The organism is Rhodovulum sp. 12E13 (assembly GCF_003340565.1).
Classification (GTDB): domain Bacteria; phylum Pseudomonadota; class Alphaproteobacteria; order Rhodobacterales; family Rhodobacteraceae; genus HLUCCA09.
The window spans coordinates 167,419-224,513 of record NZ_QPLK01000001.1 but is presented as its reverse complement, the minus strand read 5'-3'; the positions used below and the strand labels follow the sequence as shown (position 1 = coordinate 224,513).

Here is a 57,095-nt window from a genome sequence, read left to right as displayed (position 1 = left end):
CGAGCGTGTCGATATAGGGCTCGACCTCTCCTTTCGCGATGGCCTCTGCCATCCCGTCGCCGAAACGCTCGAGAAAGGGATCCCACGTCTGCGGCGGCGCGTTCTGCGTGGCCAGCCGGACGCACAGCCCCTCGAGGGCCTCGCGCACGTCGAAGATCTCGTAGATTTCCTCGATCTCCAGCCGAGCGACCACCGCGCCCCGGTTGGGCACGCGGTTGACGAGGCCGCGCTGTTCGAGCGCACCGAGGATCTCGCGGACCGCCGCCCGCGACACCTCGAATTCCTCGGCCAGCTCCACCTCCTGCAGGCGGGTGCCGGGCGGCAGCTCGTGATTGGCGATGCGCCCGCGCAGGATGTGCAGGATCTCTTCGGCACGTTCCTTCCTGTTGCGCTCGGGGCGCACGGAGACGTCCGGCGCACCGGCACTTCCGTCGCCCGCACTCTGCCCCCCACGGTCTGCCATCGCCGCCGCGCCCTGCACGTTCTTCTTCGCCATCGTCCGCCCGGTCCGTTCCCGCTCCGCATTCGCGATGTGCCGCGCCGGAGGGCGCCTGCCCGGTCGTTCCCGCCATCGGACGGGCGCCGTCATCGCACGGTCGGAAACATATACCAATCGCTTGCCGACATTGCTAGCGGTCAGAATGTCTTCAATATTGTTGACATTACTGTTGGGCAGCGCATAACATCGGGGAAACACGCCGGTGGCATGCCCAGCGCCGCCCAGGCCGGGAACAGGAGACACACATGCCGAAGATGAGCGGAGGCAGGGCCGCGGTGGAGGCGCTGCGGGCAAACGGGGTCGACACCGTTTTCGGGCTGATCGGCTCGGCCACAATGGAGCTGTTCGACGCTCTCTACGACGCGCCCGACATCCGCTTCGTCGGCGTCCGCGACGAGCGGACGGGCACCCACATGGCCGACGGCTACGCGCGCGCCAGCGGCAAGGCGGGCGTGATCATCGCCGGGCAGAACGGGCCGGGCGTGACCAACCTCGTCACCGGCATCGCGCAGGCGCGGGCGGCATACTCGCCGGTCGTGGCGCTGGCGGGCGCGCTCGCCTCGGGCCATGTCCACCGCGACGCCTTCCAGGAGGTGGACCAGATGGCCCTGTTCCACCCGATCACCAAGAAGACCTACCACGCCAACGCCGCCGCACGGGTGCCCGAGCTGGTCAACGAAGCGTTCCGCACGGCCCTGTCGCCACGCCGCGGGCCTGTTCTGGTCAACCTCCCGCGCGACGTGCTGGCGGGCGAGGCCGAGTTCGACGCGATCCGCCCCAGCGGGATAGAGCGGCTGGGCGCGGCGCTGCGCGGCGACGCCGGCCACATCGCCGAGGCCGCCCGGCTGCTGCAGGGCGCAGAGCGGCCGCTCATCGTGGGCGGCGGCGGCCTCAAGTCGGAGCGCGGGCAGAAGGCGGTGCTCGGGCTGGCCGAGGCGCTCGGCGTGCCGGTCGCCATGGCGCCCGGTCACGGCGACGCGCTGCCCTTCGACCACCGGCTGAACGCCGGGCAGGTCGGGCCGCGCGGCAACGACGTCGCCTCGCGGCTGGCGCGCGAGGCCGACGTGATCCTCGCGCTGGGCACGCGGCTGGGCTTCAACTCCACCTTCTACAGCTACGACAACGTCAACCCCGACGCGAAGATCGTGCAGGTCGAGATCGAACCGACGGCGCTCGGCCGCTTCTTCCCCGCCGAGGTGGCGATCTGGGGCGACGCGGCGGCGGTCGCCGACGAGTTGCGCGCCGCATGCGGCCCCTGCGATGGCGGCAGGGCGTGGCTCGAGCGGTTCCTGTCCGACCGCGCCGCCTATCTCGAGGCGCGCGAGCAGACGGCCGACCCCCACCGCACCCCGATCGGACCCGAGACGATGTTCAAGGCGCTGCGCGACGTCGCCCCGGCCGACGCGATCTACACGATGGACGCCGGCACGCTTTGCCTGCAGGCCACCGAAAAGCTGAACTACCGCACGGTGCCGGCCCTGTTCACGCCCCTTGATTTCGGGCTGGTGGGCTTCTCCTTCGGCTGCGGACTTGGCGTCAAGCTCGCCTGCCCCGACCGGCCCGTCATCAGCCTGCACGGCGACGGCGGCTTCGCCATGGGCGCGGCGGAACTCGCCACGGCGGTCGAACAGGGGATCAACACGGTGACCGTCGTGATGAACAACCAGTGCTGGGGCGCCGAGAAGGCCTATCAGCGCGACTTCTTCGGCCAGCGCTACATCGGGGCCGACCTGCGCAACCCGCCCTTCGACGAGCTCGCCCGCCTTTACGGTGCCCATGGCATCCGCGTCGAGGCGCCGGGCGACCTGCCCGACGCGCTGCGCGAGGCGCTGGGCTGCGGCAAGCCCGCGGTCGTCGACGTGATGATGGACCCCGACGCGCTCTACTCGTTCCGGCGCGACTCCTTCGCCCACCGCGCGAAAGCCTGAGCCATGGCAGACGTCTACGATTACGTCGTCGTGGGCGCGGGATCGGCGGGGGCGGCCGTCGCCGCGCGCCTGTCCGAGGATGGAACGCGGCGGATCGCGCTGGTCGAGGCGGGGGAGGAAGACGCCAACATCTGGCTGCACATCCCCCTCGGCGTGGGCCGGGTGCTGACGAACCCCGACTGGGTCTGGCCCTATCGCAGCGCCCCCCAGGAGCATCTGGCCGGGCAGGAGATCTATTCGCCCCGCGGCCGCGTGCTCGGCGGGTCGTCGGCGGTCAACGGCATGGCCTATATCTGGGGCGAGGCTGCCATCTTCGACCGCTGGGCCGACGAGGGACTGGCCGGCTGGGCGTGGGACGACGTGGCGCCCTGGTTCGGCCGGATGGAGAGCGCGGCCTTCGCCACCCGTCCCGAGCGCGGCAGGAACGGGCCGGTCCGCATCACCGATCTCGGCCGGCGCGACCCCGATCCGCTATCCGACGCCTTCATCGCAGCCTGCCGCAGCGTCGGCATCCCGCAGACCGACGATTACAACGCCGGCCCCTACGAGGGGGTCCGATACCTCGAACAGACGGCCTTTCGCGGGCGGCGCTGGTCGTCGGCCGTGGCCTACCTGCATCCGGCGCGCACCCGGTCCAACCTGCGGGTGCTGACGGGCGCGCGGGCGCGCCGCATCGTCTTCGACGGCAAGCGCGCCGTCGGGGTCGACTGCCTCACGCCAGGCGGTTTGCAGCGCCTGACGGCGCGGCGCGGGGTCGTCCTGTCGGCGGGCGCGATCATGTCACCGCACCTGCTGGAGCTGTCGGGCATCGGCGACGGCGCGCGGCTGCGCGCGCACGGGATCGAGACGGTGCACCACACCCCGGCCGTGGGCGAGCATCTGAGCGACCACCTGCAGGTGCGCCGCACCTACCGCGCCCGGCGGGGGCCCACGATCAACGACCTGATGCGCGACCCGCTGGTCAAGGCGGTGCAGGGGCTGCGCTACGCCCTGACGCGCAAGGGCCTGCTCGCGGGCACCTCGTCGACCGCCCACGCCATCGCACGCACCTCGGCCGGTCTCGCCCGGCCGGACGCCATGATCCGCCTTTACAAGATCAGCGGAAAGGACCGGTATGCCCGCGACGCCGAGGGCGGCATCGACCGCTTCGCGGGCTTCACCCTTGGCGGCTTCCAGCTTCACCCGCGCTCGCGCGGCTCGGTGCACCTGCAGAGCCCGGACCCGGAGGCGATGCCGCTCCTCCAGCCGAACTACTTCGCCGATCCCGAAGACGCCGCCTGCGCCCTGCGCGTGCTGCGCCTGCTCGACCGGGTGGCGCGCGATCCCGCCATGGCGGGCGTCATCGTGCGCGAGGAGCTGCCCGGCCCGGGGCATGACGACGACAACGCGCTGCTCGACTATGCCCGCCGCAGCGGCCAGACCGCATGGCACACCGTCGGCACCTGCCGGATGGGACCGCCCGAGACGGCGGTGGTCGATACCCGCTTGCGGGTGCACGGGGTCGAGGGGCTGCGCGTGATCGACGCCTCGGTCTTTCCCGACATCCCGTCGTCGAACACCAATGCCGCCGCGATCATGGCGGGCGAACGGGGCGCGGCCTTCATCGCCGAGGACGAACAGGAAAGGACCCACGCATGACCGAAGCCGCCGAGCCGTATCCTCAGACCCGCGCCCACCGCGAGGCCGGCGACTGGAACCCGCTGTGGGAGAAGTTCCGCGAGTTCGATCCCGATTTCCTCGAGGCCTACCTCGCCTTCCGGGCCGTGCCGCAGACGAAGGGCCCGCTCGAGCGCAAGCACAAGGAGCTGATCCTGATCGCCGTCAACGCGGCCACCACCCATCTCTACGGGCCGGGTGTCCGGCGGCATGTCCGCAACGCGCTCGAGGCCGGCGCCACGGCGGAAGAGATCCTGGAGACGATCCAGCTCACCTCGATCATCGGCATCCACGCCTGCAACCTCGCCCTGCCGATCCTCGAGGAGGAGATCCAGGCCCTGCGCGATGCGGATCGCGGCCCGTCCGACCCTGCCGCGAGCTGACCATTGGCGCCGGAGGCGGCGGGCTTCTTCGACGCGGCCTTCGTTCCGGCATGCGCGGCCCGCCTGTTGCCTGACATGACCCGCCCCGGTCCACCGGCCTTCGCGATGCCGATCAACCGGCCGGTCGTCGATCTTGCCCGAAGGGCGGCGCAAGCCGGCTGCCGCCCCGCCGCGACGTGCGATCGCTCACGGCCGCGCGGGGGCCGGGTTGCGAAGCATGACCGACAGGTTGAGCGCGAGGGCGAAGCTGCCCCACGCGAGGTAGGGCACCATCATGAGGGCCGCGAGCGCATCGTGCGCGGCAAAGGCCAGCGTGGTGGCCAGCACCGCCAGCCAGAGCAGGGCGATGACGACGGCACCGGCCCGGATCCGGTGCAGGCCGAAGAAGACAGGCGACCAGAGCGTGCTGATCGCGATCTGCAGCGCCCAGAGACCGAGGGCGACCTCGGTGCCCGGCTGCGACGCCACGCGCGCCGCGGCGAGCGACATCAGGACATAGAGCACCGCCCAGATCACCGGGAACAGCGCATCCGGCGGCGTCCAGGCGGGCTTGTCGAGCGCCCGGTACCAGGTGCCGGGCTTGAACAGGATGCCCGCGGCGGCCGGAACGGCGCAGATCGCGAGGTAGAGAGGGAACAGGGCCATCGGCGCCTCCGCGATCCGCATCGGTATGCCCTCAGGGGTATCGGCGTCGGCGGCGCGCGGCAATGCCTGCCGTGAGAGGTTCGGCCCGCGCCGCGGCGACCGACCCCGACTCGCCGCCTGCCCGGCGGCTGCCGGTCCGGGCGCCTCGAGGCCTCTCCCTCCCCGGCAGGCGCGCATCGCCTCCCGCAGGGCGCGCCGCACGGCGGGCCGAAAGCGCGACCGCCGGTCGGCGAGCCCCCTCGCCCGGAGCGGTGCCACGCGGCTGCAGGGCGGCGGACGGAACCGCCGGCGACGGCCCATCGAGAGCACCCGGCCGAAAAACGCGGCAGCGCCGCCCGTGAACGGGCCGGGGGCTCGTGCGTGGTCCGCTTGAAAAATCCGCGAAACGGGTTGGAGGACGTCGCTGTCCGGGCGAGGATCCAGCCGACCCCGCGGCGCGTTGGGCGGGCAGAAAGGGGCGGAACGATGTCAGACAAGGCCAACCTCGATCGGGAGGAAGAAGAAAAGGCGGAGGAATACGCCAAGGTCCCCTCGTCGGTCATCTTCGAGGCGATCCGGCGCGATGGCGAGCACGAACTGTCGCGGCCTGTCTCGGCGCTGTGGTGGTCGGGCGTGGCGGCGGGATTCGCGCTCAGCACCTCGGTGGTGAGCAAGGGAGTGCTGGCGTCGCTATTGCCCGAGGCCGAGTGGGCGCCGGCCATTTCCAACATCGGCTACACGATCGGCTTCCTGATCGTGATTCTCGGGCGGATGCAGCTGTTTACCGAGAACACGATCACGCCGATCCTGCCGCTGTTTCTTGCGCCGACGCGCACGAAATTCGCCCAGACCGCGCGGCTGTGGGGCACCGTGCTCGCGGCGAACCTCCTGGGGTGCGCGGCGGCGGCGCTCGTGCTCGCCTACGGCCACATCCTGCCCGAGGCGCGATTCGACGGAGTGCTCGCCGTGTCGCGCCACTATGCCGAGGCCACGCCGCTTCAGCACTTCGCCTGGGGCATTCCGGCGGGGTTCATCGTCGCCGCGCTCGTCTGGACGCTGCCGCGGATGGACGGTGCGGGCGAGGTGCTCATGATCCTCCTGCTGACCTATATGATCGGCGTGGGCGGGATGTCGCATGTCGTGGCCGGCGCGACCGAGCTGTTCCTGCTCGTGGCGCTCGGGGAACTCGGGCTGCGCGCGGCGCTCCTGGGCGGCGTGCTGCCAGCCTTCGCCGGCAACGTGCTGGGCGGAACCGGGATCTTCGCGGCCCTGACCTACGCGCAGGTTCGCAACGAGATCTGATCGGAGCGCCCGCAGCCCGGTCGGTCGGCCCCTTGCCGCCGTGGTCGTCGCTCGAGGCCCGGGAAAGCGTGTCTCTCGTGTCCAGGGCGCCGGCCCTCGGCTCGGCCCTTGCGGGCTGTCCGGCCGCACGCCCTGCCTCGGGGCCAGCTCCGCCCCGTCGATCTGCGGGCGGAGGGCGATCCCGGCGCCGGGCTGGACCTCGTCGTGCTTCGACTGCATCCTGACGGCGTCGGCCTCCCACTGGTCGAGCTTCTCCGCGGGGTTCTCGATGGACAGGTCCTTGTGCGACAATTCCGGCTTTCCGTCGTGCCCTGCACCCGCTGCACCGGGCTTTCCCGAACCCGCCGGCACGCATGGCACCCCGACCGCCGCGTTGCCCCGCCGCGGACATGCGTCGCCCGAGGCACGATCGGCGCGTCCCGCCGTTGACCGCGGTCGCGGCCCGTGCGCGGCGCCGCGTCCATAGGACGGGAATGGACGACACCGAGATCTTCCTCCGTCTCGGGCTGGCCCTGGCCATCGGCCTGCTGCTCGGGCTCGAACGCGGCTGGCACCGTCGGGACGAGGCCGAGGGACGGCGCATCTCCGGCATTCGGACATTTACCCTCGCGGGGCTGCTGGGCGGTCTCGCGGGCTGGCTCGCCGATCTCACCGCGCCGGTCGTGCTTGCCATCGCGCTCGCCGCCCTCGCCGCGCTGCTCGCCGTCAGCTATGCCGTGCGCCTGCGCATCGACGACGATCTGGGCCTGACGACCGAGGTCGCGCTGCTGCTGACCTTCGCCCTCGGGGCCGTATCGGTGCTGGGCGCGATGGCGCCGGCCGCCGCGGTCGCTGTCGTGGCGGCGCTGCTCCTGTCGATGAAGGCGCGGCTGCACCGATGGGTGGCGCACGTCCGCCAGCTCGAACTCGATGCGCTGCTCAAGCTCGCGCTGATCTCGGTGGTCGTCCTGCCGCTCCTGCCGAACGAGGGCTACGGCCCCGGCGAAGTGCTCAACCCGTACGAGCTGTGGTGGGCGGCCGTCGTGGTGGCCGGGCTGTCATTCTTCGGCTACGGCGCGATTAGACTGGGCGGCGCCAGCCTCGGCATACCGCTGACCGGCTTGTTCGGCGGCCTCGCCTCGTCGACCTCGACCACGCTGGCCCTCGCCCGCCTCGTCAAGGCCCGCCCCGCGATCGCGCCCCTCGCCGCGGCCGGCATCGTGGTCGCGGGGTCGGTAACGTTCCTGAGGATCCTCGTGCTCGTCGCGGTCTTCGAGCCCAGCCTCGTGCTGCCGCTCGCGTTGCCCATGGGCGTGATGGCCGCGACAGGGTGTGCCGGCGCCCTGCTCGTGTTCACCCGCTCGGACGGGGGGCCGGATGCGAGCGACGCGGTGGAGGGCATCGCCAACCCGCTGGAGCTGACCACCGCGCTTTCGTTCGGGGCCGTCCTCGCGGCCGTGCTTCTCGCCGTCCACTACCTCGACCTCTGGCTCGGCACGGGCGGCGTGTATGCGGGTGCGGCCCTGTCGGGCATCACGGATGTCGACGCCCTGACGATCTCGGTGTCGAAGCTGGTGGGCGAAGATCTGGCCGCGGCGAGCGGCGCCATCGCGATATTCATCGCCGTGTCCGTCAACACCGCGGTCAAGGGGGCCATCAGCGCCGTCGCGGGGTCGGCGCGGCTCGGCCTGACGGTGCTTCCGATCTACGCCGCGGTCATTGCCGTCGGCGCCGCCGCCGTGTGGCTTGGATGAGCGGGCTGCAGGCGCCGACGGAGACCGGGGGGCCGGCCCCCGCGAGCAGCGGCGAAGGGCGTGCAACCTCGCGGATGGCCAGGGCGGCCTCGCGCCACGCTGGCGGCCCGCTTGAGTGCCCGCGCGCCGATGCGTGGACAGACCCGCCGAAACACGCGGGCGAGGCTGGCCGCGGGAGGGCGCTCAGCCCTCCCCGCTCTCGCCGCTCATGTAAATCGACATGAAGGCCGGCTCGCCCATACGCTTGAGCGTGGCGAGTTGACGGTCGAGCCAGTCCCAGTGGCCTTCCTCGTCCATCACGATGGTCTCGAACAACGTGCGGGTGCCGATGTCGTTGGCCTCGGCCGCGTCGCGCGCCGCACGGCTGTAGAAGTCGATGGCGCCCTGCTCCTCGGATTTGTCGGCCTCGAACAGGCCCTCGAGCGTCTCGGCCATCTGCGGCGTCTTGGTCGCGCTCAGCTCGGGCGTGCCGCCGAGAAACATGATGCGGTCGATGAACTGGCCGGCATGGCCAAGCTCCTCCTGCATCTCGTCGCGCATGCGGCTGGCAAGCTTGTCGAGCCCCCAGTCCTCCAGCGTGTGCGCGTGCAGCAGGTACTGGTTGACGGCGGTCAGCTCCATTGCCAGCGCCGTCTGCAGGTTCTCGATGCTCTTGCTGCGGTCGGTCATGACATCCCTCTCGGTTGCGAAGTCGATCACATTCCAATGTCTGCATCGAATGTGAAGTTTGAAGCTCCGGCCCGCGCGGCAATCCGCCTCGCCCCGGTGCGGTTCATTCGGTTGCCGTTCACCCTCCGGCAGGCGCCCGCGGCCGGAGCGAGGACCTCTCGCGATCGGAGGTGACGAGACCGGAACCGCCCGCAGGCAGCACGGGTTCCGGCTCTGCAGACGCGTGCACTCCGTCGCACGGGCGCCATGTCAGGCGACACGTGAAGGAGCGGCGGTCGGCGCGACGGGTGGGGCCGGGGCGATCGTCCGTGAATTCAGGGGTCCGAGGCGATCCGCATGCGGGCAGATGTCCCTCTCGTGCCTGCCGCGCGTCGCGTGGTGACCGCGTCGGGCGTCGTCACAGTGTCGCGGCGGTGGGCGAGACCCGGCGCACGGATGCTTTCGGCCGGGCGTGGCCATCGCAAGGTCCGTCCAGCGGCGAGAACGCACGCGGTCGCTGTCATGATCGGCCAGCATGGCGGCGGTCGTTGCGGCAGGCTACCGGGTAGGCTCCTCGGTCCGGCGCGGCGCGTCGATCCGTGCCGCGGTGCGGCCCCGCCGTCGACCTGACAGGACAGGCGACCGCATGCGCCGCTCGCCCCAGGCCCGAGGGCGGCGATGCCGCCACGCCAGGCCCCTTGCCGCTCAGCTTTGACCGAACCGGATTGTGACGCTCCGCGCTCCGGGAAACAGGCGGGCACGCTGGCGGTCGGGAACGCGGACCTCGCCCGCCCCGGAGCGGGCGGCGCGCACCGTCACGATTCGCGGTTTGACCCTGCGGTTGTCCTCGAGCAGCGCGGTGGGCAGGGCGACCCGGTTGATGCCCTCCGAGAGCTCCGTTGCCACGATGTAGGTCAGGCTGCGCCCATGCCGCTCGACCGCATCGGGAACATGGCCCGCGGCAGACGCGGCGGCCTCGGACACGGGCTCGCCGGCCTCCCCCGTCTCGAGCAGCGCCCGGCAGGCCGCGACCGCCTCTGCGCCAAGCGGCACGCGGCGGGTCGCCACCCGTGGCCGGGCGCCCGTGGGCGACCGCCCGGTGCGGAAGCCGCGCGCCGCAGAAGCCGACGGCCGCGCGCCCGCCTCTCCATCGGGCCGCAACAGCTCGTAGGCGGCCTTGGCGCGCATGAAGTCGTCGTAATCGCCCCCGGTCCGGTCGGGATGCACCTCGAAGGCCACCCGCCGCCACGCCGCCCGGATCTCGCCCGGAGCGGCCGTCTCGCTCAGCCCGAGCACGTGGAAGGCTTCCGCTCGCTCGCGCATCCGCTCGATGGGACTCGTCATTCAGCAACCCGTTCACAATCTGCCCGCTCACCCTGCGCCGGCGGACACAACCGTGTCCAAATTTCTGCGAAATTGTCGCAAAATCGTCATTGGTTGCGCCGGATCGGCCGGATTGACGACGGAGCGCCGGCGGCAGGGCTGGTAGGCGGGTCGAGACCGGCCGCAATTCGGCGCCATTTCCGCCGCCGGACCGACTCGCGGCCGGATCAGTCGGCTGCGAGTTCCTCGGCCGCGATGCGGCGCAGGAGGGTGCCCTCGGCGTCGTAGAGCAGGATGTCGCCGGCCCGGGTCACCACAGCCCACCAGCCCGGCCCCGCCGTCACCGCCTGCGCCCGCGCCCCTTCCGGCAGGGTGATGGAGCCCGGCAGGGCCGGCAGCTGGGCCGGCAACGGGGCGGGCGCGGGCGGTGCAGATGCCGTGGCGCCCCCCGGCAGCCTGAGGTAGAGAAGCACCACGATCGCGGCGATGCCCGCGATCATCGTCGCCGTGAGCACGGTCACGAGGCCGCGCAGGAGGCGCAGGCCGCGCAGTTCCTCCGCCGTGGGCTCGCGCGGACCAGCACCCGCGGCAGGGTCGCGCGGCTCGGGCTCTTTGGGGAGATCCGGCATGGAACAGGGGCTCCGGCTCATCCGGGTCGTGATCGGGGACGACCCGCCGCCACGCCTCGATAGGGCATTGGCGCGAGACGTGCCAGAGGCGGCCGCCCTCTCGCGCTCGCGCCTCGCGCGGCTCATCGCCGGGGGCGCTGTCACGCGAGGCGGCGCTGCGCTGACCGAACCGAAGGCGAAGGTGGCGGCGGGCGACTTGATCGAGATCGCGCTGCCGGAGGCGGCCGAGGTGGCCACGGCGGCAGAAGCGATCCCGCTTTCGGTGGCCTACGAGGATACGCACCTTATCGTCGTCGACAAGCCCGCCGGAATGGTCGTGCATCCCGCCCCCGGCGCGCCGTCGGGCACGCTCGTCAATGCGCTGCTCGCCCATTGCGGCGCCACGCTGTCGGGAGTGGGCGGCGAGAAGCGGCCCGGCATCGTGCACCGGATCGACAAGGACACGAGCGGGTTGCTGGTGGCCGCAAAGACCGACGCCGCCCATCACGGCCTCGCCGCCCAGTTCGAGGCGCACGCGGTCGAGCGCGCGTATCTCGCGCTCTGCCACGGCGTCCCCGACCCGGCCGACCCGAGGCTGTCGGGGCTGCGCGGGGTGTCCTGGTCGGGCGGGCGCCTGACCCTGCGCACCCGGCTCGACCGCCACCGCACCGACCGGCAGCGCCAGGCGGTGACATGGGAACGGGGGCGCTCGGCCGTTACCCATGCGCAGGTGCTGGAGGCGTTCGGCACGCCGCCCGCCGCCGCGCTGCTGGAGTGCCGGCTCGAGACGGGGCGCACCCACCAGATCCGGGTGCACATGGCCTATGCCGGGCACGCGCTGATCGGCGACGCCACCTATGGCGGGCGACGCCGCGCCTCGGCGCGGGCCCTCGGGGGCGGCGTGGCCGGGGCCGTCGACGCGTTTCCCCGGCAGGCGCTGCACGCGGCCCGGCTCGGCTTTTTCCACCCGGTGACGGGGGAGCGGCTGGCGTTCGACAGCCCCCTGCCCGCGGATTTCGGCCGGCTGCTGGCCGCGCTGCGCGGCCCCTAGGAGGGAAGGGGAGACATCGACGCCCGGCCAACCGCGCCCCGCGCCTCCCGCGCTGGCCGCCCGAAGCGGGAACTTCGGCCCGCGCCATGCGCTCCGTGATCGGGCGCGCGGGGTGCCTGAAACAATCGGCAAAGGGACGTGATACGATGTTGCAGACCGTTCCATGCGCAGGCGCGCAGGTGTATCTCCTAACGTTGCGGAGGACTTCAACTTGAACCGATCGGTTCAGATGCCATATGTTAACGCAAACGACACCTTTCGCGCAGTATTCCCCTGCGTCAGGCCTGCTGGTAGGCCGGGACGCGCAGACCGGGCGACGCGGAACGAAAGGGGCAACAGGTTCGGAGGGCAAGCACAGATGAGTACCTACGCCAATCTTCCCGCCCCCTCTCCCGAGCAGGGGCTCAACCGGTATCTGCAGGAAATCCGCAAGTTTCCGATGCTGGAACCGGAAGAAGAGTTCATGCTCGCCAAGCGGTGGGCCGACCATCAGGATACCGAGGCCGCCCATACGCTGGTCACCAGCCACCTGCGCCTGGCGGCCAAGATCGCCATGGGGTATCGCGGCTACGGCCTGCCCCAGGCCGAGGTGATCTCCGAGGCGAATGTCGGGCTGATGCAGGCGGTCAAGCGCTTCGACCCGGACAAGGGGTTCCGGCTGGCGACCTACGCGATGTGGTGGATCCGCGCCTCGATCCAGGAATACATCCTGCGGTCGTGGAGCCTGGTGAAGCTCGGCACGACCTCGGCACAGAAGAAGCTGTTCTTCAACCTGCGCAAGGCCAAGAGCCGAATCGGCGCGCTGGAAGAGGGCGACCTGCGCCCCGAGAACGTGGCGCGCATCGCCCACGACCTCGGCGTGACCGAGGACGAGGTGATCTCGATGAACCGGCGCCTGTCGGGTGGCGACGCCTCGCTCAACGCCACGATCGGCACCGAGGAAGACAGCTCGACCCAGTGGCAGGACTGGCTCGAGGACGAGGGCGCCGACCAGGCGGGCCAGTATGCCGAGGCCGACGAGATGTCGGTGCGCCGCGAACTGCTCGCCGAGGCGATGGACGTGCTGAACGACCGCGAGAAGGACATCCTGACCCAGCGCCGCCTGACCGAGCCCTCGGTCACGCTGGAGGATCTGTCGGGCGTCTACAATGTCAGCCGCGAGCGTATCCGCCAGATCGAGGTGCGCGCCTTCGAGAAGCTGCAGAAGCGCATGCAGGACCTTGCCGAGGAGCGTGGCCTGGCCGAGACGGCCTGACCCGCATCCCATCCTCGCGGCGGCACCTGTTGCTCCGCGGGACGACACCCTGCCCCCAGACCACGGCCGGCCCGTCGCCGGCGGTGGTCCGGCGGCGTCGTCGCGGGCCGCCCGCAATGGCGGGCCCGTGGCAGGGGTCCATGCCGGGGCGCCCGTGACGGGGCGCCCGTGACGGGGCGCCCGTGACGGCGGGTCTGCGACGGCGGGCCTGCGACGCGTGCGCCGCCCGCCCCCGGCCGCAAGGCTGCAGATCGACGGCGCCGCCCCGTGCGGCCGCGCCCGGCAAGGATCGCCGCGCCTGTCCCCCGCAACCGGCCTCACCCCCGCCCCCCGCGCGCGGCGCTGCCGGGGTCCTATACGGAGGCCCCACATCCGGGGTGCGGCGGGCTCGTGGCCCCCAAGAGATGGGGAAGGTGCAACAATGTGTTGCCCGGCCACTACATAAATAGTGCCCCTTAAACCCCTGATTATTGCCCGAAAAGCGGATCGCGGGCAGTCTGCCGGCCAATGCGGGCACAAAGACCCGTTCCCCAATCGTGACAAGAGGCAGGTCACATGACAGTCAAGACGCTACTTCGGGCGGGTCTGATGGGCCTTGCCGTCACCCTCGCGGCCACGCCGCACATCGTCCAGGCCGAGACGCTCCGCCTGCAGGGCGGGACGATCCAGCGGGCGCTCAAGGTGCCGATCAACAAGGCCGTCGTCGTCGAGAGCGACACGCCCTTCGCCGAACTCTCGATCGCCAACCCCCAGATCGCCGACATCTCGACCCTCTCGGAATCGTCGATCTACGTGCTCGGCCGCGCGCCCGGGCGCACGACGCTGACGCTCCTCAACGAGGAGGGCCGCCTGATCACCAATGTCGAGGTGCAGGTCACCGCCGACGTGGGCGAACTGAAGGAGCGGCTGCGCGAGGTGCTCCCGGGCGAGCAGATCGAGGTGCGCCCGGCCAACGACGGGATCGTGCTGTCGGGCGTCGTCTCGTCGGCACAGGCGATCGACTCGGCGCTCGACCTCGCCAACCGCTACGCCCCCGAGCGGGTGTCGAACCTCATGGAGGTCGGCGGCACCCAGCAGGTCATGATGAAGGTGCGCTTCGCCGAGATGTCGCGCTCGGTGTCCAAGGCGCTCTCGGCCTCGGTGGCGGCGAACTTCCTCAACGACGACACCGACATCGGCACCGTGACGGGCACCGGCACCTACCTGCTGGGCGACAACCTCGCCAATCTCTTCGACGGCGACCCCGGGACCGGCGTAACGCTCGGCGGCGGCAACCAGGGCGCCTTCCAGATCGGCGTCGGCGCCGGCGACGTCGAGTTCGCCGTGCTGATCGAGGCGCTCGAGACGAACGGCTTCCTGCGCACCCTGGCCGAGCCGAACCTCACCGCCCTGTCTGGCCAGGCGGCCGAGTTCCTCGCCGGCGGCGAATACCCGGTTCCGGTGCAGACCGACGACGGCATCTCGGTCGAGTACAAGCCCTTCGGCATCCTGCTCAACATGACCCCCAGGGTCGTGGGTGAGAACATCAACCTGCGGCTGACCTCCGAGGTCTCGGGCCTCGATCCCTCGGTCTCGCTCGACACCGGAATCTTCCAGGTCAACGGCTTCCGCACCCGGCGGGCGACGACCACCGTCGAGATGCGCGACGGCGAGAGCTTCGCCATCGCGGGCCTGCTCGAGGACGACTTCGAGGATCTGGCCAGCCAGGTGCCCTGGCTCGGCGACATCCCGGTGCTCGGCGCGCTGTTCCGCTCGACGGATTATCGGCGCGAGCAGTCGGAGCTCGTCATCATCATCTCCGCCCACCTCGTGTCGCCCACCCGCGGCGAGACGCTGGCCCTGCCGACCGACCGCATCCGCCCGCCCTCGGAGGCCGACCTCTTCCTGCGCGGGGTGACCGCGCGCGAAACGCGCCCCGTCTCGGGGGGTGCCGGCGAGGTCGCCCGGCAGGACTTCTCGGGCTCCTATGGCTACGTGATGGAGTAAGGCACATGGACCGCTTCACCCTCCCCTCCCGCCCCGCGCGGCTCCGCCTCGCCACGGGCGCGGCCCTGGCCGTCACGCTCCTCGCCTCGGGATGCGCCTACGAGGCCGGCAGCCAGATCACGCCGTCGAACTTCGGCAACGCCACGATGAACAACCATCTCGTGCAGACCTGCCAGGTCGCCCCCGGATCGGCCGCTGGCAAGTATGTGAGCAAGGTCGGCGCCTGCCCGGGCCGTACCTGGGACGGCAAGTATGCCCGCGCGACCTATAACGGCTATGTCGAGAGCGCCGCGCCCGAGCCCGAGTTCATCACGTTCGGCGACGCCACCAACGAGTGACACCGGGGCGCCCCGGCGCCCTGACCCAGCGACACCCAGGAAACGGCGCGCCCCGGCGCGCCGTTTTCGTTTCCGGCCGCGCGCGGCGCCCGGGCGACTTTATCCTGCCCTGCGAAACAGAGCGCCCGGCCACGCCCGCGCCTGTGCCGAAACCGCACAAATGCGGCACTCTCGCCAAAATTCCGCCGCGTTCGGCGCCGACAACCTGCCAAGGAAGAGTGCGGCATACCCAGTCGTGCGAGGGGTGGCGACGCCGGACGTCGCGGCTGGACACGCCCGGCCGGACCGAGCCCGCCGCCGCCCCCTGGCGAGAAGGACGTGAGGCCATGGAAAGCAGTGCAGCCCTGCAGCCGGAGGCGGCTCCGATCACCGCCTGCACGATCTGCAGAGACGTGCAGAATTTCGACCTTCTGATCGAGGACATGGAAGCCGAGCTCGGAGAGAGCTGGGGCGACCTGTCGTTCGACGATGCGCTGCCCTTCTTCGCCCAGCCCGAGGCCGGATCGCTCGAATTCGTCGCCATCGCCATCGACAACGAGGACGAGGACCAGCTCCAGCTCATCGGCGAGATCATCTCGGCCGCCGACGAGCGCAGCATCCGCGTGGTTCTGGTGGCCGAGGACGTGAGCCCCGTCGCCCTGCACCAGCTGCTGCGGCTCGGCGCGACCGACTTCCTGCCCTATCCGCTGCCCGAGGGCGCGCTGTCGGAGGCGCTGGAGCGGATGCGCCGCCCGGCGCCGGAGCCGATGGCGCATGTCCATGTCGCGGGGTCGGGCCCCATCGCCGGCGGGGGCGGCGGGCGTAACGGCGTTGTCCTGCCCGTCCACGGCCTCGCGGGGGGCGTGGGCGCGACCACCCTCGCCGTCAACCTCGCGTGGGAGCTCGCCAACCCCGACAAGTCGCTGCGCAAGAGCAAGGACGCGCAGCCGCCCAAGGTGTGCCTGCTCGATCTCGACTTCCAGACCGGCTCTGTCGGCACCTATCTCGACCTGCCGCGCCGCGACGCGGTGTTCGAGTTCCTGTCCGACCTGCAGCAGGCCGACGCCGAGGCGATGCTGGGCGCGATGCAGCTCCACGAGGAGAAGCTGCACGTGCTGACCGCGCCGTCGGAGATGCTGCCGCTCGACATCGTGTCGGCCGACGACATGAAGGCGCTGATCGAGCTGGCGCGCGCGAGCTTCGACTTCGTGGTGATCGACATGCCCTCGACACTGGTCGTGTGGTCGGAGGCGGTGCTCTCGGCGGCGCATGTCTACCTGGCGCTGCTCGAGCTCGACATGCGCTCGGCGCAGAACACGCTGCGCTTCGTCCGGCTCCTGAAGGGCGAGGACCTGCCGATCGAGCGCATCCGCTACGGCCTCAATCGCGCGCCGCGCCTGACCGACCTGCAGGGCAAGGCGCGCGCCAAGCGGCTGGCCGAAAGCCTCGACATCGACATCGAGCTGATGCTGCCCGACGGCGGCCGACAGGTGGCCGAGGCCGACGATCACGGCCTGCCCCTGTCGGTCAACGCCGCCAAGAACCCGCTCCGCAAGGAGATCGCCAAGCTCGCCGCCTCGCTGCACGAACTCGCCGCCGCCGACGCGGCGGGCGGCTGAACCGAACCGCCGGAGATTGACGGATGTTCTCGCGCTACAAGAAGACCGGCCTGCCCGCCCGCACGGGCGCCCCGCCCGCCGCCGCGCCCTCGGGCGCCGAGCCCGCGACCGCCGCAGGCCCTGCCGAGGCAGAGGCGCGTCCGAGCGTTCAGCGCAAGCCGACCGGCGCCGCCCAGGGCCGCGGCACGCCGGCCCAGGCCGCGCCCGTCGACAAGGAAAAGCGCCGCAAGGAGCGACTGGCCGAGGTCAAGATGGAGCTGCACAAGGCGCTCCTCGACAACCTCAACCTCTCCGCGCTCGAGACGGCGACCGAGAAGGAACTGCGCGAGGAGATCGCGGCCATCGCCGCCGAGAGCCTCGAGGAAATGGGCGTCGTGCTCAACCGCGAGGAGCGCGGCACCCTGCACCAGGAACTCTACGACGAGGTGAAGGGTCTCGGCCCGCTCGAGCCGCTCCTGCAGGACGATGACGTCAACGACATCCTCGTGAACGGGCCGCAGCAGGTCTTCGTCGAACGCGCAGGCCGGCTCGAACTGTCTCACGTCACCTTCAAGGACGAGCGCCACCTGCTGCGGATCATCGACAAGATCGTGTCGGCCGTCGGCCGGCGCGTCGACGAGAGCAACCCCTATGTCGACGCGCGCCTGGCCGACGGCTCGCGCTTCAACGCGATGGTGCCGCCGATCGCGGTCGACGGCTCGCTGGTCTCGATCCGGAAGTTCAAGAAGGAGAAGCTGTCGGTCGACGACCTCGTCAAGTTCGGCGCCTTCACCGAGGAGATGGCGGCCTACCTCCAGGCCGCCGTGGCCACGCGGCTCAACGTGATCGTCTCGGGCGGCACGGGCTCGGGCAAGACGACCACGCTCAATGCCCTGTCCTCGTTCATCGACGATGCCGAGCGCATCCTGACGATCGAGGACACCGCCGAGCTCCAGCTCCAGCAGACCCATGTCGGCCGGATGGAGAGCCGCCCGCCCAACGTGGAGGGCAAGGGCGCCGTCACCCAGCGCGACTGTCTGCGCAACGCGCTGCGGATGCGCCCCGACCGCATCATCGTCGGCGAGACGCGTGGCGAGGAGGTGATCGACATGCTGCAGGCCATGAACACCGGCCACGACGGCTCGATGACCACGATCCACGCCAACAGCGCCCGCGACGCGGTGAGCCGCCTCGAGAACATGATCGCGATGGCCGGCATCGAGATGCCGCTCAAGGCCGTGCGCGCCCAGATCGCCAGCGCCGTCAACCTGATCGTGCAGGCCAGCCGCCTGCAGGACGGCTCGCGGCGCATGGTGTCGATCACCGAGATCACCGGCATGGAGGGCGAGGTCATCTCGATGCAGGAGATCTTCCGCTACGAACGCCTCGGGCTCGGCCCCGACGGCAAGATCATCGGCCGGTTCAACGCCACGGGCGTCCGCTCCTACTACGCCGACCGGTTCCGCCAGTGGGGCTACGACCTGCCCTCGACCATCTACGACCCCATCGCGGCGCAATGACCCGCGGCGCGACGACCCCCAGCCCCGAGAGCAGGTAGGCCCCCATGCAGATCTCCGCCGAACCCCTGATCTACGCCATCGTCTTCGTGGCGGTGCTGCTCGTGGTCGAGGGCCTGTATCTCACGGCCTTCGGCAAGTCGATCAGCCTCAACAACCGGCTCAACCGCCGCCTCGAACTGCTCGAGAAGGGCGCCGGGCGCGAAGAGGTGCTGGAGCAGCTCCGCAAGGAGGTCTCGCAGCACATGAACGCGAAGGGCATCCCGCTCTACGCGATCCTCGCCGAGAAGGCGCAGAAGGCCAATATCGCCTTCTCCCCACCGCAACTGATCCTGATCATGATGGTGCTGTCGGCCTTCGCCTTCGCCGGCCTGACGCTCGGCACCGAGGCCGGCCTCGGCGTGCGCGTCATGGTGGCGATCGGCATGGGCGTGGGCGGCGTCTATGTCTGGGTGAACAACAAGGCCAAGAAGCGCCTCGCGCTGATCGAGGAGCAGCTGCCCGACGCGGTGGAACTGATGGTGCGCTCGCTGCGCGTCGGCCACCCCTTCTCGTCGGCCATCAACATCGTCGCCAAGGAGGTGCCCGACCCGCTCGGCTCGGAATTCGGCATGATCGCCGACGAGGCGGCCTACGGGCGGGACGTGTCGGAAAGCCTCAAGGCGCTGGCCGAGCGCGTCGACATGCAGGACATGCGCTTTCTCGCCGTCGCCGTGACGATCCAGAGCCAGGCCGGCGGCAACCTCGCCGAGATCCTCGACGGCCTGGCCAAGGTGATCCGCGCCCGCTTCAAGCTCTTCCGTCGCGTCAAGGCGATCACCGCAGAGGCGAAGTGGTCGGGGATGTTCCTGTCGGTCTTCCCGCTCGTTGCCCTGCTCGGGATCGTGGTGATCCAGCCCGATTACTACGATGACGTGAAGAATACCGCTCTCTTCATCCCGGCATGTATCGCGGTCGGCGCCCTGCTCGTCGTCAACGTGATTTTCATGCGGATGATGGTGAACATCAAGGTCTGAGGGACGACACGGATGGACATGTTCGGACAGATCAACGACTTCCTTGTCGCCCGGTTCGGCGAGTTGGGCCCTCTCTACGCGGTCGGCGCGCTCGGCGTGCTGCTCGTCGCGCTCACGCTGCCGGTCTTCCTGCGGCAGCGGCGCGACCCGCTCGACAAGCTGCGCGACGATGTCCGCCGCGGTCGCGCTGCCGCCACGGCCGACCGCAAGGCCCTGCGCCACGACAGCGGCCGCGGCGACAAGCTCGACCGGTTCTCGAGCTTCCTCGAGCCCCAGACCGAGGAAGAGATGTCGTCGGCCCGGCTCAAGATGCTGCAGGCCGGCTATCGCTCCAAGTCGGCGGTGCGGAACTTCCACGCGCTGCAATTCGTGCTGGCCCTCGGCTTTCTCGCGATCGGGCTGCTCTATGGCCTGATCTCTTCGGCCAGCGGCGAGGTCACCACCCAGCAGCTGGTGCTGGCGGTGATCGGACCGGCGGCGATCGGCTACTTCCTGCCGAAATACTGGGTCGAGCGCCGGGTGCAGAGCCGCCAGGAGGAGATCGAGAACGGCTTTCCCGACTCGCTCGACATGATGCTCGTCTGCGTCGAGGCCGGCCAGTCGATGGAGCAGGCGATCCTGCGCGTCTCGAAGGAGGTGAAGGCCGGCTACCCCGCCCTCGGCGAGGAGTTCGAGCTGGTCTCCTCGGAGATGAAGGCGGGCAAGGACAAGTCGCAGGTGCTCAAGGACATGGCCACGCGCGCGGGCGTCACCGACATCGGCAGCTTCGTCACCGTGATGGTGCAATCGGCCCAGTTCGGCACCTCGCTGGCCGATGCGCTGCGGGTCTACGCCGCCGAGATGCGCGACAAGCGGGTGATGCGGGCCGAGGAAAAGGCCAACAAGCTGCCGACCAAGCTGACGCTCGGCACGATGATGTTCACCGTGCCGCCGCTGCTGATCATCCTGATCGGCCCCTCCATCTACGACATCTTCACCGTGCTCGGCAGCAACGGCATGCCCTGATCCGGCGGGCGGCGAGCCTGTCCCGCAGGCACGGCGCCCGTCGCCGCCGGCCGTCCGCTCTGGCAAATCAGCAACGCTGGCGCGGGCGGCGCCGAGGGGCGATGCGAGCAGCCTTGGCGCATCCCCTCCGCGCGGCGAACATGGGTTCGTCCCTGCCCAGCCGCGTTGCCCGCGATGCCGAGAAGACCCGTTTCAGCCCGCCCCGCAATCGCCCTCGCCCTCGTCGTGGGTCTCGCTGCCGGCTGCTCTGACGGCCGGCTCGCGCCGCTCGAGGGCGGCTCGGCGCCAGGCGTCGACCGACGCGCCGACGCGGTCGACGGGCTGACGGTCGGACACCGGCTGATGGAGGCGGGCGAATACGAACTCGCCCTGCAGGAATTCTACAGCGCCGGCGCCGAGAGCGGGCTGACCGCCGACGTGCTCTCGGCGCTCGGCTCGGCCAACCTTCGGCTCGGGCGCCTCGGCCAGGCGGAGCGGCTGCTGCGCCGGGCCATCGAACAGGACGAGACCGACGCCGCCGCCTGGAACAACCTGGGCGTCGTGCTGATGGAGACGGGCGAGACCGGAGAGGCCGCCCGCGTCTTCCGCACTGCCTTCGCGCTCGACAGTGGCGAAAGTGCCGAAATCCGTGAAAATCTCCGCACCGCCCTTGCCCGGCTCGAAAACCCCGCCGACACTGCCGAAAAACGAGAACGATACAAGCTGGTGCGCCGCGGCGAGGGAACCTACCGCATCCTGAGCGCACCCTGAGGCAGAACGAGCAGCAAAGGGACGCGACCCCATGCGCCATCCTTTCATCGTGGTGCTGTGCCTTTCGGGCGCGGCGCTCACCGCCGGCTGCGCCGGCCCCGACGACAACGTCGATCGCGCGATGCAGACGGTCAACGCCATCGACGAGAACAACCTCTCCGACCTGATGCTGACCGCGGCCGATCCGAGGGAGGCCGTGGCCTACTTCCAGCGCGCCGTGGGCGAGCAGCCCGACCGGATCGACCTGCAGCGCGGCCTCGCCCGGTCGCTGGTGCGCGCCCGCTCCAACGCGGCTGCCGTTCCGGCCTGGGAGCGCGTGCTGCAGATGGAGGGCGCAACCCACGACGACCGGGTGAACTATGCAGACGCCCTGATCCGCAACGGCAAGTGGACGGAGGCGGAGGCCGCGCTCGACGACATTCCGCCGACGCACGAGACCTTCAGGCGCTACCGTCTCGAGGCGATGGTCGCCGACAGCAACAAGGAGTGGAGCAAGGCCGACCACTTCTACGAGACGGCAATCGGGCTGACCACGACGCCTTCGGGCACGCTCAACAACTGGGGCTATTCCAAGCTGTCGCGCGGGGCCTTCGCCGATGCCGAGCGGCTCTTCGGCGAAGCGCTGCAATACGACCCCGACCTGTTCACCGCCAAGAACAACCTTGTGCTCGCTCGCGGCGCACAGCGCAACTACCAGTTGCCGATCCTCGACCTGACGCAGACCGAGCGCGCGAGGCTCCTGCACACGATGGCGCTGGCGGCGGTGCGGCAGGGCGACGTGGTGATCGGCAAGGAGCTGCTGCAGGACGCGATCGACACCCATCCGCAGCATTTCGAAGAGGCCGTGCGCTCGCTGCGCGCCCTGGAACGCGCCTGACCGGCGAGGGCGGCGCCCGCCTGGGCGCGCTGCCCCCGGAACTCCCGCGGCCTGCCACGCTCCTGCTGCATTCCGGCGGCACGTCGTGCGGCGAGCCGATGGAGGACGCCATGACCTCGACCGATGCCGGAATGCGCGGCACGAGCCCGGCCGCGCGCCTCGCGGGCCGCGCGCCATGGGTGGCGGCCGCCCTGCTCTATCTTGCCGCGCTCGGCTGGGTCGTGGCCACGGGCACGCGGCTGGGCCCGTGGGCCTTTCTGCCCGTCGCGGTGCCGCTGGCGGTCTATGTCGCCTGGTCCGACATGGCGCGCATGAAGATCCCCAACGGCGCCGTGCTGCTCTGCGCGGGGGCGTTCCTTCTGCTCGGTCCGCTCGTGCTGCCATGGGCAGACTATGGCTGGCGCATCGGCATCGGGCTGGCCGTGCTGGTCGCGGGCTTCCTGCTCAACATGGTCGGGGTCCTCGGAGCGGGCGACGCGAAATTCGCCGCCGCCATGGCACCCTATATCGCGCCGTCCGACGGGGCGCTCATGGCCTACCTTTTTGCCGCGGTGATGCTCGGCGCCTTCGCTGCGCACCGGGCCATGCGCGCGGTTCCCGCGGTGCGCCGCCTCGCCCCCGACTGGGAAAGCTGGGCCGACCGGCGCTTCCCGATGGGCCTCGCCCTCGGCCCCGCCCTCGCCCTCTACCTCGCCCTCGCGCCTTTCCTCGGCGTCTGACCGCGCGTCCGTCGCGCTCGCCGCCTTGGTCGCCCGGGTCGAGCCCCGGGTGCACGGCACGGGCCGAGAGGGTGCGGCCGGCGTCGCCGCGGGGACGCCGCAGGGAGCCGCCGCGCATGTCCGACCGCGCCCCCACCACGGCGGGCGAGCGCAGGCCCGCCCGCGCTCAGGCCAGGGCGGGCGCGACCGTGACGGCCGACAGCGCGCGCAGGTAGTCCGACCGCCACGCGGCGACATCACGCTCGAAGACCTCGGCCCGCAGCGCCGCGTGCCTAGCCGTCCGCTCCTCGAGCGGCATGGCGAGGCCCGCCTCGATGGCGCGCGCGATGTCGTCGATGTCGAAGGGGTTGACCAGCAGCGCCTCGCTCAGCCTCTCGGCCGCGCCGGCGGTGCGCGACAGAACCAGCACGCCGGGGTCGGCCGGGTCCTGCGCGGCGACGAATTCCTTGGCGACGAGGTTCATCCCGTCGGCAAGCGGCGTGACCAGCCCGATGCGCGCGGCGCGGAACAGCCGCGCCAGGGTCTCGCGCGGGTAGCTTCGGTTGATGTACTGGATCGGTGTCCAGCCCAGATCGGCGTGGCATCCGTTGACCTCGCTGGCGATGGCGTCGAGCTCGGCGCGGATGCGCTGGTAGGCGGGCACGTCGCCGCGCGAGGGCGGCGCGATCTGGATCAGGTGCGGGCGCCGCGCGCCCAGTTCCGTGTGCTCAAGCACCTGCCCGAAGGCCCGCAGCCGGTTCGGCAGGCCCTTGGAATAGTCGAGCCGGTCGACCCCGATCACGAGATCCTCGTCGGGGGCGAGCTTGACCATCTCGCGCCCGCCGCCGACCGCGGCGGCGGCGGCCATGCCCTCGGCGTCGATCCCGATGGGAAAGGCGGCGACGGCGAAGAGACGGGCGCCGTGTTTCACCTTGCCGTCGAGGAACATCTCGGCATCCGGCAAGCTGCGGAACAGTTCCAGGCAGCGCGCCACGTCCGCCTGCGTCTGGAGGCCCAGCAGGTCGTAGGCCGACAGCCAGCGCGGAAAGGCGTCGCGCTCGGGCAGCGCCGCGAGATCGGAAGCGACCGGAAACGGTATGTGCAGGAAGAGACCGATCCGCGCCCGGCAGCCGAGCCGCCGCAACTCGGCCGCGAGCGGAAAGAAGTGATAGTCCTGCACCCAGATCAGGTCGTCGGGGCCGGCGAGGCTGGCCACCTGCCGCGCCACGCGGGCGTTCACGGCGAGGTAACCCTCGGCATATTCGGTCTCGAGCGCGATCAGATCGACCCTGCGGTGGCAGAGCGGCCATAGCACCGAATTGGCGTAGCCCAGGTAGAAGGTCTGCCGCTCTTCCTCGGTGAGGCGGAACGCGCGCTTGTCGTAGCCTTGCGCGGGCAGACGCTCGAGCGCGTCGGTCGGCTCGGACGCGGGGTCGGGATGGGCGCCGATCCATGTGCCGCCCTGATCCGAAAGCGCCTCGTGCATGGCCACGACGAGACCGCCCGAGGGCACCTCGTCGGTCGGGATGCGATTGGAGACGACGATGAGGCGACCGGTCACGGGAGGACTCCTCCGGGCAGGGTGGCGCGTGGGGCCGGGGGAGAGCGACGTGTGGAAGCCCGCCCGGGCTGGCACCGCCGCGCCGGGCGCGGTGCGTCGCCGCGTCGGTCGAGCCCGCCCCGCCAGATCCAGCGTTTTCAGAAAAGGAACCTCGCATCTGAGCCCTTGTTCCGCGGCAAGGCGGTTGCCTCCGCGTCGCCAGCCCGGCGCAGGTGCCCTGCCGCGCGCGATCGGGCGCGAGCGGGTGGAATTACGGCCAAGCCGTCGACGGCTGGCGCAGGGTCGATGGCTGGCGACCCGCCGAGGGACCGCGGCCAAGCGTTCGGGCGGCCCCGCCCGGACGCGCTTGCCGCCGGTGGGCATCGCGCGGGCGAGGGTCTCGCGGCTGGCAAGGCTCGCCCGGGCACCGCGCCTGCACCTGTGGGGCCGACGCGATCGGAGGCGGCATCCGGTCGCTCCATCCCGGCGCGGGAAAGCTATGGCCGGTTGACGAGTGTCAATTCGCCTCCCGCCGGAGCGACGCAGGATCGACCCCGGGGAGGAGCCAATGCCGATCAACGCCACCGAAGCGGCCGCATCGCCGAACCAGCCGAAGCCGTGGGCCGAAGGGCCGACCGTCGTCACGGGCTACGACGACGGCACGATCAACATCGCGCACGAGGCGCTCGACCGGCACCTCGCCGACGGCCATGGCGGGCAGGTCGCGCTGCGCTGGCTCGGCCGGGAGGGCGACGTGTCGGACCTCACCTATGCCGAGCTGAGCGCGCAGGCGGGGCGCTTTGCCAACGTGCTTGCCGCGCACGGCCTCGGCCGGGGCGACAGCCTGTTCGCGCTGCTGGGCCGGCAGCCCGAGCTTTATGCGGGGGCCCTCGGCGCGCTGAAGGCGGGCCTCGTCTTTACCCCGCTCTTCTCGGCCTTCGGCCCCGAGCCGGTGCGCACCCGCATGGAAATCGGCGAGGCCACCGCGCTCATGACCACGGCCTCGCTCTATCGGCGCAAGATCGCCGCGTGGCGCGACGCGATTCCCAGCCTCAGGCTGGTGCTGATCGTGGGCGACGAGGCGCCCGAGGGCTGCACGGCCCTCGGCCCGGCGATGGCCGCCGCCCCGGCCACCTTCGAGACAGTCCGCATGGACCCCGAAGAGCCGGCGCTGATCCACTTCACCTCGGGCACGACGGGGCGCCCCAAGGGCGCGGTGCATGTGCATGGCGCGGTCGCCTACCACGCCTATTCGGGGCGAGCGGCGCTGGGGCTCGCGCCGGGCAGGATCTACTGGTGCACCGCCGATCCCGGCTGGGTGACGGGCACGACCTACGGCATCGTCTCGCCTCTGGTGAACCGGGTGACGATGATCGTCGACGAGGCGGAGTTCGAGCTCGATCGCTGGTACGGGATCGTCGAGCGCGAGAAGGTGCAGATCTGGTATTCGGCGCCCACCGCGATCCGCATGATGATGCGCGCGGGCGCGGAGGCGGCGGCGCCCTACGACTTCTCGTCGCTGGAGTTCCTGGCCAGCGTGGGCGAGCCGCTCAACCCCGAGGCCGTGACGTGGTCGGCGGGGGTCTTCGGCCAGCCCTTCCACGACAACTGGTGGCAGACCGAGACCGGCGGCATCATGATCGCCAACCGCCCCGGCATGGAGGTGCGCCCCGGCTCGATGGGCAAGCCACTGCCGGGCATCGAGGCGGCGATCGTCGAGCGAGACGGCGACGACGTGCGCGAGCTCGGGCCGAAGCAGGTGGGCGAGCTCGCGCTGCGGCCCGGCTGGCCGTCGATGATGCGCGGCTACCTTCACGAGGAGGCGCGCTATGCCAGGGCCTTCGCCGGGGGGTGGTACCTCTCGGGCGACCTCGCGATGCGCGACGACGACGGGTATTTCTGGTTCGTCGGCCGGGCCGATGACCTCATCAAGTCGTCGGGCCACCTGATCGGCCCGTTCGAGGTGGAAAGCGCGCTGATCGAGCACGCGGCCGTGGCCGAGGCCGGCGTGATCGGCGTGCCCGACGAGACCGCGGGCGAGGTCGTGAAGGCCTATGTCACGCTCAACCCTGGCTTCGAGCCCTCCGAGGCGCTCGAGCGCGAGGTGCGGGGCCATGCCCGCAAGACGCTCGGCCCCGCCGTCGCCCCGCGCGAGATCGTCTTTCGCAAGACGCTGCCCAAGACCCGGTCGGGCAAGATCATGCGCCGGCTGCTCAAGGCGCGCGAACTGGGCCTGCCCGAGGGCGACATCTCGACCCTGGAGACCGACGAGACATGAGCGTAGCCGACAAGCCCCGCCTCGACCGCGCGCATTGCCGGCGCCTTCTCGGCGAGATGATCCGCATCCGCCGCTTCGAGGACAGGTGCGCCGAGCTCTACACGCAGCAGAAGATCCGCGGCTTTCTGCATCTCTACGACGGGGAGGAGGCGATCGCCGCGGGCATCATCCCGCTGCTGGAAGACCGCGACCGCATCGTGGCCACCTACCGCGAGCACGGCCACGCGCTGGCCCGCGGCGTGCCCATGGATCGGGTGATGGCCGAGATGTTCGGCAAGGCCGAAGGGTGCTCGGGCGGGCGCGGCGGCTCGATGCACCTGTTCGATGCCGGCACCAACTTCTACGGCGGGAACGCCATCGTCGGCGGCGGCCTGCCCCTGGCGGGCGGGCTGGCCCTGGCAGACAGGATGCGGGGCGAAGACCGGGTGACCGCCTGCTTCTTCGGCGAGGGCGCGGTGGCCGAGGGCGAGTTCCACGAGACGATGAACCTCGCCGAGCTGTGGGACCTGCCGGTGCTCTTCGTCTGCGAGAACAACGGCTACGCGATGGGCACCGCCCTCGCCCGGTCCGAAGCGGAGACCGACATCCACGCCAAGGCCGCCGCCTACGGCATCGCCTCGGAGGTTGTCGACGGGATGGACGTGGTCGCCGTCGAGGCGGCGGCCGGCCGGGCGATCGCGCGGATCCGCGAGACGAACCGCCCGGTCTTTCTCGAATGCCGCACCTACAGGTTCCGCGCCCATTCGATGTTCGACGCCCAGCTCTACCGCGACAAGGCGGAGGTGGAGGAATGGCGCGGCAAGGGCCCCATCCTGCGCTTCCGCGACTGGGCGCTGTCGGCGCACCTCATCCACGACAGCGACGTGGCCGAGCTGGAGGCCGAGGCCGACGCCGAGATCGACGCGGCCGTGGCCTTTGCCGAGGCCGCCCCGTGGGAGCCGCTCGAGGATCTTGCACGCCACGTGCTGGGCGAGGCGCCGCCCCCTCCGCAGCCCGCCGCTCCCTCTGGCGAGACGGTCGAGACGACCTACCGCGAGGCCGTCCGCGCGGCCCTGCGCGATGCGCTGGCGCGCGACGAGCGGGTGTTCCTGATGGGCGAGGACGTGGGCGCCTACGGCGGCTGCTATGCCGTGTCGATGGGCCTGCTCGACGAGTTCGGTCCCGAGCGCATCCGCGACACGCCGCTCTCGGAATCGGGCTTCACCGGCGCCGGAATCGGCGCGGCCGCGGCCGGGATGCGCCCGATCGTCGAGCTGATGACGGTCAACTTCTCGCTGCTCGCGCTCGACCAGATCCTCAACACGGCCGCCACGATGCGCCACATGTCGGGCGGCCAGTTCGGCGTGCCGCTGGTGATCCGAATGGCCACGGGCGCGGGCAAGCAGCTCGCCGCGCAGCACTCGCATTCGCTTGAGGGGTGGTATGCGCACATCCCGGGGCTCAAGGTGCTTGCGCCCGCGACGCTGGAGGATGCGCGCGGCATGCTGTGGACCGCGCTCGCCGATCCCGACCCGGTGCTCATCTTCGAGAACGTGATGCTCTACAACCGCGCGGGCGAGATCGACGCCGCCGCCGGGCCGGTCGACATCTCGACGGCCGCCATCCGCCGAGAGGGCACGGACCTCAGCCTGATCACCTACGGCGGCTCGCTGTTCAAGACGCTGGAGGCGGCCGAGGCGCTGGCGGGCGAGGGCATCTCGGCCGAGGTGATCGACCTGCGGTCGCTCCGCCCGCTCGACGACGCCACGATCATGGCCTCGGTCGGCAAGACGCGGCGGGCGGTGATCGTCGACGAGGGCTGGCGCTCGGGCGCGCTCGCCGCCGAGGTGTCAGCGCGGATCATGGAGCAGGCGTTCTGGTCGCTCGACGCGCCGGTGGGCCGCGTCTGCTCGGAAGAGGTGCCGATCCCCTACCCCAAGCACCTCGAGGACGCAGCGATCCCGCAGCCGGCGGCCATCGTCTCGGCCGCGAAAGCCCTGCTGGGTCGCTGAGATGGGTATCTTCGTCATGCCCTCGCTCGGCTCGGACATGGAGTCGGGCAAGCTTGTCGAGTGGCTGGTGACGCCTGGCGAGGCTGTCCAGCGTGGCGACGTCGTGGCCGTGGTCGAGACGCAGAAGGGCGCCATAGAGATCGAGACGTTCGAGGCGGGCCGCGTCGAGTCTCTCACGGCCGAGCCGGGACAGACCCTCGCCGTGGGCGCGCCGATGGCGGTGATCCTGGCCGAGGGCGAGAGCGCGCCGGCCCCAGCACCTGCCTCGACCCCAGCACCTGCGCCGGCCCCCGCCTCTACGCCGGCCCAGACGGGCGCGGCAGAGGCCGAGACGACGGCGCCAGCGCAGCCCCCCCCGGCCGAGCCTCGACGACCCGAGCGCCCGCCGGCACCCGCCGCCCGCGACGAGGCCCCGGCAGAGACCGGCACCACGGCCGGCCGAGCCTCGCCGGCGGCGCGGAGCCTGGCGCGCGAGCGCGGCATCGACCTCGCCGGCCTGCGGGGCTCGGGGCCCGGCGGCGCGATCCTGCTCTCGGACGTCGAGGCGGCCGGAGCGCCTCGCGGCGAACGCGCGGCGGCCCAGCCGGCGCCCGGGCGGATCGACATGGCCGAGATGCGCAAGGCCATCGCCGCGGCGATGAGCCGGTCCAAGCGAACGATCCCGCATTTCTACCTGTCGCAGACGATCGACATCGAGGCGCTGTCCTCGTCGCTCGAGACGGACAACGCCCTGCGGGCTCCCGCCGACAGGATCCTGCTCGGCGCCGCCTTCGTGCGGGCCGCGGTGGTCGCCGCCCAGGCCGTGCCCGGGCTCAACGGCCACTACGACGACGCGGAAGGCTTCGAGCAGGCGGAGAGCGTCAACGCGGGCGTGGCGATCGCCCTGCGCGGCGGCGGCCTCGTTGCCCCGGCCCTGATCGACGCCGGCACGCTCGACCTCGCCGCCACGATGCAGGGGATGCGCGATCTCGTGGGGCGCGCACGGGCCGGGCGCCTTCGCAATTCCGAGATGACGCAGGGCACCATCACCGTCTCGTCGCTCGGAGAAAGCGGGGCAGAGGCGATGGCAGGCGTCATCTTTCCGCCGCAGGTCGCGCTTGTCGGCTTCGGCGCGCCGCAGCGGCGGCCCTGGGTGGTCGGCAACGCCGTCGTGCCCCGCCGCACCGTGACCGTGACCCTGTCGGTGGATCACCGCGTCAGCGACGGGCGCGGCGCCAACCGCTTCCTCGCCGCACTCGCCGATGCATTGCAAAGCCCGGAGACCCCATGACCCCGCCAGAGCTGAGAGCCGCCTTCGTGGCCGAGATCGCCCAGGTCGCCCCCGACATCGACCCCGCCACGGTGGCGGACACCGACCACATCCAGGATGACCTCGGGCTCGACTCGATGGACGTGCTCAACCTCGTCGCCCGGCTGCACGAGCGGCTCGGCGTCGCCATCCCCGAGGCCGAGTATCGCGAGATCGCCACGCCGGCCCGGGCCGTCGCCTACCTGTCGCGCTGCCTCGACACCACATGAAGACACGGCGGGGAATACTGGCCCCCCCGGCCGACACGCAGACCGGGCGATCATCCGAGGCGGACAGGGCAAGCCCGCGGGCCGGCTGAGAGGCCCTGGTCAGGCCACGCGGGATGTGCGATCGGCCGCACAACCAAACGATGAGCCGGGATCCCCCGAAGAAGTCCACGGCGGTGCCGGGCGGCACGGTGCGCGGAACGGCGCGCTGAGGCGCGACCGTCGCGCCACTTGCGCGGCGCACGCAAGCCGAAGGCGCCTGGCACGCGCGCCGGCCCGCTGCGGCCGCGAACGCCAGCGCGCGGACCGGGGCGCTGCGCGCCTCGCAAAACCCCGGTCGCACGGTCCGTCGGAAAGGGAACGGTTACCATCGCCGAAGCCGCGCGCTCCGGATGACGACCCCACGGCGCCGATCCGCGAAAGACACCCATGGGCCGGGGCCGAGCGACGCCAAGCTGCGCCAAGGTGACGCAGAGGGATCACAGTGTTTCACAGATCTTGGGCTGCAGTCACCACGGGCCACGAAATCGTCCGCATTCCGCCGTAATCCATCGTTAAGCCCGCTCCGCGATGGTCCGCAGAAGACCGACGGCGGGCCCCGCGCTGGGCGCCGAGGCAAGTCGAGGAGAGAAGATGGCGGAGCATATGCTGCTCGCACACCCCGCGAAGGTGGGGCTCGGCGCGTGGTCCAGTTTCGGGACAGACAGGCTCTACCACGATCTCGGCGCCCTCGGAGCCAACTGGTATTACGTCTGGGGGCCGAATGCGCCCTCCGATGTCACTGCTTCCGCTCCCGCGCTCGACGGATGGACGTTGGGCACCGACATCGAGCTGCTCGAAACCGCGGGCGCGCATGGCGTGCTCCTCGGCGACAGCGCGGATGCATGGCTGTTCCAGGATGCTGCGGTGCAGGCGGGCGCGGCCTATACCCTGTCGGTCGAGATCGATGCCGGGGCGGAGGCCCGCGCCGGGGCGATGATGCACTTTCTCGACGGTTCCGGACAGACGATTGACACACACTGGCTGCCGCTTGTGGGCGAGGCGGGCACCGCCTCGCTGCGCGGCGCCGTCGCGCCGGACGGCGCCGTGACGGCACGCGTCCTGCTGTGGGGGGAAAGCGGGGCGGTCGAGATCGGCGATGTCAGCCTGTCGGACGGATCGACGGAGGTTCTGACCAATGGCGGCCTCGATCCGGCGGTCACGTGGGGGGCCGAGGCGGACTTCGTGCACATGGTCTGGAGCGGGGCCGACGTTACCCCCGAGACGATCGAGCGCCTGACGGGCGTCGATACCATTCTCGGATTCAACGAGCCCGACCACGTCGATCAGTCCGACATGACCGTCGATGAGGCTCTGGCGCTCTGGCCCGAGCTGATGACGACGGGCGCGCGACTCGGCTCGCCGTCTCCGACGCAATACGAGGTTCTCGGCGAAGACTCTTGGCTCGGCCGTTTCATGGAGGGCGCGGATGCCGCGGGATACCGCGTCGATTTCATCGCGGTGCATTACTATTCCGACAACGGAGACGTCGCTGCCTTCGAGACCTTCCTCGAGGAGGTCCACGCCCAGTATGGGTTGCCCATATGGGTGACCGAGTGGGCATTGGCCGACTGGTTCGATCTCGACAAGTTCACCCATGCCGACAATGCGCGCTTCTTCCGCGAGGGCGCGGAAATGATGGACGGGCTGGATTTCGTCGAGCGCCATGCCTGGTTCGGCCTGTACGACAATCTCGATCAATGGAGCATTGGCGCCAACCTCGTGCACGACGACGGGGCCCTCAGCGAAGTGGGCCTGGCCTTCGCCGACGTCGCTGCGCCCGCAGTTCTCGTCGGCTCCGACGAGGCCGACAGCCTTGCGGAGCCGGAGGAGGAGGACGAGCCGAGCGGCGGCGGCAGCACCGACGGCAGCCCCGGCGACGAGCCGGACGACACGGGTGATGACGGCGGACCTGCCGGTGCCCACGGCAGTGGAACCGACGGCAGCCCGACGGCGGCCGACAGTGGCGCGCCGTCATTCCAGCAGGCGGCGACCGTCGCCCAGTACGGCACCGTCGAGCTCGACCACAAGCCTCTGACCGTGCAGCTCGACCATGCCTTCGAGGCGCCCGTGGTCATCGCCACCGTCAACAGCGTCAACGGCGGTCAACCGGTCTCCGTCCGGGTCGAGGATGTCGGATCAGACCGTTTCTCGATCTACCTCGACGAGCCGAACCATCTCGACGGATACCATGTCCCCGAGACGGTGAGCTGGATCGTCGTCGAGAGCGGGAGCTGGATCGCCGAGGGCGGCCTCGCGCTGCAGGCCGGCATCACGACGACAAACATCCTGTCCTCGGAGGGGACGACGCCCATCGAATTCGACCATGCGTTCCGCGAGCGTCCGGCGATCTTCACGACGGATCAGACGTCGAACGGCGGCGACATGATCTGGACCCGCGCGGAAGGCCCTGGCACGCAGGGCTTTTCGCTGGTGATGGAAGAGGAAGAAAGGCTCAACCCCGGCAAGCATGTCGCCGAGGAGATCGGCTGGCTCGCGGTCGAGCGTGCCGACGGCTCGGTTGAAACAATGTCGGGCGCCCTGGTTTTCGAGACGTCCGACATCGGGTTCGCGCTCGATTCGTCGGGCGACACGATCTGGTTCGAGAAGGATTTCATCGCCTCGCCGGTCCTGCTCGCCGGCATCTCGGGGCGGCAGGACCACGATCCGACCGGGCTGCGCATCGACGGTCTCTCGGCCGACGGCGGCTGGGGGTTCCTGCAGGAGGATACCTCGCAGGACAGCGAGACCGCGCATGCCCCGGAGCCGGTCGACTGGCTGGCGCTGGAAGGAAGCGGCCTCCTGCACGGCGTTGCCGCCGACAGCCTGATGTGGGGCGCGTGAGCGACGACGCGTTGCCCGACGGGGGGCGCCGGCATTGCGACGTTATGCCGTTTCTCCTATCGTGGCGTGCAGCCTCTCGGACGATCGGGGGCCAGCAAGGGGTAAGCCATATGAAGCGTCTTCTTTCCGTCGGCGCGGTCGCCGTTCTCGCGCCCACCCTCGCCTCCGGCCAGGAGAGCCAGTTGACCGATCTCGATGCCGGCGCGCTTTACGCGATGTCGTCGGTGGCAGGCGCGCGGCCCAATTGCTCCACCCTGATGGCCACCGAGGCGGAGGCGCAGGGCCAGAATCCCGACGATCGGTGGCTGGCCCGAGACGACAGCACGGGGCAGTGGTGGCTCACGCGGTCGGATGTCGAGCCCGGCGCATCGGAGGCGGTCGCCGTCAACAGCGTCGAGAACGCCATGTCGCTGTTCATCGTCTGCGGCATCCCCGCCCGCTCAGACCGCGATCTCAGCCTCCTCACCGATGCGATCCGCGATGCGTCGAGCCGCTGGACGCAGGGTGGCCCGACATCGCCCAACGATTGAGAGCGAACCACGGCCGCCCGGCATCGGTGACGTCCGGCGCCGGGGGGCGGGATGCCTCACGCTGCACCTGCGGGTGCTGCACACCTGCCCCGGCCTCAGAGGGCCGCGGCCTGGGGGCCCCGCCCCTAGCGCTTACTCCTCCTGGCAGGTGTAGGCGCGGTTGATCAGCCTTTCCTGCCGATTCAGCCAGAACTGCTGTTCCTTGGTCCGACCCGTCCGCCCCATGGCGCGAAGCCGCGCGTCAACCTCGGCGAGTTCCTGAGGAACCTCGCCACACGGCACGTATTCGGGGGGCATCATCAGCGGGACTCGCTGGCCGTTTTCGCCGGCCTGCGCCGCTGCCGTTCCAACTTGGGCGAAAGATGCAGCTGCAATCGCGGTGCTGCAGAGAATGACTCGCACGATCCCGGACATGTCGTCCCTCTCCTTCCAACTCAGGCTTCGCCGATCTGGCCCGGCTCGCTCCCGGACGGTCAGATGCCGGCACACTCCACACCAATCATGATATACAATCTCACGCTCGAAGCGAACTGTGGAGGGTTGCGGCCGCTGCGGCAAATTATGCCCACCGTCAAGCGCCCCGGCCGGCCAGCCTTGACAAGATGCTATTGTATAGCAACGTTCTGCGCGGGGGGACCGGCGCAAGCGGGGGCCGCGCGCACGATGCGGCACATCTTGGCTGGAGTGATGAGCCGTCGGTTAGCCGGCGCGAGCCGTCATACCGGCGAAGGACGCTCACGGCGGTCGCACAGCGTGGGATGCAACATGCAAGATAGAGATTTGGCGAACGAAAGTTCGCAGGTGTCCTCTTCGACGGAGGGGCGCAAGATTGCGGTGGTTACCGGAGGTGCCGGTTTTCTCGGCTCGCATCTCTGCGACAGGCTTTCGGAGGGCGGGGCGGTCGTCATCTGTATCGACAACCTCGACACCGGGCGAATGGCGAATATTCTCCATCTGCTTGATCGGCCGGGTTTCACCTTCATCGAGCATGACGTGTGCGATCCGCTGCCGATCACGGGCCGGATCGACGAGATCTACAATTTCGCCTGCCCGGCCTCACCGCCGAAATACCGGGCCGATCCCATCCACACGTTACGGACATCCGTGCTGGGCGCGATGAACGCCCTCGATCTGGCTGAGCGAACCGGCGCCGTCGTTCTGCAGGCCTCGACATCCGAGGTGTACGGCGACCCGGATATCTCGCCGCAGCCCGAGACCTATCGCGGCGCGGTCAACACGGTCGGTCCGCGCTCCTGCTACGACGAAGGCAAGCGCGCCGCCGAAACGCTGGTCCACGATTACGCCGACCGACGTGGCGTGAGCACGCGCACCGTGCGCATCTTCAATACCTACGGCCCGCGCATGGCCTGGGACGACGGGCGCGTCGTCACCAATTTCATCTGCCAGGCCCTGCGCGGCGAGGATCTGACCGTCTATGGCAGCGGTCGCCAGACCCGGTCGTTCTGCTATGTCGACGATCTGCTCGACGGCATCCAGGCGGTGATGGCGCTGCCCGATCACGTCGTGCCGCCGGTGAACGTGGGAAACCCCGGCGAGTTCACCATTCTGGAACTCGCCGACAAGGTGCTCGAGCGGATCGACAGCCCGAGCCGCTTGCGGTTCTGCGATCTGCCGGTCGACGACCCGCGTCAGCGCCGGCCAGATATCGGCCTTGTCGGTCGTCTGACCGGATGGCAGCCGAAAGTGCCGCTCGACGAAGGGCTGGACCGCACCATAGCCTACTTCGCCGATGCGCTTGACCGCGTGGAGCTGGCGAGATGAGCGATCGTCGCGGCGCGGTGATCGTCACCGGCGGGGCGGGATTCATCGGCAGCCATGCCTGCAAGGCCCTCGACGCGGCGGGCTGGACGCCGGTGACCCTCGACAACCTGTCGACCGGCCACCGCGATGCGGTCAGGTGGGGGCCGTTCGAGAAGGTCGACATGCGCGACACCGAGCACGTCGCCGACGCGATCTCCCGGTTCGAGGCCAGCGCCGTGCTGCACTTTGCGGCATCGGCCTATGTGGGCGAATCCGTCGAGCGCCCGGATGCCTATTACGACAACAACGTGGGCGGAATGCTGAGCCTGCTCAAGGCCTGCGTCGCGGCCGGCGTGACGCGCTTCGTGTTCTCGAGCAGCTGCGCGACCTACGGCGTGCCCGCGACCGTTCCGATCGACGAGGCCACGCCGCAGAGCCCGATCAACCCCTACGGCCGCACCAAGGTGATGGGCGAGCAGATGCTTGCGGATGTCGCCCGCCAGCATGGCATTTCCTACGCGCTGCTGCGCTACTTCAACGCGGCCGGCGCAGACCCCGACGGAGAGCTGGCCGAGCGGCACGACCCCGAGACGCATCTGCTTCCCCTCGCCGTGCGGGCCGCCCTTGGCGGGCCGGCGTTGCGCGTGTTCGGCAGCGACTACGAGACGCCGGACGGCACCTGCATCCGCGACTACATCCACGTGACCGACCTCGCGCACGGCCATGTCGCCGCGCTCGACGCGCTGGCTGACCGGCCGACGCTGGCGCTCAACCTCGGATCGGGCACGGGATACTCGGTGCTGCAGATCATCGAGGCGGTCGAGCGGCATACCGGGCGGGCTGTCCGGCGCGAGCTCGCCCCCCGCCGACCGGGCGACCCCGCCATGCTCGTGGCCGATCCCGCGCGGGCGCGCGCGGTTCTCGGCTTCGAGTGCCGGCACTCCGACATCACCACGATCGTTCGCACGGCCGCACGCGCCTTGGAGAGCCAGGAGGCGAATGCCTCCATCGCCTGATACGGTGCCCGGCCGGACCGCCTATCTCGACCACGCGATGACCCGGCGACAGCGCCGGAAATACGCGGTCGCGGTGGGCCTCGCCCTGTGCGCCGGGGCCTACTTCTGGGTCTGGTGGCTGCAACCCGAGCACGTGCTCGGCATCGGGCGCTATGCGGTCGTCACGCTCGTGCTTGTGTGGCTGCACTTTCTGGTCTGGTACTTCTTCTATTTCTTCATGCGCGCGCAGCGGGCCGCGACCCGGCCAGAGGACATGCCGCAGGGGCGGGTGGCGATGGTCGTCACCAAGGCGCCGTCGGAGCCTTTCAGCGTTGTGAAGCGCACGCTCGAGGGCATGCTCGCCCAGGACGTGCCCCATGACACCTGGCTTGCCGACGAAGACCCGTCGCCCGAGGTGCTGGACTGGTGCGCCGCGCACGGCGTTCGCGTCTCCACCCGCAGGGGCCGCCCGGACTATCACCGCAAGACATGGCCCCGGCGGACCCGCTGCAAGGAGGGCAACCTCGCCTATTTCTACGACCATTACGGCTACGACACCTACGACTTCGTCTCGCAGCTCGATGCCGACCACGTGCCCCGGCCGGGCTACCTGCGCGAGATGCTCCGGCCGTTCGCCGACCCTGCCGTGGGATATGTGAGCGCCCCCAGCATCTGCGCGGCGAACGCGGACCGGAGCTGGGCCGCACGCACCCGGATGCACACCGAGGCGTTGTTCCACGGGATCTTCCAGAGCGGATATACCAGCGGCGGCGCATCGATCTGCATCGGCTCGCATTATGCGGTCCGCACCAAGGCTCTCAGGGAGGCGGGCGGCCTCGGCCCGGAACTTGCCGAGGATCATTCCACCACGATGATGATGGCGGCCGCCGGATGGCGCGGGGTGCATGCCATGGATGCGATCGCCGTGGGCGACGGGCCCGCGACGATTGCCGACATGGCGACGCAGGAGTTCCAGTGGTCGCGCAGTCTGGTGACCCTGCTGTTGAAATACACGCGCGCATACATCTGGAAGCTGCCGCCCCGCCTGCGCTTCCAGTTCCTGTTCTGTCAGCTCTTCTATCCCATCCTCGCTTCTGCCCATGTGGCGATGTTCCTGATGCCCATCATTGCGCTCGCCACCGACACGCCCTTCGCCAACGTGACATGGCCCGACTTCGTGCTCCACGCGGCGCCGCAGACCCTGATCCTGACCTGGGTGGCGCTCGTCGCCGGGCGCGACGGCTTTTTCCGTCCCCACGATGCGCGCATCCTGTCGTGGGAAAAGGCGCTGTTTCTGTTCATCCAGTGGCCGTGGGTTCTGGCCGGAGTGCTCACGGCGGTGCGCGACGCTCTCACCGGCACGTTCGTCGATTTCCGGATCACGCCGAAGGCCACGACCGAGCGCGCGCCGCTGCCGTGGCGCGTGATCCTGCCCTACGCGCTTCTCGCCACCGCTTCCCTCGTGGCGGTCGTCTACTTCGATGGCGTGCGGAATGCCGCAGGCTTCTACCTGCTCGCGCTGATGAACGCGCTGGTATATACTATCATATTGGGATTGATCGTGATCATGCATGCCCGCGAAAACCGCTATCACTGGCCCGAATTCGTCACCCATATGTCGGGCAAGGCGATGGTCGCCGTTGCGGTCGCCGCCTTCCTCGTCTTCGGCGGCAAGGAAGCGGCGCTCCACGGGCTGCATGGCATCACGTCCGGCGCCAATGTGCTGCGCGTGACCGATGTCAGGTATCGCGTGGCGGGCGCCGGCAATGCCGAGGGTCAGTTCGACGTGTACCTGAGACCCGTGTCGGAATGGGGCAGGGTTCGCCCCCAGAATGGAGAGTTACCATGACAAGTCTACTGCGCGTCTCCAGTCTCGCTGCAGCGTCGGTTGCACTCGTGCTGGCAAATGGCGTCGCGGCCGCGCCGCCGGGCGACGTTCCGTTCGGTGTCTACGACCCCTACGGCGATTTCAGCGACGACCCCGAGGTGGAGATCGAACACCTCTTCCTTCCGTGGGAAGACCTTCTGCTGTCGAGCCTCGTCGATGCCGACCAGTACGCTCTGGACCGTGACCGCGCGCTCCTGGTCACGATCGAGCCGTGGACGTGGTCGCGGGACGAACGCAACACGGCGGAGTATCTGAAACAGGGGATCGCCGAGGGGCTCTACGATCAGAACATGCGGGTGATCTGCGCAGTGCTCGGAAGCATGCGCAGCCCGATCACGGTGCGCTGGGGCCACGAGATGGACGACTACAGCGGCCAGTTCATCTGGGCCGGATGGAGCGCCGACGAATACGTCGCGGCCTACCGCCGGATGATCGACATCTGCCGCGCCGAGGCGCCCGACGTTCAGTACATGTGGTCTCCACTCGGCTACGACGAGATGAACGACTACTACCCCGGCAGCGACTATGTCGACGTGATCGGCCTGTCCGTGTTCGGTTTGCAGCCATGGGAAAAGGAGATTCTCGGAAGTGAGCAGACCTTCGTCGACATCCTGACACCCCGCTACGAGCGGGCCGTGCAGTTCGACAAGCCCGTCGTCGTCGCCGAGCTCGGCTATGTCGGCGACGAAGACTACGTCGAGATGTGGGAAAACGACGTGCGGGTCGAGTATCCGCAGTTTCCGCGACTCTCGGGCGTGGTCTACTTCAACCAGCGCGAAGTCTATCCGTGGCCCGACGGCTTCGGCCTTCCCAACTGGCGGATCGGCTCCAACGTGATCGATTCGACCGAGTAGGCCACGCCTCGGCACAAATCCGCCACCTTCCGGGCCTCTCCTCTCCACATCCTCGCCCCGACCGTGCGATACAACATCACAGTCGGGCCGGCGCCCCGCATGCCGTATCGCGTCTCGAGCGACGTCGAAGCGACAGCCGGCCACGCCCGCAATAAGCGCACGAGAGGAGAGAGCAGTGGACTTCAACCCGGCACGGATGAGCGGGCGTGGCCCGTCGATCGCGACCTTCGCCGCGGGCCTTGCGGCAGCGATGGCCTTTTCGGTGTCTGCGGCCCTCGCGGATGGGACACATGCCAAGTCGCCGAAACTCTACGACTGGCACGCCGCCGCCAAGCAGAAGGAGGCGACCCGGCCGAGTCGCGCCGCCGTCGCCGCTCTGCGGGTGGGCGGTGGCGCCTCTTACGCCTGCTCGCCCAGCGGCTTCGGCAAGCGGGCGGTCTGTCACCGCAAATAACCCGACGACCGCCGCCGCAGGACAAGGCGCGCGGTGCCATGGGGACGCCCCCGCTGCTCGGGGGCGTCGGCTCGACCGGCCTGCGACCAGGGTGTGGAAAGCCGCCGGGCGCCGGGATCGCGTAATTGCCGGTCGGCATCGCCCCGACGACCGGATCGCGCCTCGGCGCCAACCGATGGCCGTTGCCGTGTCGAGTCCGCCTGCCATGGCAAGCGGTGCGCGCGCCTGCTTCGCTCAGTCGTCGAGACGCCAGAACACGCCCTTTGGCTGGCTGTAGGCACGCAGGCCCAGCCTGCCCTTTTCGCGGCCGATCCCGCTCTGCTTCATCCCGCCGAAGGGCGTCGAGATCGAGCCGTCCTTGTAGCCGTTGATCCAGACCGTCCCGGCCCGTAGCGCGCGCGCGATACGCCAGCACTTGCGTGCATCCGACGACCAGATGCCGGCCGCCAGCCCGAACTCGGTGTCGTTGGCCTGCGCGACGAGGTCGGCCTCGTCGGCAAATGGCAGGACGACACAGACCGGCCCGAAGATCTCGTGCTGCGCGGTCTGCGAGCGGTTGCCCAGCCCGGTCAGCACGGTGGGCAGGTAGAAGGCGCCCCTGGCAAGGCGCGGGTCGTCGGGCACGCCCCCGCCGCAGCGCACCTCGGCGCCCTCGGCGCGGGCGCGGTCGACGGCCGCCGCCACCGCGTCGCGGTGGCCGAAGCTCGCCATCGGGCCGATACGCACATCGTCTTCGGGCATGCCGGGGCGCCACTCGGCCGCCGCCGCAACCAGCGCCTCGACGAAGCGATCGTGGATCGACGCCTCGACGAAGATCCGCGAGCCCGCGATGCAACTCTGCCCGCCCGAGGTAAAGATGCCCGCGGCCGCGCCCCGCACCGCCGCGTCGAAATCGGCGTCGGCGCAGATCATGTTGGGCGACTTGCCGCCGAGTTCCAGCAGAACCGGGCAGAGCCGGCGCGCGGCGGCCTCGGCGATGTGCCGCCCCGCCACCGTGCCGCCGGTGAACGAGACCAGGTCGATGCCCGGATGCGCGACCAGCGCTCGGCCCGTTTCGCCCGCACCGGTCACGACGTTGAAGATGCCGGGGGGCACGCCCGCCTCGAGCGCGAGGCGGCCGAAGATGCGGCCGACCTGCGGCGTCACTTCCGAGGGCTTGAGCACCACGGCGTTGCCGGCGGCGAGCGCCGGGGCGAGCTTCTGTGCCTCCAGCGTCAGCGGCGAGTTCCAGGGGGTGATGGCGGCGACGACGCCCATCGGTTCGTGGAGCGTCATCGTCACCGCGTCGCCGCGCTGCGGGGTGAGTTCGCTCTCCGCGCTCTCGATCAGCGCGGCATAGTAGCGAAACACCGAGGCAGCGGCGGCAGCCTGTGACCGGCATTCGCGGATCGTCTTGCCGTTGTCGGCCATCTGGGCACGGGCGAGCTCTTCGCGTGCCGCGTCGATCCGCTCGGCCACGGTGTGCAGCAGCCGGGCCCGCTCGTGCGGGCGCATCCGCGCCCATGCCGGATCCCCCTGTGCCGCCCTTGCGGCGGCGACCGCGGTATCGACGTCGGCGGCATCCGCCGTCGCAAGGCGCGCGGCGCAAGAGCCATCGGCGGGGTTCACGCTGTCGAAGGGCGTGCCGCCCCCCGGCCGCCATTCGCCCCCGATCAGGAGCGGCAGCGGCGCGGTCATGCCGGCACCGCCCGGCCCCATGCCGGGCGGATCGTTCGCGGGATAACGCGGGGGATCGCCCGCAAGCGGCGGACGGGCGCGTGCTCGGTGTTCATCGCGCGACGCTACGGTGTGGCGCTGTCGGGCTCAAGGGCGTCATCCCGCGGCGCCAGGGGGCGCCCAGCCGGTGATCCAGGTCAGGACGAAGGCCGCCAGAAGCACCGTCTGCACGAAGATCAGCACCAGCGCCGTGGGCGGCATCGACAGGAGCCCGCCCAGATCCGTGCGCAGGCCCACGCCCACGATCGCGGTCAGCAGAAGCCAGCGCGAGCCCTGCCACAGCATCGCCTGCACGGGCTCCGGGATCACCCCGAACGAGGCCGCCGCGGCCGTGGCCGCAAAGAGCACGACGAACCACGGAAGGATGGGCGGGCGCCTCCCGCCCTCGCGCGGCGCGGCACCGAAGAGCGGCAGCGCCAGCGACAGCAGCATGACGAACGGCGCCAGCATGGCCACGCGGATCAGTTTGACGGTCGTGGCCGTCTCGCCCACCGGGTCGGACACGCTGAAACCCGCCCCCACCACCTGCGCCACGTCATGGATCGTGGCCCCCAGGAACAGCGCCATCGCGCTGTCCGGCAGGCCGAGCGCCGCGCCGAGGACGGGGTAGACGACCATGGCCACCGTGCTGAGCAGGGTGACGGAGAAGACCGTGAACGACAGATCGCGGTCGGAGTGCTCGCGGCGGGGCAGTACCGCGGCGATGGCCACGGCCGCAGACGCCCCGCAGATCGACACGGCGCCCCCCGTGAGCACGGCCAGGCGCCACCCCCGCCCCAGAAGGCGCGAGAACACCAGCGAAAAGGCGAGCAGGCCGAGGATGGAGGCGACGACGAGCCAGATCGCCTCGGCTCCGAGCGACAGGAACACCTCGAGGCTGATCCGGGCGCCCAGCAGGCCGACGCCCAGCCGCAGCAGATCGCGTGCGGCGAAGCCGAGGCCCGCCGTGACCCGATCGGCCCCGCGCACCGCCGATTGCAGCGCCAGGCCGAGAAGGAGCGCGATCAGCATAGCCGGCGCGCCGTAATGGCTCGACAGGAACTGCGCGGCCAGCGCGGCGAGCAGGCAGATGAGCACGCCGGGCCAGAGCTCTGCCGCCCCGCGCGCCGCCCGCTGCACGGCCTGCGCGGTCTGGCTCATGCCCCGGGGACCAGCAGGATCTTGCCGCGGTGCTGCGCCGCCTCCATCGTCGCGTGGGCCTCGGCGGCCTTCTCCAGCGGGAAGGTGGCGAAGGTGACGGGCCGCAGCGTGCCGGCGGCGAAATGCGGCCACACCCGCGCCTCGAGATCGCGCGCCACGGCGGCCTTGAAGGCGTCGGGGCGCGAGCGCAGGGTGGATCCGGTCAACGTCAGCCGCTTGAGCATCATCGGCATCAGATCGACGCTCACCTTGCTCCCCGCGTTGAAGGCGATCGACACGATGCGGCCATCCGCCCGGCTCGCCTTGATATGGCGGGCGACGTAATCGCCGCCGAGGATGTCGAGCGTCACGTCGGCGCCGCCGGCGGCGCGGACGATCTCGACGAAATCCTCGGTGCGGAAGTCGATCGCCCGGTGCGCGCCCAGCTCGGCGCACCACGCGCAGGCCTCGGGCCCGTCGGCGGTGGCGAACACCTGCAGGCCCGTCGCGGCGCCGAGCTGCACCGCCGTCGAGCCGATGCCGCCGGCGCCGCCCTGCACGAGAAAATTGCCGCCCTCCGGCACGTCGTGGCCGAAGAAGACGTTGCTCCAGACGGTGAAGTAGGTCTCGGGCAGGCCCGCCGCGTCGATCGTGCTCACCCCCTCGGGCACGGGCAGGCAATGGTCGGCCAGAACGGCGACATGCTCGGCGTATCCGCCGCCGCTGGTCAGCGCGCAGACGCGGTCGCCGACCTGCCACCGCTCCACGCCCGCGCCCAGGGCGACGACCTCGCCCGAGACCTCGAGACCGAGCAGGTCCGAGGCGCCCTTCGGCGGCGGATAATGGCCGCGCCGCTGCACCAGATCGGGGCCGTTGACGCCGGCGGCCGCCACGCGGATCACCACCTCGCCGTCTCCCGGCTGCGGAACCGGCCGCTGGCCCGGCACGAGCACCTCCGGCCCTCCGGCTTCCGACATCTCGATCACGGTCATCGTTTGGGGCGCCATGGCTGCCTTCCCTCCTCGGCTATTAGTTGCTATTGCAACTACGCAAGAGCCCGCCTAGTGTAAACCATCTCAGCGAAAGGGAGTGCCATGGCCGTAATTGACATCGCCACCGAAATCACGGGCAACGTCTGGAAGATCGTCGCATCGGTCGGCGATCGGGTGGAAGAGGACGAGCCGATCATGATCCTCGAGTCGATGAAGATGGAGATCCCGGTCTCCGCGCCGGAAGCCGGCATCGTCAAGGAAATCCTCACCGAGCCCGAGGCGGTCGTGACCGAGGGCACGGTGGTCGCGCGGCTCGAAACGGACTGAGGCCGCAAGGTGTCCAAGATTCTGATCGCCAATCGCGGCGAGATCGCCCGCCGGATCATCGCGGCCTGCCGCAGCCTCGATCTGCGCTCGGTCGCCGTCTTTTCCGAGGCCGATGCCGATCTGCCCTTCGTGGCCGAGGCCGACGAGGCGGTGGCCATCGGCCCGGCCGCAGCCCGCGAAAGCTATCTCAAGCCCGAGCGCATCGTTGCAGCGATCGCCGAGACCGGCGCGACCGCCGTGCACCCGGGCTACGGCTTCCTCGCCGAGAACGCCGATTTCGCCGACATGGTCGCGGGCAGCGGGGCCACCTGGATCGGCCCGCGCCCCGAGACGATCCGGGCCATGGGCGACAAGGGCCGCGCGCGCGCCATCGCCGAGGCGGCCGGCGTGCCGGTGGTTCCGGGCAGCGACCGCTTCGCCGAGGGAGAGACCGAGGGGCTCGAGACGGCCGGCGACGCCGTCGGCTACCCCCTGCTCGTCAAGGCCTCGGCCGGCGGCGGCGGGATCGGGATGCAGCGCGTGGATCGCCCGGAGGATCTGGCCAAGACGGCGAGCGCCACCCAATCCATGGCCGCCAAGGCGTTCGGCGACGGCACCGTGTTCCTCGAGCGGCTCATCCCCACCGCGCGCCATGTCGAGATGCAGGTGTTCGGCTATGGCGACGGCTCGGGCGTGCACCTGTTCGAGCGCGACTGCTCGCTGCAGCGACGCTACCAGAAGGTCATCGAAGAGGCGCCCGGGCCGGGCCTCGCCGCCGATACCCGGACACGGATGGCCGAGGCGGCACTCGCTCTGGTGCGCGAGACACGGTATGCGGGGGCGGGAACGGTCGAGTTCATCGTCGATGCGGCGACCGAGGAGTTCTTCTTTCTCGAGATGAACACGCGCATCCAGGTCGAGCACCCGGTGACCGAAATGATCACCGGCCACGATCTGGTGGCGATGCAGATCGCCCATGCCCTGGACGGCCATGGCGGCGCGCGGCTGGCCCAGGACACCATCGCCCAATGCGGCGTCTCCATCGAGTGCCGGCTCTATGCCGAGAGCCCGGCCAAGAAGTTTTTCCCCTCCCCCGGCCCCCTCGAAAGGCTGCGCCTGCCCGCGTCGGACGACACGCTGCGCATCGACGCGGCCTATGCAGAGGGCAACACCATCACCCCTTATTACGATCCGCTGATCGCCAAGATCGTCGCTGCCGGCCCGGACCGGGCCGCGGCGATCGCCCGGGCCGTCGAGGCGCTGGAGGCGACGGAGGTCGCGGGGCCCAACACCAACCGCGACTTCCTGATCGCCTGCCTGAGACACCCGGAATTCGCTGCCGGCCGGGTCCATACCGGCTTCATCGACACGCATCTCGCAGACCTCGCGCCCAAGACGTAAGGAGAGACCCATGAGCCTGATCCCCGCCCCCCTCGCCGCCCTCGACCCGCGCGGCCGATCCTTCGGCACAGCCATGGCCCTGGCACTGCTGGGCACGCTGGCCATCGCCATCGCGGCGCGCGTGCAGGTCCCGATGTGGCCGGTTCCGATGACCATGCAATCCTTCGCGGTGATGGGCATCGGCCTGCTCTACGGCGCGCGGCTCGGCGCGGCGACCGTGGGCCTCTATCTGGCGCAGGGTGCGCTCGGCCTGCCGGTCTTCGCCGGCGGCGCCGGTCTGGCCTATCTCGCCGGCCCCACGGCGGGCTACCTCGTGGGCTTCGTGCTGGCCGCCGGCGCGCTCGGGGCGCTGGCCGAGCGCGGGGCGCTGCGCAGCCGCGTCGGTCTGGGGCTCGGCCTCGCCGGCGCGACGGCGCTCATCTTCGTGCCCGGCGCGCTGTGGCTCGCCGCTCTCGTCGGGCCCGAGGCGAGCGTCGCCTCCGGTATCCTGCCCTTCCTTCCCGGCGCGCTCGTCAAGGCGGCGCTGCTCGCCCTGCTCTACCGCGCGGCGACGGCGCGCGCCGCGCGCGATTGACACGGGCCGGGCGCCGCGAGGCGGCGCCCGCCTTTACCGGCGGCCATCGCCCGCCTAGCGTACGCCGAAAGCCTAAACCGGTGTCGCCCGTGGCCAGCCCGACCGACCTTGCCCCTCCCGATCTCGTCGCCCAGATGAAGCGCCTGGGCCTGACGGAATACGAGTCGCGCATCCTGCTCGCGCTCATCCAGTCGCCGCCCGCCACCGCCTACGAAATGGCCAAGAGATCCGGCGTGCCGCGTCCCAACGCCTATTCGGCGCTGGAGGGGCTGGAGGCGCGCGGTGCGGTCATGCCGGTCTCGGAAAAGCCCGTGCGCTATGCTGCGCGCCCCCCGCGCGAGTTCTTCGGGCAGATCCTCGCGCAGACGCAGACCGTCTGCGACAGCCTTGCCGGCCGGCTCGAGACGCTCGCCGCGCCGCAGGGCGATCACTACGTCTGGACGCTCGAAGGCGCGGCCGAGGTGCAGGCCAAGGTGGCCGACATGATCGCCGCGGCCGAGAGCGAGATCTGGCTGAAGGGCGACACCCCCCTGCTCGACCGGCACGCCGACGCCCTGCGAGAGGCCGCCACGAGGCGCGGCGTGGCGCTGATGATCATCCTGTTCGGGACGAACCCCGACGACTACCGCTTCACCGAGCACTGCGCCGTGTTCGTGCACGAGGCCAGCGGCGTGCGGATGGGCTCGGCCGACAACCTCTTCACCATCGCCATCGACCAGACGCAGATGCTGACGGCCAACGACGACGGTGGCATCCGCGCCGCCCACACGCAGAACCGTGCGGTGGTGAAGATGGCGCTGTCGCTGATCCGCCACGATTACTACATGGCCGAGATCTTCGACCGCTTCAAAGGCGAGCTCGACGCCACCTTCGGGCCGCACCTGTCGCGCCTGCGCACGCGCAGCTTCACCGAAGAGCAGATCGGCTCCTTCCGCGAGAAGACGGGGCTGTCGGACTAGCCCCGCGCGTCGAGGCGCCGCTCGAGGTGGGCGACCGCCGCCAGGGCATCGGCCATCGGCGCGATCTCGGAGAAGACCGGCACGCCGGCCGCGATGGCCCGCTCGGCATAGTCGCGCCGCTTGGCCTCCAGTTCGGCGGATTCGTCGCTGCGCAGCGCGAGCGTCACATGCGCCTGGCCCGGATATTTCTCCTGGATGCTCTCCACGACCGTCATCAGGTTGCCGATCGGGTCGACATCGCCGCGCCCGACGAATGCCGCGAGGTTGAGGTGCAGGGCGACGGCATCGGGCCTGGCATGGGCATAGATCAGATCGAGGATTTCCCCCGCGACCCAGCCCTCCTTTTCCTGCAGCGTGCGCACCGGGGTATCCACGGGATTGGCGACGCTGGTGCCCGGCGGCAGGCCGAGCGCCTCGAGCGGCTCGCGCGCGGCCGGGCCGAAGGGGCTGACGCGCAGCCCCGCATCGGCAAAGGCATCGGTGCCGAGCACGCTCGAGCCGCCGCCATTGCCGAACAGCACGACCTCTTCGGTCGGCCGGCCGGCGCGCGGGGTCAGACATTGCAGGGCCAGAAGCGTGTCGAGGAAGGCGTTGACATGCGGCACGCTCACCACGGGCGTCTGCGCCTCCAGCGCCGCCCAGGCACGGTCGTCGCCCGCCAGCGCCCCGGTGTGGGAGGCCGCGGCGAGCCGCCCGAGCGACGAGCGCCCGCCCTTGAGGATGACGACCGGCTTGGTGGCCCGCGCCGAGCGGAGCAGGTCGAAGAAGGCGCGGCCGTCCTTGATGTCCTCGATGTAGAGGCCGATCGCCTTGGTCACGGGATCGGCGAGGTAGAACTCCAGCAGGTCCACCGGGCCGAGATCGCAGCTGTTGCCGACGGTCACGAGGCCCGAGAAGCGCAGGCCCCGGCTCTGGCCGCGCTTGATGATGTCGGTCGAGAGGCCGCCCGATTGTGCCACGACGCCGATATTGCCGACCTCCTTCGGCGCCCCGACCGGGAAGGTGAGCCCCCCGCGCGGGCTGTAGCTGCCCAGGCAATTCGGGCCGAGCACGCGGATGCCGGCGCCGCGCGCCTTCTCGACGAGCTCTTCCTGCAGCGCCTTGCCCTCCTCGACCTCGCCGAAGCCCGACGAGATGACCTGCGCGATCCGGCAATTCCCCTTCGCTGCGGCCAGCGCATCGGGGATGCGCCCCGCCCCGATGGCGACATAGGCGTAATCCACCGGCTTCGGGGTGCTGGCGAGGTCGGTATAGGCGGTCAGCCCCTCGATCTCGTCCGCCTTGGGGTGGATCGGGTAGATCTCGCCGGCATAGCCGAAATCCTTCATCCGGCGGATGAAGGTGTTGGCGATGGCCGTCTCCTTCGTGGAGGCGCCCAGCACCGCGACCGTTTTCGGCTCGAAGAGCGGCGCGAGATCGGCCGGCTCGTGGGGCGGCCTCTCGGCGGCCGCGTCGGCCTGCAGGATCACCCGCGCATCGACCGCCATCGCGCCCCGCTCGCCCACGATCAGGGGGTTGATGTCGAGCTCGGCGATGGCGGCACCCTCGCGCATCATCAGCCCGTCCTCGCCGCCGATGCGGAGCATCGCGTCGACCAGCGCGTCCTGGTCGACCGCCGCCTCGCCGCGCACGCCTTCAAGGAGCGCGTGGCCCTTCAGCTCGGCCAGCATCGCGCGGGCGTCGGCCTCGGTGATCGGGCACAGGCGAAAGCTCACGTCCTGCAGCACTTCGACGAAGATCCCGCCGATGCCGACCATCAGGATCGGCCCGAACTGCGGGTCGGTCAGCGCGCCGATCACCATCTCACGGCCCTTCGGCGCCATCTCTTCCACGAGCCAGCCGTCGACCCGAGCCGAGCGGATCGCGGGCCTGGCCGCCATCTCGGCGATGGCGGCCGCCACCGCGTCGGCGTCCTGCAGGCCGAGCGCGACGCCGCCGGCGTCGGACTTGTGCAGGAGGTCGGGCGACACGACCTTGACCGCGAACGGCCCGGAGGCGCCCGCCAGTTCGTCGGCGACGCGCGCGGGGTCGGTGACGACCTTCGTGCTCGGCACCGGCAGGCCGTAGGCGGCGAGCAGCGCCTTGCCCTCGGCCTCGGGCAGCGCCTTGGCGCCGCGGGCGAAGGCCTCGGCCAGGATCGGGCTGGTCATCGGCGTATCCTCCTTGGGCATCAGTAGCTGGTGGGCCAGGTGCTCATCAGGTGCTCGCCCAGCCCGCCCGAGCGGCGGCGGCGATGGATGTCGAGCATGCGGATGACGTGCTCGCGCGTTTCCTGCGGCTTGATCACGTCGTGCGCCGAGTAGATCTCGGCCATGCCCCAGACCTCCAGATCCTTCTGGATGTCGGCCAGCGCGTCCTCGAAGCCCTCGTCGCCCTGAGCCTTGTTGTGGACGATCGAGGTGGCAAAGACCGGATCCATGAAGCTGATCTCGGCCGTCGGCCAGGCCACCATGCTGTCGTTGTGCGCCCCGCCGCCCATCGCCACGTAGGCCCGCCCGTAGGCCTTGCGGCACAGAACGGTGACGGAGGGCACCGTCGTGAGGCAGGCGGTGTTCATGAAGTTCATGATCCAGCCCGGCGCACCGCGCCGCTCGGCCTCGGTGCCCACCACGAAGCCCGGCGTGTCCATCAGCCGGACGATGGGAATGTTGAAGCTGTCGCACAGCACGGTGAAATCGACCGCCTTGCGGCAGGCGTCGGCCGACAGCGCACCGCCCCCCACCATGGGGTTGTTGGCGAGGATGCCCACCACCTTGCCGCCCATGCGGGCGAGCCCCGTGATCAGCGGCTTGCCGAAGCGGGCCTTGAGCTCGAAGAAGCTGCCGGGGTCGACCATGACCTCGACGATCTTCTTCATGTTGTAGACCTGGTTGCGCCGCTCCGGCAGGATGTCGAGGATCTTCTCCTGCCCCTCGCCCGCGCCCTCGGGCACCGGGGCCTCGGGCGGCAACTCCCTGTTGTGGCTGGGCATGTAGGACAGGAAGCGCCGCATCGCCGCCAGCGCCTCCTCGTCGGTATCGACGAAATGGTCGATCAGCCCGGTCTTTTCGGCGTGCAGCCGCCAGCCGCCGAGCTCTTCGAGGTCGACCTTCTCGCCGATCGCCATGGAGACGAGCCGCGGGCTCGACACCGACATGATCGAGCCCTTCTTCATCACTGCGAAATCGGCCATGCAGCACATCCAGGCCGACGAGCCGAACGACGTGTTGAGCGCTGCCGAGAGGTAGGGCACCTCGCGCTTGCGGCGAAACTGCGAGGTGTCGTTGCCGAGCATCTGGCCCATGCCGCGCGAGCCCATCGCGTCGGGCAGCCGCGCCCCCGTCGACTCGCCCACGTGGAGGAAGGGGATGCCACGCTCGACGCAGGTCTTGCGGACATAGCCCATCTTCTTGGAGTTGGTCGCGCCGGTCGAGGCGCCCTTGGTGGTGAAGTCGTTCACCACCACTCCCACGTCGCGGCCGTCGATCCGGCCGAACCCCGCGATCTTGCCGTCGCGCGGCGTCTTGGCGGCCTCGGCGGGCGAATACGACGACACCCCCAGCAGCCCCGTCTCGTAGAAGCTGCCCTCGTCCACCAAGGCGGCCACGCGCTCCTCGGCGTTGAGGTCGCCCTTCTCGGCACGCCTCGCCAGCTTCTCCGGGCCGCCCATCCGGCGCGCCGCCGCGCGGCGGGCGTCCAGCTCGTTCATCAGCTCGTCATGCGCCATGCTGGCTCCTTTCCGATCAGCGGAACTCGACATGTTGGGTGGTCGCGGCCTCGATCCGACCCGGATCGAGCGCGGGGCACGGCCCGGACTCCAGGTGCAGGACCGCCCGCTCCGTCCTGAGCGGCTCGGCGAAGAGGCGCCGGGTCATCTTGAGATAGCCGTTGAACTCGCCGGCATTGTCGATGCTGCGGGCGGCGATGGCGGCCTCGCACCATGCGTGCAGATCCGAGCCGAGCCCGTCGCCCAGCACCGCCTGCATCCCGGCGTCCTGGATCGCGCGGATGCCGTCGGCGAGCGGCTGCAGCCCGCCGAAGCGCTTCAGCTTCACCTTGCAGAAGCCGACGCCGGGTATGGATGCCGCGCGCTCGATGTCCTGCATCGTGCAGATCGGCTCGTCGAGCATCACGGGTATGTCGGAGGCCCCCGCGACGGCCGCGTTGTCGTCCCACAGATCGGCCTCGCAGGGCTGCTCGAACAGCACGATGCCGTCCGGGTCTGCGCGGCGGGCGAACGCGATGGCGTCATCACGATCGTAGGCGCGGTTGGCATCGACGCGCAGCGCCGCCCGCCCCGCGACAGCGCGCTGGATATGGCCGAGACGCACCAGATCGCCCTCCAGATCCTTGCCGACCTTGATCTTGAGCGTGGCGAAGCCCGCCGCAATCGCCTGCTCCACCTCGCGCTCGATGTCGGCGGGCTCCAGCGCGCCGATCGGGGTGAGCAAGGGTAACTCCGCCGGCGCCGCGACCGTCGCGAGCGGGTCGTCGGCGAGGATCTCGAGGGCGACGACCGCGGCGGTCGTGGCGACCTTGCTCGCGGTGAAGTCCGCCAGAAGCGTGGCCTTGGCGGCCTCGGGCTCCATCCCCACGAGGCGCGGCAGGCGCTCGGTCAGGTGTGCCCAGCCGCCCTCGCGCGTCTCTGCGCTCGACCCCGGCGAGATGTGCGCGTCGGCCCGCGCGATGCGCCCGTCGGCATCCTCGACCTCGACGAGGAACGGCTCGAATTCGGTGAACGTCCGGTAGGACAGGCGGTAGGGCGTGTGGAGTGGCAACCGCAGCCGCCGCAGGGCAATTCTTGCAACCTGCGTCATCGCACCCGCCCGTGCCGGCCGTCACCTGCTGTGGCGCATCCGCTCTTTCGCAACATGCCGATCGGCCTCCCTCTTCCGTCACCCGACATTAGTAGTAGCAGGCACAACTACTGTCAATTCGAGGTGCGGGAAAGCGGGCAGGGCAGGCTGCCTGCCGCAGCCGGAACCGGCTCGGATCAGCGTGCTGCGGGATCGCCGGCGCGGTGGCGCGCGCCCGAGGCCGTGGTAGAGTTCTCGACAGCGACGATCATGCGGTGCTTGGCACGGTCGACGTGCCGCCAGTGGCTCAGATAGGCCCGGTCGGCATCGCCGGCCGCGAGCGCGGCGAGCATTTCGCGGTGCTCGGAATTGGACACCGCCAGGCCGCCGCCCTGCACCAGGCTCTTTTGCCGGAACAGGTGCATCTTGTTGACGAACCTGGAATACTCGGACGCCAACAGGCGATTGCCGCTCGCGTCGATGATGGTGGCGTGAAACTGCAGGTTGAGCGGATAGTAGGCGTCGAGATCGTTCTGGTCCGCAGCCGTCTCCATCTCCTCCACGAGATCGCGCAGGCGCCGGAGCAGATCGTCGGTCATGCGATGCGACGTCAGCCGCCCCGCGAGGCCGAACAGCGTGCCGCGCAATTCGTAGATCTCGCAAGCCTCGGCGAGGCTGATCTGGCGCACGAACACGCCGCGATTACGGATCACCTCGACGAAGCCCTTCGCCTCAAGACTTCGCATCGCTTCGCGCACCGGCCCGCGAGACGTGCCGAAACGCTGCGCCAGCTGGATCTCGTTCAGCCGCCCGCCCGGCACCAGCTCGCCCGACATGATCAGGTGTTCGAGCTTGCGCTCGAGCGCGCTCGTCAAAGAGACCGATCGGAGGACCGACAGGTCGTCGCTCTGGTCAGGTCGGTCGAATGACACCTTTTGCGCTCACATTGCCGCCGTCCGTTGGCTCTTGCACCCGGGCCTTCGGGGCCCGGGCCGCCCGCCGCGCGCCACGATAGCCGCAAAACCGCCCGGTGCCGAGTTATTCCGCGGCCGCACTCGATACGGGCACCGTTGCCCGGGCAACTGATGCCGGATCGGCACGTTCGATGCCCCACGCCGCCGAGAGCGCGGCCTTGGCGACGTCCTCGCCGACGACGAGACCGGCCTGGGTGAGGAATTTCTCCTCCAGCTGGTCGTTCGACAGGGGCCGGTCACGGCTGCCGATGGCACGCTCGACATACTTCTCCAGCGTCGTTCCGTCGTTGAAGGTGAGCGTGATCCTGACCGAGGCCTCGTGCATGTCCGGGTCGGTGATGGCTTCGACGCGGCCGCGCAGGTCGAGGATCTCGGGCAGGTTGACCACCTCGTCGGTGAAGGCCGTGGGTGCGCCATCGCCGCGCAGCAGGGCACAGGCGGCGGAGTGGAACACCGAAAACTTGCCTTCCAGCCCGGTGCGCGGTGTGCGCTTGCCGGTCAGTTCCAGCACCAGCGGATGGGTCCGCAGCTCGACGCTGGCGATGTCGCGCACCTTGTCGCCGATCTCCGCGCGGATCTGCTGGCAACCGTCGATCGTGGGGTGGATGACGATACCGCAGGCGAAGGGCTTGTAGCTGTTGAGCGCCGCTTCCCACCGCTCGCCGAGGCCGCCGAGGATCTCGGTCTCGTCGAAGGCGTCCGAGAGGATGGCGGCCCAGCCGCGGCGCCCCTCAATGCCCTGCTCGGCGCTGTCGAAGCCCGCCTCGGCCAGAATCGCCGACCGCAGACCGTTCATCGCCGCGACGCCGGGATGGTAGGACTTGGTCATCGTGCCGAACGCCTCGCGCAGGCCCGAGGATTGCGTGCCGGCGAGGCTGAGCGCCCAGGTCTGCTTCTGCGCATCGAGGCCCATGGCGTGCCCGCAGGCGGCCGCCGCGCCGAAGACGCCGGCCGTGCCCGTGATGTGCCATCCCCGGTCGTAGTGGGCCGGGTAGACCGAATTGCCGATCCGGCACTCGACCTCGACGCCGGCGATCAGCGCGGTCAGAAAATCCTGGCCCGACATCGGCCGCAGCTCGGCCAGCGCCAGCAGCGCCGACGCCACCGGACCGGCCGGGTGGATGATCGTCTTGAGGTGAGTGTCGTCGTAATCGAGCACGTGGCTCGAGATGCCGTTGAGCAGCGCCGCGTTCATCGGATCCAGCGTGTCGGTGCGACCGAGCACCGTCGACGAGCGCGGGCCCGAGAACGGCGACAGCGCCCGCAGCGCGGCATCCATCGACGGATGGTCGGCACCGCCCAGCGCGCATCCCAGCCAGTTGACGAAGGTGCGCACGCCCTCGCTGCGCACCTCGTCGGGAATGTCCGATCCCGAGAGGCCCGAAATCCACTGCGCCAACTCGCGTGTCACCATGCGATCGGTCATGCCTTTTCCCCCATCATGAGGCCCCGCACGGGCAGGCGCCTATTTCCGCAATTCCGCCATCAGCTGCTCGAGCGAGCCCAGATTTTCGAACTCGGCCACCATCGACACCACGCGCTCGGCGCGGGCGCGATCCCAGCCGGCGAACTCGGCACATTCGTGGAACTTGCCGGCGACCTCGTCGTAGCTCATCGGGTTGGCAGGGCTGCCCTTGCCGAAATCGGCCACGCCCGACACCGTGCGGCCATCCGCCAGCTCGATGTCGATATACGTGGTCATCTTGTGGTAACCGGCCGCTTCGGCACGCTCGTCGACCACGAAATCGACCTTTTCGATGATCGCCTGCACGTCGGGGCGGTTGACCACCTCGTCGGTGAATTCGGGCAGGCCGCCCCGCCCCTCGATCAGCAGGATCGCCATGCAGAACTCGAACGAGAACTTGGCCTGCAACTCGTTGGTCGGGCGATGGTGAATCAGCGCGTTCGGCATGTTCGAGTTGGTGCCGACGCGCACGCGCACGACCTGATCGGCCGTGATCCCGTTCTCGCGGATGAGCCGCAGCATCTCGGTCATGCCCGGATGGGTCAGCGAGCCGGAGGGGTGCGGCTTGATCGACACGCCCGGGTCCTCGAACGTCCAGGGCTTGCCCAGCTTGCCCCTGATGGCCCCGGCATCGTAGCCGCCGCCGGCCGCGCGGAAGAAACCGCGCATCGCCTCGAGGATGTTGGAGCTGGCCGACCATCCGCGCGACGCGAAATCGGCCGCGACGACCCCGCTCTCCGACGAGCGGCCGGCGTGGAAGGGCTTGGTCATCGTGCCGAAGTTCTCACGCAGGCCGGCCGACTGGCTGCCGGCGATCGACAGCGCGCGCAGCATCGCGTCCCTGTCGAGGCCCATCAGGCGACCGGCGGCCGCGGCGGCGGCGAAGGTGCCGCAGGTGGCGGTCGCGTGGAAGCCGGTCTGGTAGTGGCGCGGGTTGATCGCCTCGGCGATCTTGCACTCGACCTCGACGCCCAGGTGGTAGGCCAGCATGACGTCGACGGCGCTGGCGCCCTTCGCCTCGCCGAGTGCGAGGGCGGCGGGCAGCGCGGGGGCGGTCGGGTGGGTCAGCAGGCCGTAGACCCGGTCGGGGGCCACGGCCAGCTGCGTGTCGTCGTAATCGTCGGCGTGGATCCCGACCCCGTTGGCGAAGGCGGCGAACCGGGGCGCCACGCGCATCGCCGACCCGATCACGGTCGCCGGCCCGGCGCCGAGGCCGAGCGAATCGAGGTGCGCGCGCACGATGCCGCCAGAGGCCGCGACAGAGCCCGAAAGCGCTAGCCCCAGACCGTCGAGGATCGACTTGCGGCCCGTCTCGACGACGACCTCGGGAAGGTCAGCCACGGACGTGCCGAGCACGAAGTCGGCCACCTCGGCGGTCAGACCGTCCCCGACCTCCTGCCAGGCTTTCGCATCGCTCGCGTTATCGACGATCATGTTCACGGTCTCGGGCCCTCCATTTCGCACCTCGGGGCAGCCCACCCGAAGAATTGTAGATTGTCAACAGTCGGCGCCATGCCAGTTGCGCCGCTCCCGGTGGTCACAGCGCGTATTCCGCTCGCTCCTGTGCGTCGAGTTGGTGCTCCAACCCGACTTCCCAATCGAGGTAGGTCCGCGAGGCGTCGAGATCGCCGTCGTGCCGGCCGTGCGCGAACCACGTCACATCGGGCGAGGCCAGCTCCGGCGGTTGGTCGGGGGTCGCCTGGACCGCGGCGCCGGCCGCCACGAGCGCAGCATGGCCGCCCTGCACGCAGGCCACGTCGCCCCCGGCGCCGCTGCGCTTCAGATCGCCCGCGATCAACTCGGCCCGGCCAGAGCCGTCGCCGATCAGGATGACCGCCTCCGCCCCCTCTCGAAGCACCTCCGTATCGGTGCGCAGGGCCCATGCGGCGCCGGCGACATGCCCGGCGCGATAGGCGTCCGACGATCGCACGTCGATCCACCGCACACCGCCCCGCGCGGACCGCTCAAGCGCAGCCCTCGCGTCGATTTGCTCGCACAAGACAGGGCGCGGTGCAGGGATCGCACGCGGCGGGATCGCCCGCGCCGCCTCGTCGATGCGCAACACGCGGGCATCACACCCAAGGGCGCGGAGCCAGCGCGCGGCGATGGCGGCGCGCAGGCCGAGGTCGTCGGCCAGGACGACACGCGCCCGGCGCACCCCGATCCACTGGTCGCTCGCCTGCACGAGCTGAACGGAAAGCGCCGGCGTGAAGGCCGGAAGCGGGTCGTCGCGCGCCTCCTCGCTCGATCGCACATCGAGCAGAAAGGTCGTCCTGGCCGGATCCGCGAGCAAGTCGCGCACGCCGGACGCATCTATCTCGGGGATACCCTTGTCGGCCATGAACCGCCGCGCACGCTGCGCGGTCTCCTCGCGCTGACCCTCGTCGAGCTCGGGATAGGCGCCCGGCGTGTTGCCCCGCAACAGCTCGCGCCCCGAGAGCGCCCAGCCCTGCGTCCCGTTCTCGAGCGCGTAGACATCGACCTCCGGCGCGACTTCCGCGAGCGACACCGCGCCGATCAGCCCCCGCGTGCGCCCTGCGCAGGTGAGTAGGACAGGCTGACCCGGCCGCGCCGCCGCCGGCAGCCGGTGCGCGACCTCGCCATTGGGCAGGCACGCCGTGCCCGGCACCGTCATTTTCGAGAATTCCGAGCGCGGCCGGCAATCGTAGAACGCGAAGTCGCGCCCCTCCGCCTGCCACTGCGCCAGTTCGTCGGGCCCGATCCGCTTCGGTTCGCGCGTCTCGCCCACCAACTCGCCGAGGAGCTTGCAAGGCACGTTGACGCCCTTGAACAGCGTGTAGCCCGCGGCCTCCCAGCCCGGGGCGCCGCCCTCGATCACCGAGACGTCGACATAGCCCATCTCGGCGAGTCGCTCCGCCGCCAGCGCGGCCACACCGTCGCCGCCGTCGAGAAGCAGTATCGGCACGTCCTGGCGCGGCACGAGCGCCCCGACCCGCAATTCGAACACGCTGAACGGGCACGGGACGGCGAACAGCGGGTGGCCCATCGAGAACGGCCCTGCCTCGCGCAGATCGAGAAAGGCGACCTCGCCGCCGCCATGGATCGCTGCTTTCGCGGCGCTGGCCGGAATCGTCCGTGTCATCGCTCCTCCTTGCGGGGTTTCACTGCATTCGAGCAGAGATTGTCAACAGTTGACGAAGCGCGGCAGACGCGCGACCGTCCGCGCGAACGAAATGTGGGAGACTGCCATGACCGTGCCGACAGCTGTTGATCCGACCCGAATCGAAGGCGCCGTCGCCGTGGTGACGGGCGCCTCGCGTCGCATCGGGCGCCAGACCGCTCTCGGCCTCGCCAGCCATGGCGCCGACGTGGTCGTCACAGCCCGATCCG

General features: G+C 70.2%; 49 protein-coding genes (2 of these 49 only partly in view). 32 read left to right on the top strand and 17 right to left on the bottom strand.

Translation table 11 applies throughout. The features are described 5' to 3' along the window. Window positions 1–496: the 5' portion of a GntR family transcriptional regulator gene (locus tag DLJ49_RS00970; RefSeq protein ID WP_158547366.1), read on the bottom strand. The gene continues 260 nt to the left of window position 1, outside the view; 496 of the gene's 756 nt are visible here — the first part of the coding sequence; it begins with the start codon at window positions 494–496; its stop codon lies beyond the left edge, outside the window. Between the two features lie 248 nt (window positions 497–744). Between DLJ49_RS00970 and DLJ49_RS00965 the strand changes: the two genes are divergently transcribed. From DLJ49_RS00965 to DLJ49_RS00955, 3 genes are read left to right on the top strand one after another with little or no spacing between them, the layout of a single operon-like run. Next, window positions 745–2,427 carry a thiamine pyrophosphate-binding protein gene (locus tag DLJ49_RS00965; protein ID WP_115391636.1) on the top strand — a complete coding sequence of 561 codons (1,683 nt, stop codon included), beginning with the start codon at window positions 745–747 and terminating at the stop codon, window positions 2,425–2,427. A gap of 3 nt (window positions 2,428–2,430) precedes the next feature. After that, window positions 2,431–4,065, top strand: a complete 1,635-nt coding sequence (locus tag DLJ49_RS00960; RefSeq protein ID WP_115391635.1) for a GMC family oxidoreductase — start codon at window positions 2,431–2,433, stop codon at window positions 4,063–4,065. Beyond that, window positions 4,062–4,466: a carboxymuconolactone decarboxylase family protein gene (locus tag DLJ49_RS00955; protein ID WP_115391634.1), complete on the top strand. Its 405-nt coding sequence runs from the start codon at window positions 4,062–4,064 to the stop codon at window positions 4,464–4,466. Before DLJ49_RS00960 ends, DLJ49_RS00955 begins: the two co-directional genes overlap by 4 nt. Before the next feature lie 186 nt (window positions 4,467–4,652). On the opposite strand, the gene DLJ49_RS00950 is transcribed toward DLJ49_RS00955, so the two are convergent. Then, on the bottom strand, window positions 4,653–5,111 hold the full coding sequence (locus DLJ49_RS00950) for a tryptophan-rich sensory protein TspO (RefSeq protein WP_115391781.1): 459 nt from the start codon (window positions 5,109–5,111) through the stop codon (window positions 4,653–4,655). A 465-nt stretch (window positions 5,112–5,576) separates the two neighbouring features. On the opposite strand from DLJ49_RS00950, the gene DLJ49_RS00945 reads away from it, so the two are divergent. Further along, window positions 5,577–6,392: a formate/nitrite transporter family protein gene (locus DLJ49_RS00945; RefSeq protein ID WP_115391633.1), complete on the top strand. Its 816-nt coding sequence runs from the start codon at window positions 5,577–5,579 to the stop codon at window positions 6,390–6,392. A 473-nt stretch (window positions 6,393–6,865) separates the two neighbouring features. Continuing rightward, entirely contained in the window at window positions 6,866–8,125 is a 1,260-nt protein-coding gene (locus DLJ49_RS00940) for an MgtC/SapB family protein (protein ID WP_158547365.1), read from the top strand. A 183-nt stretch (window positions 8,126–8,308) separates the two neighbouring features. Here the strand turns inward: DLJ49_RS00940 and DLJ49_RS00935 are convergent, their stop codons facing one another. From DLJ49_RS00935 to DLJ49_RS00925, 3 genes are all read right to left on the bottom strand, one after another. Continuing rightward, the gene (locus DLJ49_RS00935; RefSeq protein ID WP_115391631.1) at window positions 8,309–8,794 is read right to left on the bottom strand and encodes a bacterioferritin; all 486 of its coding nucleotides are present in this window, start codon (window positions 8,792–8,794) and stop codon (window positions 8,309–8,311) included. Between the two features lie 684 nt (window positions 8,795–9,478). Continuing rightward, a complete protein-coding gene (locus tag DLJ49_RS00930) occupies window positions 9,479–10,117 on the bottom strand; it encodes a J domain-containing protein (RefSeq protein WP_115391630.1) in 639 nt (212 codons plus the stop codon). A gap of 206 nt (window positions 10,118–10,323) precedes the next feature. Next, window positions 10,324–10,725: a DUF6476 family protein gene (locus DLJ49_RS00925; RefSeq protein ID WP_369932322.1), complete on the bottom strand. Its 402-nt coding sequence runs from the start codon at window positions 10,723–10,725 to the stop codon at window positions 10,324–10,326. On the opposite strand from DLJ49_RS00925, the gene DLJ49_RS00920 reads away from it, so the two are divergent. The 11 genes from DLJ49_RS00920 (at window position 10,724) to DLJ49_RS00870 (ending at window position 22,795) form a co-directional block, all read left to right on the top strand. Continuing rightward, window positions 10,724–11,755 (top strand): RluA family pseudouridine synthase, encoded by a 1,032-nt coding sequence (locus DLJ49_RS00920; RefSeq protein WP_115391629.1) that lies wholly within the window; start codon window positions 10,724–10,726, stop codon window positions 11,753–11,755. The genes DLJ49_RS00925 and DLJ49_RS00920 overlap by 2 nt on opposite strands. Before the next feature lie 358 nt (window positions 11,756–12,113). Then, window positions 12,114–13,010, top strand: coding sequence for an RNA polymerase sigma factor RpoH (gene rpoH, locus DLJ49_RS00915; RefSeq protein ID WP_115391628.1), 897 nt, complete (start codon window positions 12,114–12,116; stop codon window positions 13,008–13,010). Between the two features lie 555 nt (window positions 13,011–13,565). After that, window positions 13,566–14,996, top strand: a complete 1,431-nt coding sequence (locus DLJ49_RS00910) for a type II and III secretion system protein family protein (protein WP_115391627.1) — start codon at window positions 13,566–13,568, stop codon at window positions 14,994–14,996. A 5-nt stretch (window positions 14,997–15,001) separates the two neighbouring features. Next, on the top strand, window positions 15,002–15,334 hold the full coding sequence (locus tag DLJ49_RS00905) for a hypothetical protein (RefSeq protein WP_115391626.1): 333 nt from the start codon (window positions 15,002–15,004) through the stop codon (window positions 15,332–15,334). A gap of 326 nt (window positions 15,335–15,660) precedes the next feature. Further along, window positions 15,661–16,932 carry a CpaE/TadZ family protein gene (locus DLJ49_RS00900; protein ID WP_115391625.1) on the top strand — a complete coding sequence of 424 codons (1,272 nt, stop codon included), beginning with the start codon at window positions 15,661–15,663 and terminating at the stop codon, window positions 16,930–16,932. Window positions 16,933–16,955: 23 nt separating this feature from the next. Then, on the top strand, window positions 16,956–18,431 hold the full coding sequence (locus DLJ49_RS00895; RefSeq protein WP_115391624.1) for a CpaF family protein: 1,476 nt from the start codon (window positions 16,956–16,958) through the stop codon (window positions 18,429–18,431). 44 nt (window positions 18,432–18,475) lie between these two features. Continuing rightward, the gene (locus tag DLJ49_RS00890) at window positions 18,476–19,444 is read left to right on the top strand and encodes a type II secretion system F family protein (protein WP_115391623.1); all 969 of its coding nucleotides are present in this window, start codon (window positions 18,476–18,478) and stop codon (window positions 19,442–19,444) included. Window positions 19,445–19,456: 12 nt separating this feature from the next. Further along, window positions 19,457–20,449, top strand: a complete 993-nt coding sequence (locus DLJ49_RS00885) for a type II secretion system F family protein (protein ID WP_115391622.1) — start codon at window positions 19,457–19,459, stop codon at window positions 20,447–20,449. Window positions 20,450–20,674: 225 nt separating this feature from the next. Then, entirely contained in the window at window positions 20,675–21,199 is a 525-nt protein-coding gene (locus tag DLJ49_RS00880; RefSeq protein WP_233488579.1) for a tetratricopeptide repeat protein, read from the top strand. 31 nt (window positions 21,200–21,230) lie between these two features. Beyond that, window positions 21,231–22,076, top strand: a complete 846-nt coding sequence (locus DLJ49_RS00875; RefSeq protein ID WP_115391620.1) for a tetratricopeptide repeat protein — start codon at window positions 21,231–21,233, stop codon at window positions 22,074–22,076. Between the two features lie 110 nt (window positions 22,077–22,186). Further along, window positions 22,187–22,795: an A24 family peptidase gene (locus DLJ49_RS00870; RefSeq protein ID WP_233488577.1), complete on the top strand. Its 609-nt coding sequence runs from the start codon at window positions 22,187–22,189 to the stop codon at window positions 22,793–22,795. Between the two features lie 166 nt (window positions 22,796–22,961). Here the strand turns inward: DLJ49_RS00870 and DLJ49_RS00865 are convergent, their stop codons facing one another. Beyond that, a complete protein-coding gene (locus tag DLJ49_RS00865) occupies window positions 22,962–24,335 on the bottom strand; it encodes an alpha,alpha-trehalose-phosphate synthase (UDP-forming) (protein ID WP_233488573.1) in 1,374 nt (457 codons plus the stop codon). 547 nt (window positions 24,336–24,882) lie between these two features. Between DLJ49_RS00865 and acsA the strand changes: the two genes are divergently transcribed. From acsA to DLJ49_RS00835, 6 genes are all read left to right on the top strand, one after another. Continuing rightward, entirely contained in the window at window positions 24,883–26,592 is a 1,710-nt protein-coding gene (gene acsA / locus DLJ49_RS00860) for an acetate--CoA ligase (RefSeq protein ID WP_115391618.1), read from the top strand. After that, entirely contained in the window at window positions 26,589–28,583 is a 1,995-nt protein-coding gene (gene pdhA, locus DLJ49_RS00855) for a pyruvate dehydrogenase (acetyl-transferring) E1 component subunit alpha (protein ID WP_115391617.1), read from the top strand. The genes acsA and pdhA overlap by 4 nt, the downstream gene beginning before the upstream one ends. Before the next feature lies 1 nt (window position 28,584). Further along, entirely contained in the window at window positions 28,585–29,853 is a 1,269-nt protein-coding gene (locus DLJ49_RS00850; RefSeq protein ID WP_115391616.1) for a dihydrolipoamide acetyltransferase family protein, read from the top strand. Continuing rightward, entirely contained in the window at window positions 29,850–30,101 is a 252-nt protein-coding gene (locus DLJ49_RS00845; protein WP_115391615.1) for an acyl carrier protein, read from the top strand. The genes DLJ49_RS00850 and DLJ49_RS00845 overlap by 4 nt, the downstream gene beginning before the upstream one ends. A 630-nt stretch (window positions 30,102–30,731) precedes the next feature. Continuing rightward, window positions 30,732–32,981 carry a glycosyl hydrolase gene (locus DLJ49_RS00840; protein WP_158547364.1) on the top strand — a complete coding sequence of 750 codons (2,250 nt, stop codon included), beginning with the start codon at window positions 30,732–30,734 and terminating at the stop codon, window positions 32,979–32,981. Between the two features lie 110 nt (window positions 32,982–33,091). Beyond that, window positions 33,092–33,511, top strand: a complete 420-nt coding sequence (locus DLJ49_RS00835; protein WP_115391613.1) for a hypothetical protein — start codon at window positions 33,092–33,094, stop codon at window positions 33,509–33,511. Between the two features lie 132 nt (window positions 33,512–33,643). Here DLJ49_RS00835 and DLJ49_RS00830 read toward each other — a convergent pair whose 3' ends face one another. Beyond that, window positions 33,644–33,925, bottom strand: coding sequence for a hypothetical protein (locus DLJ49_RS00830; RefSeq protein ID WP_115391612.1), 282 nt, complete (start codon window positions 33,923–33,925; stop codon window positions 33,644–33,646). A gap of 366 nt (window positions 33,926–34,291) precedes the next feature. On the opposite strand from DLJ49_RS00830, the gene DLJ49_RS00825 reads away from it, so the two are divergent. The 5 genes from DLJ49_RS00825 (at window position 34,292) to DLJ49_RS00805 (ending at window position 39,463) form a co-directional block, all read left to right on the top strand. After that, window positions 34,292–35,293 (top strand): UDP-glucuronic acid decarboxylase family protein, encoded by a 1,002-nt coding sequence (locus DLJ49_RS00825; RefSeq protein ID WP_233488572.1) that lies wholly within the window; start codon window positions 34,292–34,294, stop codon window positions 35,291–35,293. Next, window positions 35,290–36,288 carry a UDP-glucose 4-epimerase GalE gene (gene galE, locus DLJ49_RS00820; RefSeq protein WP_115391610.1) on the top strand — a complete coding sequence of 333 codons (999 nt, stop codon included), beginning with the start codon at window positions 35,290–35,292 and terminating at the stop codon, window positions 36,286–36,288. The genes DLJ49_RS00825 and galE overlap by 4 nt, the downstream gene beginning before the upstream one ends. Then, entirely contained in the window at window positions 36,272–38,116 is a 1,845-nt protein-coding gene (locus DLJ49_RS00815; RefSeq protein WP_115391609.1) for a glycosyltransferase family 2 protein, read from the top strand. Before galE ends, DLJ49_RS00815 begins: the two co-directional genes overlap by 17 nt. Further along, complete coding sequence (locus DLJ49_RS00810; protein WP_115391608.1) at window positions 38,113–39,009, top strand: glycoside hydrolase family 26 protein; 897 nt, start codon at window positions 38,113–38,115, stop codon at window positions 39,007–39,009. The genes DLJ49_RS00815 and DLJ49_RS00810 overlap by 4 nt, the downstream gene beginning before the upstream one ends. A gap of 175 nt (window positions 39,010–39,184) precedes the next feature. Next, the gene (locus tag DLJ49_RS00805) at window positions 39,185–39,463 is read left to right on the top strand and encodes a hypothetical protein (protein ID WP_115391607.1); all 279 of its coding nucleotides are present in this window, start codon (window positions 39,185–39,187) and stop codon (window positions 39,461–39,463) included. 234 nt (window positions 39,464–39,697) lie between these two features. On the opposite strand, the gene DLJ49_RS00800 is transcribed toward DLJ49_RS00805, so the two are convergent. The 3 genes from DLJ49_RS00800 to DLJ49_RS00790 all read right to left on the bottom strand — a co-directional run bounded on the left by DLJ49_RS00800 (window position 39,698) and on the right by DLJ49_RS00790 (window position 43,305). After that, complete coding sequence (locus DLJ49_RS00800; RefSeq protein ID WP_115391778.1) at window positions 39,698–41,140, bottom strand: aldehyde dehydrogenase family protein; 1,443 nt, start codon at window positions 41,138–41,140, stop codon at window positions 39,698–39,700. Window positions 41,141–41,275: 135 nt separating this feature from the next. Further along, window positions 41,276–42,319 carry a YeiH family protein gene (locus DLJ49_RS00795; RefSeq protein WP_115391606.1) on the bottom strand — a complete coding sequence of 348 codons (1,044 nt, stop codon included), beginning with the start codon at window positions 42,317–42,319 and terminating at the stop codon, window positions 41,276–41,278. Beyond that, a complete protein-coding gene (locus DLJ49_RS00790) occupies window positions 42,316–43,305 on the bottom strand; it encodes an NAD(P)H-quinone oxidoreductase (RefSeq protein WP_233488571.1) in 990 nt (329 codons plus the stop codon). The genes DLJ49_RS00795 and DLJ49_RS00790 overlap by 4 nt, the downstream gene beginning before the upstream one ends. Window positions 43,306–43,392: 87 nt before the next feature. On the opposite strand from DLJ49_RS00790, the gene DLJ49_RS00785 reads away from it, so the two are divergent. From DLJ49_RS00785 to DLJ49_RS00770, 4 genes are all read left to right on the top strand, one after another. Continuing rightward, complete coding sequence (locus tag DLJ49_RS00785; protein ID WP_115391605.1) at window positions 43,393–43,617, top strand: acyl-CoA carboxylase biotin carboxyl carrier protein subunit; 225 nt, start codon at window positions 43,393–43,395, stop codon at window positions 43,615–43,617. Window positions 43,618–43,626: 9 nt separating this feature from the next. Further along, a complete protein-coding gene (locus DLJ49_RS00780; protein WP_115391604.1) occupies window positions 43,627–44,997 on the top strand; it encodes an acetyl-CoA carboxylase biotin carboxylase subunit in 1,371 nt (456 codons plus the stop codon). Between the two features lie 10 nt (window positions 44,998–45,007). Then, entirely contained in the window at window positions 45,008–45,571 is a 564-nt protein-coding gene (locus tag DLJ49_RS00775; RefSeq protein ID WP_115391603.1) for a biotin transporter BioY, read from the top strand. Between the two features lie 89 nt (window positions 45,572–45,660). Next, window positions 45,661–46,530: a TrmB family transcriptional regulator gene (locus DLJ49_RS00770; RefSeq protein WP_147277250.1), complete on the top strand. Its 870-nt coding sequence runs from the start codon at window positions 45,661–45,663 to the stop codon at window positions 46,528–46,530. Here the strand turns inward: DLJ49_RS00770 and DLJ49_RS00765 are convergent. The 7 genes from DLJ49_RS00765 to DLJ49_RS00735 all read right to left on the bottom strand — a co-directional run bounded on the left by DLJ49_RS00765 (window position 46,527) and on the right by DLJ49_RS00735 (window position 56,847). After that, window positions 46,527–48,680: an acetate--CoA ligase family protein gene (locus DLJ49_RS00765; RefSeq protein WP_199533261.1), complete on the bottom strand. Its 2,154-nt coding sequence runs from the start codon at window positions 48,678–48,680 to the stop codon at window positions 46,527–46,529. The two genes, DLJ49_RS00770 and DLJ49_RS00765, sit on opposite strands and share 4 nt — an antisense overlap. Before the next feature lie 20 nt (window positions 48,681–48,700). Then, window positions 48,701–50,236 (bottom strand): acyl-CoA carboxylase subunit beta, encoded by a 1,536-nt coding sequence (locus DLJ49_RS00760; protein WP_115391601.1) that lies wholly within the window; start codon window positions 50,234–50,236, stop codon window positions 48,701–48,703. A gap of 16 nt (window positions 50,237–50,252) precedes the next feature. Continuing rightward, complete coding sequence (locus DLJ49_RS00755; protein WP_115391600.1) at window positions 50,253–51,326, bottom strand: mandelate racemase/muconate lactonizing enzyme family protein; 1,074 nt, start codon at window positions 51,324–51,326, stop codon at window positions 50,253–50,255. Window positions 51,327–51,502: 176 nt separating this feature from the next. Further along, a complete protein-coding gene (locus DLJ49_RS00750; RefSeq protein WP_233488570.1) occupies window positions 51,503–52,237 on the bottom strand; it encodes an FCD domain-containing protein in 735 nt (244 codons plus the stop codon). 106 nt (window positions 52,238–52,343) lie between these two features. Beyond that, on the bottom strand, window positions 52,344–53,705 hold the full coding sequence (locus DLJ49_RS00745; protein WP_115391599.1) for an MmgE/PrpD family protein: 1,362 nt from the start codon (window positions 53,703–53,705) through the stop codon (window positions 52,344–52,346). 39 nt (window positions 53,706–53,744) lie between these two features. Then, complete coding sequence (locus DLJ49_RS00740) at window positions 53,745–55,178, bottom strand: MmgE/PrpD family protein (protein ID WP_115391598.1); 1,434 nt, start codon at window positions 55,176–55,178, stop codon at window positions 53,745–53,747. Between the two features lie 103 nt (window positions 55,179–55,281). Beyond that, a complete protein-coding gene (locus tag DLJ49_RS00735; protein ID WP_115391597.1) occupies window positions 55,282–56,847 on the bottom strand; it encodes a rhodanese-like domain-containing protein in 1,566 nt (521 codons plus the stop codon). Window positions 56,848–56,953: 106 nt separating this feature from the next. On the opposite strand from DLJ49_RS00735, the gene DLJ49_RS00730 reads away from it, so the two are divergent. Next, on the top strand, window positions 56,954–57,095 hold the beginning of the coding sequence (locus DLJ49_RS00730) for an SDR family NAD(P)-dependent oxidoreductase (protein WP_115391596.1). The gene runs 623 nt beyond the window's last position; 142 of the gene's 765 nt are visible here — the first part of the coding sequence; its start codon is at window positions 56,954–56,956; its stop codon lies beyond the right edge, outside the window.

Coding starts and splice junctions, on each gene's coding strand:
- DLJ49_RS00965 (WP_115391636.1), top strand. CDS start 745: ATGCCGAAGATGAGCGGAGGCAGGGCCGCGGTGGAGGCGCTGCGGGCA.
- DLJ49_RS00840 (WP_158547364.1), top strand. CDS start 30,732: ATGGCGGAGCATATGCTGCTCGCACACCCCGCGAAGGTGGGGCTCGGC.
- DLJ49_RS00905 (WP_115391626.1), top strand. CDS start 15,002: ATGGACCGCTTCACCCTCCCCTCCCGCCCCGCGCGGCTCCGCCTCGCC.
- DLJ49_RS00890 (WP_115391623.1), top strand. CDS start 18,476: ATGCAGATCTCCGCCGAACCCCTGATCTACGCCATCGTCTTCGTGGCG.
- DLJ49_RS00740 (WP_115391598.1), bottom strand. CDS start 55,178: ATGATCGTCGATAACGCGAGCGATGCGAAAGCCTGGCAGGAGGTCGGG.
- DLJ49_RS00745 (WP_115391599.1), bottom strand. CDS start 53,705: ATGACCGATCGCATGGTGACACGCGAGTTGGCGCAGTGGATTTCGGGC.
- DLJ49_RS00900 (WP_115391625.1), top strand. CDS start 15,661: ATGGAAAGCAGTGCAGCCCTGCAGCCGGAGGCGGCTCCGATCACCGCC.
- DLJ49_RS00765 (WP_199533261.1), bottom strand. CDS start 48,680: ATGACCAGCCCGATCCTGGCCGAGGCCTTCGCCCGCGGCGCCAAGGCG.
- DLJ49_RS00940 (WP_158547365.1), top strand. CDS start 6,866: ATGGACGACACCGAGATCTTCCTCCGTCTCGGGCTGGCCCTGGCCATC.
- DLJ49_RS00920 (WP_115391629.1), top strand. CDS start 10,724: ATGGAACAGGGGCTCCGGCTCATCCGGGTCGTGATCGGGGACGACCCG.
- DLJ49_RS00910 (WP_115391627.1), top strand. CDS start 13,566: ATGACAGTCAAGACGCTACTTCGGGCGGGTCTGATGGGCCTTGCCGTC.
- DLJ49_RS00960 (WP_115391635.1), top strand. CDS start 2,431: ATGGCAGACGTCTACGATTACGTCGTCGTGGGCGCGGGATCGGCGGGG.
- DLJ49_RS00850 (WP_115391616.1), top strand. CDS start 28,585: ATGGGTATCTTCGTCATGCCCTCGCTCGGCTCGGACATGGAGTCGGGC.
- DLJ49_RS00945 (WP_115391633.1), top strand. CDS start 5,577: ATGTCAGACAAGGCCAACCTCGATCGGGAGGAAGAAGAAAAGGCGGAG.
- DLJ49_RS00830 (WP_115391612.1), bottom strand. CDS start 33,925: ATGTCCGGGATCGTGCGAGTCATTCTCTGCAGCACCGCGATTGCAGCT.
- DLJ49_RS00835 (WP_115391613.1), top strand. CDS start 33,092: ATGAAGCGTCTTCTTTCCGTCGGCGCGGTCGCCGTTCTCGCGCCCACC.
- DLJ49_RS00775 (WP_115391603.1), top strand. CDS start 45,008: ATGAGCCTGATCCCCGCCCCCCTCGCCGCCCTCGACCCGCGCGGCCGA.
- DLJ49_RS00760 (WP_115391601.1), bottom strand. CDS start 50,236: ATGGCGCATGACGAGCTGATGAACGAGCTGGACGCCCGCCGCGCGGCG.
- DLJ49_RS00810 (WP_115391608.1), top strand. CDS start 38,113: ATGACAAGTCTACTGCGCGTCTCCAGTCTCGCTGCAGCGTCGGTTGCA.
- DLJ49_RS00935 (WP_115391631.1), bottom strand. CDS start 8,794: ATGACCGACCGCAGCAAGAGCATCGAGAACCTGCAGACGGCGCTGGCA.
- DLJ49_RS00885 (WP_115391622.1), top strand. CDS start 19,457: ATGGACATGTTCGGACAGATCAACGACTTCCTTGTCGCCCGGTTCGGC.
- DLJ49_RS00950 (WP_115391781.1), bottom strand. CDS start 5,111: ATGGCCCTGTTCCCTCTCTACCTCGCGATCTGCGCCGTTCCGGCCGCC.
- DLJ49_RS00925 (WP_369932322.1), bottom strand. CDS start 10,725: ATGCCGGATCTCCCCAAAGAGCCCGAGCCGCGCGACCCTGCCGCGGGT.
- acsA (WP_115391618.1), top strand. CDS start 24,883: ATGCCGATCAACGCCACCGAAGCGGCCGCATCGCCGAACCAGCCGAAG.
- DLJ49_RS00955 (WP_115391634.1), top strand. CDS start 4,062: ATGACCGAAGCCGCCGAGCCGTATCCTCAGACCCGCGCCCACCGCGAG.
- DLJ49_RS00755 (WP_115391600.1), bottom strand. CDS start 51,326: ATGACGCAGGTTGCAAGAATTGCCCTGCGGCGGCTGCGGTTGCCACTC.
- galE (WP_115391610.1), top strand. CDS start 35,290: ATGAGCGATCGTCGCGGCGCGGTGATCGTCACCGGCGGGGCGGGATTC.
- DLJ49_RS00895 (WP_115391624.1), top strand. CDS start 16,956: ATGTTCTCGCGCTACAAGAAGACCGGCCTGCCCGCCCGCACGGGCGCC.
- rpoH (WP_115391628.1), top strand. CDS start 12,114: ATGAGTACCTACGCCAATCTTCCCGCCCCCTCTCCCGAGCAGGGGCTC.
- pdhA (WP_115391617.1), top strand. CDS start 26,589: ATGAGCGTAGCCGACAAGCCCCGCCTCGACCGCGCGCATTGCCGGCGC.
- DLJ49_RS00735 (WP_115391597.1), bottom strand. CDS start 56,847: ATGACACGGACGATTCCGGCCAGCGCCGCGAAAGCAGCGATCCATGGC.
- DLJ49_RS00930 (WP_115391630.1), bottom strand. CDS start 10,117: ATGACGAGTCCCATCGAGCGGATGCGCGAGCGAGCGGAAGCCTTCCAC.
- DLJ49_RS00795 (WP_115391606.1), bottom strand. CDS start 42,319: ATGAGCCAGACCGCGCAGGCCGTGCAGCGGGCGGCGCGCGGGGCGGCA.
- DLJ49_RS00800 (WP_115391778.1), bottom strand. CDS start 41,140: ATGACCGCGCCGCTGCCGCTCCTGATCGGGGGCGAATGGCGGCCGGGG.
- DLJ49_RS00790 (WP_233488571.1), bottom strand. CDS start 43,305: ATGGCGCCCCAAACGATGACCGTGATCGAGATGTCGGAAGCCGGAGGG.
- DLJ49_RS00785 (WP_115391605.1), top strand. CDS start 43,393: ATGGCCGTAATTGACATCGCCACCGAAATCACGGGCAACGTCTGGAAG.
- DLJ49_RS00870 (WP_233488577.1), top strand. CDS start 22,187: ATGACCTCGACCGATGCCGGAATGCGCGGCACGAGCCCGGCCGCGCGC.
- DLJ49_RS00875 (WP_115391620.1), top strand. CDS start 21,231: ATGCGCCATCCTTTCATCGTGGTGCTGTGCCTTTCGGGCGCGGCGCTC.
- DLJ49_RS00815 (WP_115391609.1), top strand. CDS start 36,272: ATGCCTCCATCGCCTGATACGGTGCCCGGCCGGACCGCCTATCTCGAC.
- DLJ49_RS00845 (WP_115391615.1), top strand. CDS start 29,850: ATGACCCCGCCAGAGCTGAGAGCCGCCTTCGTGGCCGAGATCGCCCAG.